Below are 57,671 nucleotides of genomic sequence, written 5' to 3'. Positions count from 1 at the left end.
CAGCCGGCCACGCCGGACGCCCCTCGCGCCGGTGGTGCCGTCGATCGTGAGGCGGTGCGGGGTGCGCTGGTCGAGGTGGTGGCGGAGAAGACCGGTTATGCCGCGGACATGATCGACACCGGGATGGATCTGGAGGCGGATCTCGGGGTTGATTCGATCAAGCGGGTGCAGGTGTTGGGGGCGTTGCGGGAGCGGTTCCCGCAGTCGCCGACGGTGGGTCCCGAGCAGCTCGCGGAGCTGCGGACCCTGGACCAGATCGCCGACTTCGTCGCCGCCGGGGCGGGCTCGCCGTCCGCGTCCGGCGCGCCGGGCGGTTCCGCGGAACCGGCCTCGATCGTCGCGGCCGGCACACCCGACGCCGGTGGTGCTGGTGGCGCCGGTGGTGCCGTCGATCGTGAGGCGGTGCGGGGTGCGCTGGTCGAGGTGGTGGCGGAGAAGACCGGTTATGCCGCGGACATGATCGACACCGGGATGGATCTGGAGGCGGATCTCGGGGTTGATTCGATCAAGCGGGTGCAGGTGTTGGGGGCGTTGCGGGAGCGGTTCCCGCAGTCGCCGACGGTGGGTCCCGAGCAGCTCGCGGAGCTGCGGACCCTGGACCAGATCGCCGACTTCGTCGCCGCCGGGGCGGGTTCGCCGGCCCCGGGTGCGGCGGCGCCGGGCGGTTCCGCGGAACCGTCGGCCGTCCTGACGGCCGGCGCATCTGGCGCGTCCGGCGCCGGTGGTGTCGGCGTCCTCGATCGTGAGGCGGTGCGGGGTGCGCTGGTCGAGGTGGTGGCGGAGAAGACCGGTTATGCCGCGGACATGATCGACACCGGGATGGATCTGGAGGCGGATCTCGGGGTTGATTCGATCAAGCGGGTGCAGGTGTTGGGGGCGTTGCGGGAGCGGTTCCCGCAGTCGCCGACGGTGGGTCCCGAGCAGCTCGCGGAGCTGCGGACCCTGGACCAGATCGCCGACTTCGTCGCCGCCGCGCCGCCCGGATCACCCGGATCACCTGCCGCGTCCGGCGGCCCGGAGGCAGGTGGTGTCGACCCAAAAGCCGGTGAGCCGGCCGGGGCGCCGCGCCGGCGCGTCCGGCTGGTGACCCTGCCCGGAGTCGACCGGCTCGACCGCCCGTACGCCGAGTCCCCGGTGGCCGTCGTCGTCCATCGCGGCGACCCGGGCGCGGGTCCGATCCTGGACGGCCTGCGGACGCGGGGGTGGACCGTGCGGGAGGCCGACCTCGACGCCGCCACGCCCGGCGGCCCGGTCGTGCCGACCTCCGACGACGTCGAACGGGCCCTGGCCGCCGCGTTCGACGGGCGGGTGGACCTCGCCCTGACGGTCCTGACCCCCAGCGCCGACCGGGACCGCGCCGACCGGGACCGCGCCGACCGGGACCGCGCCGACCGGGACCGCGCCGACTGGGACCGTTCCGTCGCGGTGCTCGCGGAGACCGTCCTGGTCGCCCGGCACGCCCATCTGTCGCTGTCGGCGACTGCCGCGGCCGGTTCCCGCGCCGCGTTCGTCACCCTCACCCGCCTTGACGGCGGGCTGGGGCACCACGGCACGGCCGGCGCGGCGGCATCCCTGCTCGGCGGGGTCGGCGGGATCGTCAAGACGCTCGTCGCCGAGACCCCGGAGCTGTTCTGCCGGGCCGTCGACGTCGCGCCGGGCCTCGCCGGCGACACCGTCGCCGCGCTGCTCGACGCCGAGCTCCACGACGCCGCCCGCGACACCGGCGAGGTCGGCATCGACGCCGCCTCAATGCGCTGGACCGTCGTCCCCGGCCTGTTCGACCCCCTCGCGGCCGCCGACCCGGCCGACCCGGCCCACGCCACCCCGGGCGACGCCGCGACCGACGGCGCGACCGACGGCGGTGCGGAGGCGGTCACCGTCGGTGCGGACGACGTCCTCGTCGTCTCCGGGGGCGCCCGCGGCGTCACGGCGCTGTGCGTGCGCGCCCTCGCCGAGCGCGCCGCCGCCCGCTTCGTGCTGCTCGGCCGGTCGGCCCTGGCCGCCGAGCCCGACTGGGCCGCCGGCGTGGCCGACGACGGTCTCAAGGCCGCCGTGATCGCCCGGCTGCGGGCCGAGGGCACCCGTCCCACTCCTCGCGAGGTGGAACGCATCTACCAGGGGCTGCTGGCCCAGCGCGAGATCCGCGCGACGGTGGCGGCGATCGCGGCCGCCGGCGGGCGCGCCGAGTACGTGGCGGTCGACGTGACCGACGCCGTCGCCCTGCGCGCCGCCCTCGGCGAGGTGCGCGGGCAGGTCACCGGGGTCGTGCACGGCGCGGGGGTGCTCGCCGACGCGCTGCTGCCCGCCAAGACCGCCGCGGACGTGGCCAGGGTGTTCGCGCCGAAGCTGACCGGGCTGCGGGCGCTGCTCGACGCCCTCGACGGCGCCCCGCTGCGTCACCTGGTGCTGTTCACCTCCGTCGCCGGGCTGTACGGCAACCCCGGCCAGGCCGACTACGCCGCCGCCAACGAGGCCCTGTGCCGGGTGGCCGCGGCGATGAGACACGACCGTCCCGACTGGCATGTCACCGCGATCGACTGGGGCGCCTGGGACGGCGGCATGGTGACCCCCGCCCTGCGGGAGCTGTTCCAGGCGCGCGGCGTCGAGCTGCTGGCCCCCGACGCGGGTGCCCGGGCCTTCGCCGACGCGTTCCGCCCCGACCGCGCCGCCGAGGTGTGCGTGCTCGTCGGGCCGGGCCGCTCCCTGGCGGAACCGACTGCGGCCGGCGGGCCGGCCGTGCGTGCCCGCCGGCCGCTCACCCCGATCGTCGACCATCCCGTCATCGCCGCCCACCGGATCGGTGCCCACCGGGTGCTCCCGGCGACGTTCGGCCTCGGCTGGATGATCAATGTCGTCGAACGGTCCCACCCGGGTCGCCGCGTCGTCGAGATCCGCGACTTCGCGGTGCACAAGGGCATCGTCTTCGACGGCGCGTCGCCCGACGGCGCGCGGGTCGAGGCGGAGCCCGCGGTCCCGGGCGAGGCGGGCCGGCTGCTGGTCCGCGTCGCGGTCCGCGCGGACGGCTCGGGCCGGTTGCCCGTGTCGCACTACGCGGCGACGTTCGTGCTCGCCGCCGCCGACCCGGGTCCGGCGCGCCCCGGCCCCGCGGTACCCGGCTGGCCCGGCTACCGGCTGGGGGAGGGGCCGCCCGACGCCCTGGCCATCTACACCGAGGGCACCCAGTTCCACGCGCCGCGCCTGCAGGGCATGCGCCGGGTGCTGGCCCGCGGCGTCGACCGGCTGGTCCTCGAATGCCAGCTCGACGACGACCCGGACCTGCGCGCCGCGTTCGGGGGCGCGCTGCACAGCCCCGTCCTCGCCGACGTGCTCCTGCAGGGGCCGCCGGTGCTCGGCAAGGCCTTGCTCGGCCACGCCTGCCTGCCGCTGGGCATCGGCCGCGCCGAGTACTTCCATCCCCTGCCCGACGCCGCGCCCTTCGTCCTCGTGCTGGACCGGGCGCGGGTGGACGCCGGCGGCGGCACGGCGACCGTGACCGCCACCGCCTGCACCCCGGACGGCGCCGTCCTGGTGCGGTTCACCGATGTCACGGTGGCCGCGACGCCAGGCATGGCCGCGAAGTTCACCGAGGCCGTCCAGGCATGGCGGCAGACCCCCACCGCGGACCCCACCCCGACCGACAACGAGGAACTCCCGTCATGACCGTGGTCGACCAGGCCGAGCGCCTCGACTTCGTCGGCGAACCGTTCGACCCGCTGGCCTTCGCACCTGCCTCGGGTCCCGCCGCGCCGCCCTCCCCGTCTCCCTCCCCGACCGCTCCGTCTCCCTCCTCGACCGCTCCGTCCTCCCACGCCGAGATCCACCCCACCGCGACCCACCCCACCGAGCTGATCCGGCAACTGCGCGCGACGACCGCCGCAGCGCACGCGAGCGCCTTGCGGGCCCAGGCCGCGCTGCAACTGCGCGTGCTGGCCGGGCTCGACGGCACGCCGGCACGTCCAGTCGGGCCGCCCGCCCTTCTGCCGGGCCCCGCCCTTCTGCCGGGCCCCGCCATCCCGCCAGGCCCCGTGGTGCCCGTCGGACTGCCCCCCGCCCCGGCGCGGCCCCGGGTGACGACCGAGGCGTCGTTCAAGCCGTTGGCCCGCAGCGCCGTGGGGGTGCTGGGCGCCGCCGACCTCGACCGGTTGGCCCGGGGCGCCATCGCCGAGGTCCTCGGCCCGGCCTACGACCAGGACGGCCACGACCGCTCGGTGCGCCTCGCCGTCGACGGCGGGCTGCTGCTCGCCGCCATCGACGCGATCGAGTTGCGCGGCGGGCGTCCCGGGCGAGGCCTGGTTCGCGCCCGGCTCGTCGGCCCCGCACGCCACGGCGAGGGCCTGGCCGAGGCCGCTGCCCAGGCCGCCCGCCTGTTCGCGGTGTACCTCGGCCTGCACCTGTGCCTGCTCGACGCCCACTTCATCGACGGCGCCGCTCCCGGCACTCAGGTCGACCCGGCCGTCACCGGCCCGGGCGAGCTCGAGCTGGTCCTCGAGGTGACCGACATCGACCTGGTGCCGCGGCCCGCGCTGCGTGCCGACGCCGAGATCCGCGCGGTCGGCAGCGACCAGGTGCTCGGGCGCGTCACCGACGTCGCCGTCGGCCTGCGCGAGGGCGCCGGCCGGCCGGTCGGACCCGGGCCCGGCGGGACGACGCCGGTCTGGCTCGGCCGCAAGAACCGCTTCGGCGACCCGGTGATGCTCAGCGAGTTCCACATGGCCCACTTCTGCCGCGGCGACCAGGAGATCGCCCTCGGCCCCGAGTTCGCCGGCTACACCGGCCGCAAGGCCACCCGGCTGCCGTCGGGTGGGCTGCTGCTCGTCGACCGGGTGCTGGAGGTCCACGGCACCCGCGGCGACCCGGCGTCGCTGGCCGGGGGTTCCTGGCACGTCACCGAGTACGACGCGCCCGCGGACTCCTGGTACTTCACCGACACGGCGAACGCCTCGATGCCGAACTGCGTCTACATGGAGACGTCGCTGCAGGCGGCGCTCATGGTCGGCTACTACCTGGGCGCGACGCTCGGTGACCCGGCGGCTTCGGTCAGCCTGCGCAACCTCGGCGGGACCGCGCGGGTGCTGCGCGAGGTGGACCTGCGCGACGCCACCATCCGCCAGCACTCGACGCTGCTGTCCACCACCGACATGCCCGGCTCGTCGCTGCAGAGCTTCGGCTACACCCTGTCCGTCGACGACGAGCCGTTCTACGAGGGCGAGACGATGTTCGGCTACTTCAGCGACGCCGCACTCGCCAACCAGACCGGCCTGGACGCCGGCCGGTCGGTGCCGACCTGGCTGGAGGCCACCTCGCCGCGGCCGGCGACCCGAACCCTCGACGTCGCGGCGCGCCGTGACGACCCGGGCGCGCCCCTGGTCGCCCGCGACCACCTCGCCCTGCTGGACACCCTCGACGTCGTCGACGGCGGCGGCCGCTACGGCCAGGGCTACCTGCACGCCGTACGCCCGATCGACCCGGACGACTGGTTCTTCGCCCGCCACTTCCACCTCGACCCGGTCATCCCCGGCTCCCTCGGGGTGGAGACGGTGATCCAGGCGATGCAGGAGTGGCTACTCGACTCACCCCACGCCGAGGGCCTCGTCGATCCGGCCTTCGTGCTGCCCGTGGACGCGCCGTTCACGTGGAAGTACCGGGGGCAGTTCCTGCCGACGGACGGGGAGACCCGCCTGGAGGTGCACCTCAAGGAGGTGCGCCGCGCCCCCGGCCGGGTCCGCGTCACCGCCGACGCGAGCGTCTGGAAGCCGGGGCTGCGCATCTACGAACTCATCGATGTCGCCGTCGAACTGCGCACGGACGGAGCCGCCCCATGGTGACGCCCACGACCACCACAGCGAGCCGGCCCGCGGCCCCGCCGGCCACACCGGCCCCGCCGGCCCAGGCGGCCCAGGCGGGTGGCGACCTGGCGCAGGTGCAGCGCGACCTGCTCGCCCTCGACCTGCCCTGCTACGTCCTGCGCGACGGTCAGCAGGTCCGCACGAGCACCGACGCGACGCAGGTGGGGCGGGTCGTGACCGGCGGCGGCCAGGTGCTCGCCGCCGCCGGGCCGCGCCCGGCCCACGCGCTCGGCGACCCGGAGTTCCGCCGCGCCCACGGCGTCCGGTACGCCTACATGGCCGGGGCGATGGCCAACGGCATCGCCTCGGCGAGCATGGTCGCCGCGCTCGCCCGCGAGGGCTACCTCGCCTCGTTCGGCGCGGCCGGGGTGCTGCCGGCCCGCGTCGACGCCGCGCTCGCCGCGATCGGCCGGGACGCGCCCGGCAGCCCCTTCGCCTGCAACCTCATCCACAGCCCGAGCGAACCGGCGCTGGAGGCGGCCACCATCGACGCCTGCCTGCGCCACGGGGTCGCGTGCGTCGAGGCGTCGGCGTTCGTCGAGCCCACCGCACAGCTCGTCCGCTACCGGCTCGCGGGCCTGCGCCGCGACCGGTCCGGACGGGTCGAGGCCGCCAACCGGGTGATCGGCAAGGTGTCGCGCGCCGAGGTCGCCGAGCGGTTCCTGCGCCCCGCGCCGCCCGAGCTGGTCCGCCGGCTCGTCGAGACCGGCGACGTCACCGCCGAGCAGGCCGAGCTCGCCCGCGCGGTGCCGCTGGCCGACGACCTCACCGCCGAGGCGGACTCCGGCGGCCACACCGACCGCCGGCCACTGCTGGTGCTGCTGCCGGAGCTGCTCGCGCTCGCCGAGCGGATCCGGCGCGAACAGGGCTACGCCGCGCCCGTGCGGGTCGGTGCGGCGGGGGGCATCGGCACGCCGGCCGCCGCGGCGGCGGCGTTCGCCCTCGGCGCCGCCTACGTCGTCACCGGCTCGATCAACCAGAGCTCGGTCGAGGCCGACCAGTCCGACACGACCAAGCGGCTGCTGGCCGCGACCGGCGTCGCGGACACGGTGATGGCGCCGTCCGCGGACATGTTCGAGCTCGGCGTGGAGGTCCAGGTGCTGCGCCGCGGCACCCTGTTCCCCGGCCGGGCGCGCCAGCTTTACGAGCTCTACCGCACCTACGACGGCGTCGACGCGCTGCCTGCCGACATCCGGGCCACCCTGGAGACCCGCGTGTTCCGCCGCTCGCTCGACGACGTCTGGCAGGACTGCGTGCGGTACTTCTCCGAGCGCGACCCGGACCAGATCACCCGCGCCGCGGACGACCCGCGCCGGCGCATGGCGCTGGTGTTCCGCTGGTACCTGGGGCGTTCCTCGGGATGGAGCATCGCCGGGGACGCCGAGCGTGCCCCCGACTACCAGGTGTGGTGCGGGCCGGCGATGGGGGCCTTCAACGGCTGGGTCGCCGGCACCTACCTGGCGCAGGTGGGCAACCGCCGGGTCGTCGACCTGGCCGCCCACCTGATGCGGGGGGCGGCGTACGCCGACCGCGTCGCGGCGCTGCGCGCGGCCGGGCTGCGCCTGCCCGCCGCCGCCGCGGCATACCTGCCCGCCCCGCCGCCGAGCGAGACAGCCGTCAGGAGAGGCAGCCAACCATGACGATCGAGGTCACCGAGGCCACCAAGCCCACCGAGGCCACCAAGCCCGCCGAGGCCACCAAGCCCGCCGAGGCCACCAAGCCCGCCGAGGCCACCAAGCCCACCGCGACCCAGGACCCGACGACCCCCAGGACGGGGCGCTCCCGACGGGGGTCGGGATCGACCTGGCTGCTCTGCGGCGGCTGCGGCACGATGCTCTACGAGCGGCGGTTCGCCCGCGACGGGCGGGTCTGCCCCGACTGCTCCTGGCACGCCCCGATGACCATCCAGCAGCGTCTCGACCTGCTCCTCGACGCCGACTCGGCGCGGCCGGTGGACGTGCCGGCGATCGACGCCGACCCGCTGGAGTTCACCGACACGCGTCCCTACCGCGACCGGCTGCGCGACGCCCGCGCGAGCACCGGTCTCGACGAGGCGGCGGCGTGCGTGCGCGGGACCATCGACGGCAACCCCGTCGTGGTCGTCGTGATGGACTTCCGCTTCCTCGGCGGCAGCCTCGGCGCGACCGTCGGCGAGGTGTTCACCCGGGCCGCCGAGCTCGCCCTGCGCGAACGCACCCCCCTGCTGACCGTGACCGCCTCCGGCGGAGCGCGGATGCAGGAGGGCGCGATCGCCCTGATGCAGATGGCCAAGACCAGCCAGGCCCTCGGCCAGCTCGACGAGGCCGGCATCCTGACCGTCTCGCTGATCACCGATCCGACCTTCGGCGGCGTGGCGGCCTCCTTCGCGACGCTGGCCGACGTGATCATTGCCGAGCCGGGCGCGCGGCTCGGGTTCGCCGGCCGCCGGGTGATCGAGCAGACCATCCGCCAGTCCCTGCCCGACGACTTCCAGACCGCCGAGTTCCTGCTGACCCACGGTGTCGTCGACTTCATCAGCCCCCGGCACGAGCTGCGGGCGAACCTGGCCCGGCTGCTGTCGGTGTCGAGCCGGCGCGCCGACGGCATTCCCCGCCAGGCGGGGCGGCCGGACCGCGCGGTCGTCACCGACCCGGAGCAGCTCGCGCGGCGAGACGCCTGGGAGAGTGTGCGCGCCGCCCGGCGGCTGGGCCGACCGACGACGCTCGACTACGCCGCCATGATCCTCGAGGACTTCACCGAGCTGCGCGGCGACCGGATGTCGGCCGACTGCCCGGCGCTGGTCGCGGGCCTGGGCCGGCTCGACGGGGTGCCCGTCGCCGTGCTCGGCACCCAGAAGGGTCACACCGCCGACGAGCTGCGCTACCGCAACTTCGGGATGCCGACTCCGGCCGGCTACCGCAAGTCCGCCCGGGTGATGCGGCTGGCCGCCAAGCTCGGGCTGCCGGTGATCACCCTCATCGACACCGCCGGCGCCTACCCCGGCATCGAGGCGGAGGAGCAGGCCCAGGCCGTCGCGATCGCCGAGAACCTGCGGCTGATGGCCGGTCTGCCCGTGCCGGTCGTCGCCGTGGTCACCGGCGAGGGCGGCAGCGGCGGCGCGCTCGCGCTGGCGTTCGCCGACCGCGTCCTGATGTGCGCGAACGCCGTCTACTCGGTGATCAGTGCGGAGGGCTGCGCGGCGATCCTGTGGAAGAACCCGGCGGCCGCGCCGACCGCCGCCGCAGCCCTGCGGGTCGACGCCCGCGAGCTGTTGCGCCTCGGCGTCGTCGACGGCGTCATCCCCGAACCCGACGGCGGCGCCGACGCCGACCCGGCGGGAACCGCCGCCCGCCTGCGTGAGGCGTTGCGGGGCGCGCTCGCCGACCTGCTGCCGCTGGACCAGATGAACCTGGTGACGCGCCGGCGAGCCAGGTTCCGCCAGTTCGGCGTCGCGGCGCCTGCGCCGGTGACGGCGCCGGCGCCGAGCGGCGACGCGCACGAGTCCCAGACCGACCGGAGCGTGGAGGCGACCAGATGACGACCGACTCGACGGCAATCGACCAGGTGACGGCGATCGACCAGGTGACGGGAACGACCGGGGACGCCGGTCCGGCCGACGGCGACGGCCGGGTGCCCGCACCCGCCGTGGACGCCGTGGTGGCGGTGCTCGGCGCCCACGTGCTGGAGCTGTCCGTACGGGCGCGGATCGCGCCGAGCCACGTGCGCGTGTCGGCGGGAGATGTCAGCGTCGAGATGGGCTGGACGAGCACCGGCGCGGGGTACGCGGATGCGCCGCCCGCGCCCGCACGCACCCGCCGGGCCGCGGCTGCCGTCGCCATCGCCCCGGGCCCCGTCTCTCCGGCCCAGGTTTCCCCGGCCCAGGTGCCCCCGGCGGTGTCCGCCGCCCCAGCCGACTCGGCGGGCTCGGCGGGCTCGGCCGCACCCGCTGGGACGGCCGACGAGGCCGGGACGTTCCCGCTCGGCTCCCCGTCGGTGGGCATGTTCTACCGCGCGCCGGAACCCGGCAAGCCCCCGTTCGTCGCCGAGGGCGACACGGTGCGGGCCGGTCAGCAGGTCGCGATCGTCGAGGCGATGAAGCTGATGATCCCGATCGAGGCGGAGCGTGCCGGGCGGGTCGTGCGGATCCTCGTCGAGGACGCCACCGCCATCGAGCACGGGCAGCCGCTGTTCCTGCTCGCGCCGCTGGACCAGGCCCCGAACGGGAGCCGTTGATGTTCACGAGCGTGCTGGTGGCCAACCGGGGCGAGATCGCGCTGCGGGTCGTGCGCACCTGCCGCGAGCTCGGCATCCGCACGATCGTCGCGCACTCGGCCGCCGACCGGGACTCCGCGGCCGTGCGGCTGGCCGACGAGTCGGTGCAGGTCGGCCCGGGTCCGGCGAAGCGCAGCTACCTGAACATCCCGGCGGTGGTGGAGGCCGCCCGGACCCGCGGCGCCGAGGCGATCCATCCGGGCTACGGCTTCCTGTCGGAGAACCCGGAGTTCGCCGAGGTCTGCGAGGACGAGGGGATCGTCTTCATCGGCCCGCCGGCCGACGTCATGGCCCGGCTGGGAGACAAGGCCGTCGCCCGCGGGATCATGCGCGACGCCGGCCTGCCCCTGCTGCCGGGCAGCCGCGACGCCCTCGACGGCCCGGACGCCGCCCTCGCGCTCGCCGGCGACATCGGCTACCCGCTGATCCTCAAGGCCGTCGCCGGCGGCGGCGGTCGCGGCATGCGCGTCGTCCACGACCGCGCGGACCTCCCCGCCGCCTACGCCGAGACCCGGGCGGCGGCCCTGGCCGTGTTCGGCGACGGCCGGCTGTACCTGGAGCGATACCTCGAATCCGCCCGCCACGTCGAGATCCAGGTGCTGTGCGACGGCCACGGCAACGGCGTCCACCTGGGCGCCCGCGACTGCTCGCTGCAGCGCCGCCACCAGAAGCTCGTCGAGGAGTCCCCCGCGCCCGGAGTGGACCCCGACGGCGTCGCCGAACTGGGGGAGTCGGCCGTGCGCGCCGTGCTCGCCGCCGGCTACGTCGGCGCCGGCACCGTGGAGTTCCTCTACGACCCGGCGCGCGGGGCCTACTACTTCATGGAAGTCAACTGCCGGCTGCAGGTCGAGCATCCGGTCACCGAGATGGTCACCGGCCTCGACCTGGTCGCCGAGCAGCTCCGGGTCGCGGCGGGTGAGGAGCTCGGCTACACGCAGTCCGACGTCACCGCCCGCGGCGTGGCCATCGAGTGCCGGGTGAACGCCGAGGACCCCGCCCGCGACTTCCGCCCCACCCCGGGTCTCGTCACCGAGCTGGACCTGCCCGGCGGCCCGTTCGTCCGCGTCGACACCCACCTGACCGCCGGCTACCGGATCCCGCCGCTGTACGACTCGCTGCTGGCCAAGGTCGTCGTCTGGGCACCGGACCGCGACGGCGCCATCGCCCGGATGCGCCGCGCGCTCGCCGAGACCCGTGTCGTGGGCGCTGGTGTGGCGACGACGGCGGGTTTCCTCGCCGACGCGCTCGACCACCCGCGCTTCCGCGCCGCCGAGCACGACACCTCGCTTACCGAGACCCTCCTGGCCCCGGCCGAGCCCCGAGTGGCCTAGCTGTGCGGTTCCGCGGAACCGGCTCCACCTCGGTCCGCCGCTCAGGGGTTGAGGAGGGCGTGGATGGAGTCGAGGAGGCTGAGTCGGCCGCCGTCCTCGGTGTGGATGGCGGTGGAGGTGACGTGGCGGGTGGCGCGGGCGAGCATGGCGGCGGGTTCGGGGCCGGGGAGGACGGGTGGGGCCTCGGCGAGAGCGCGGCCGTCGGGGATCCGGGCGGTGACGATGCCGTCCGGGGCGCGGTCGAGGTGGATGTGCTCGTCGTGGATGGCGTGGTGGTGGGCCGTGCAGAGCAGGAGTAGCCGGTTGATGTCGGTGTCGCCTCCCTCGGCCCAGCCGGTGAGGTGGTGGATCTGGAGCCAGCGGGTGTGTCCGCAGCCGGGGTACTGGCAGCGGCCGTGGTCGCGGGCGTAGACGGCGTCGCGGAGTCGCTGGCCGGGGTGGCGTTGGCGGCGGCCGAGGTGCAGGGGGTTGCCGTCGGGGTCGGTGAGCAACGCGCGGATGAGCCCGTCGCAGCCGAGCCGTTCCACGACCTGTGGGGACAGCCCGATCCCGCCGTCGACGTCGGCCCATGCCCCGATCCCGATCCGCGGTGTTGCCAGCAGCCCGGCGACGCCGCCCGCCGCCGCCTCGGCTGGCGGTTCTGTCCCGCCGGTCGCAGCGCTGTGGTTGCCGCCCGAGGTGCTGGCGTCACCGTCCGCGCCGGGCTGGGTGTCGTGGCCGGCGGGGGTGTCGGGGCGGGTGGTGAGGTGCACGGTGAGGGTGTGGCCGGGGGTCATCAGCCCAGGAGCGGGCCGGTCGAGGAAGCCCTCGGCCAGGGCGACCAGCGCGTCGGCATCCCGCCGCCGGTCCCGCGCCGTCACCACCCCTTCGCCGTCCGCGGGCAGACCCTCCGCACCGGCCCCGTCCGCCCCACCGTCGCCTGCCGCACCATCCCCGCCGGCGGCGGCGTTCGTCGTACTGCCCACGCGGGCAGGGGTGGTGTCCTCGAGGCTTGCCCGGGCCGCGTCCAACGCCGCGATCAGCCGGGCACCCTCCTCGGGAGCCAGCACCGCGTGCAGGCAGAGCATGCCCTCGTCATCGACCCGCCAGGACAACCGCCGCGCGGCGCGGCGTACCCGCTCATCCCCACGGACCTGCCGGTAGGACCGCGCCAGCCGCTCGATCTGGCCCGCACTGCAGAAACGGGCATGGGACAACCAGACCTGCTCGGTCGCCGGCTCCGCGACCCGGGTCACCGCCCGTACCTTGGAATAGGACAGGGTGCCGGCGGCGAAAGCGGCCCGGATCGCGGGAAGACGCTCCAACGCGTGCGCGGTGGCCAGATGCTCCCGCGCGGTCCGCAGACCGATACCGCACCGCCAGGCCAGCCAGTGCGCGCACGACCCCATACCGACCCCGGACCAGCCCTCCCGCCGGTCGAACGCCGCCAACGCCATCAGCCAACCGCAGGTAGCCGCCGCGATCCGACCCGCCCAGCGGCAGATCACCTCCTCCACCACCCCCAACGCGGCCGTCTCCACATCCACCTCCAGAACGGATGGGAATGTTGAGGACGTCGGAGAAGGGGCTGCCGCTGCTGCCATCATCATGATCACCGGGCCAGGGGTGTAGTCGATCACCGGACCCGAGCATCGTCCCACCCACCACCGACAAAAACCGATCAAGATCAACTAGGGCGGGTCGGCGCACCCGTAACCAGGGCCTGTCATGACCTCCCCATGGCCACGACCCGCGGCGGACCGATCTTCATGTCTGCGGATGATCGGTTGGTTGCGGGAATGCTCAGATACGGGCCTGACTTCCGGTGATCCGGGTGTTCCGCGGAACCGCGCCGGTGCTTGTGTGGCGGAGTGTGCAGCCGCGGTCAGGCGGGCTGCCACAGCTCGACCCGGTTGCCCGCAGGGTCGGTGACCCAGCCGAAGCGACCGACACCCGCCATGTCCTGTGTCTCCTCGGCCACGTCCGCTCCCTTGGCACGCAGTTGTGCGAGCATCGCATCCAGGTCGCGGACCCGGAAGTTGAGCATGGTCTGCTGGGCGCGGGACCCGAAGTAGTCGGTCTCGGACTCGAACGTCGCGAACACCGTCGGCCCGGCTCCCTGATGCCACAGGCCGTTCGCATCGACGTCCAGACCCAGGCAATCGCGATACCACGCATTCAGGGCCGCCGAGTCTGCGGCCCGCAGGAAGTATCCACCGATCCCCAGCACACGTTCCATGCCGCCATCCTGCCAGGACGGCGATCGAGCCCGAACCCTGGACGCAAGGCTCCTGGACGCAAGGCCCCTGAAACGATCGTGGTGTTCCGCGGAACCGGCCCCGGGATCGGCGGGGGCGAAGTCCGCGGTCGGCACTGCCGGTCTCGGCGGTGGTTGCGCTACTGTCCGCTTTCGAGACCCGGGCCGAGCGCGCGCCGAAGGTGGGGACCGTCGAAGCTGAGGGTGTAGATCGCGGGCATCGGCATCGACAGCCAGACCTGACTGCCACTCGCGAAGCCCGTCACAGCGGCAGATGGGCAGTCCCATGACCCGGGCGGTCGGTTCGAGGGTCTGGATCGCGCGAAGGTACGGACTCGACAGGAGGCACGATGCGCAACAGTCACCGAGGGCGGCGACAAGGGCGCCTGCCTGCTCGCGACCTTTGTCGGTGAGCGGCCGCTGATACTCGTCCGGACCGTCAGGCGTCGGGGCGACCGAGTCGGCATGGCGGACCAGGAGCAGATCGACCATAAGAGCGATCATGCCTCGCCGCGTATTCGCGGGGGACGTGCCGCGCGGGGGTGGGAGTCGGGTTCCCGCCCCCGCGCGGCACGGGTCGTCAGCGCAGGCCGGAGCGGACGAAGCCGCTCACGACGTGGCGCTGCAGCAGCAGGTAGATGATGAAGATCGGCAGGCAGGCCAGGCCGGCGGTCGCGGTCAGCGGGCCCCAGTCGTCGCCCTCGGTGGCGCTCATGAAGCTGCGGATGCCGAGCTGCAGCACATCGTTGTGCCGCTGCAGGACCAGCGCCGGCCAGAAGTACTCGTTCCAGGAGTTGACGAGCAGCAGGATGCCCAGCGCCGCCAGGGCCGCGCGCAGGTTCGGCACGACCACCATCCACAGCGTCGACCAGGACGACCGACCGTCCATCCGCGCCGCCTCCAGCAGCTCCTTGGGGAAGCTGTCGAGGTGCTGGCGCAGCAGCAGCACGCCGAGCCCGGAGACGATGTTCGGGACGATCACCCCGGACAGCGTGTTCAGCAGCCCGAGCTGGTGCAGCAGCACGTAGTTCGGCAGCATGGCGACCTGGAACGGCACCAGCCAGCTACCGACGAAGGCCAGGTAGAGCACCCGCTTGAGCGGGAAGTTCCAGGCGGCGAAGGCGTACGCGGCGAGCAGGCTGGTGAGAAGCTGGCCGAGCGCCGTGAGCACCGCGACGACGGTGGTGTTGAGCAGCAGCCGCAGGACGTCGACCTCGTCGATCGCCGTGCGGTAGCTGTCGACGGACAGCGGCCACGGCAGCGGGGTGACCTCGTAGACGTCGTTCGGTCGCCGCAGCGACGTCGCGTAGAGCCAGTAGATCGGGAACACGCAGGCCAGGCCCAGCAGGGCCAGCGTGAGGTGGCCGACGACGACGCGTGTCCTCGACTGACTCCCCGGCATCACCGGGGCGTCGAAGTTGGTCATCGGCGCGCCGCCGGCCGAGGGAGCGCCGGCGTCCGCGCCGTCGGCGCCCGCGGGCGGCGCCGGTTCGGTCACCGATGGTTCGGTGGCGAGTGTCACGGGGCGCCCTCTCAGTCGTCGTGGATGGTGACGCGCTCGGAGATCCACAGCAGCACCGCCGCCACCAGCCCGAACCCGATGAAGAACACCACTCCGGCCGCCGAGGCGAGGCCGGCGTCGAAGCTCTGGATGCCGTACTCCCAGAGCAGGTAGTAGACGTTGGTGGTGGCGTCGACCGGACCGCCCTGGGTGAGCGTGTCGATCAGCGGGAACGTCCACTGCGGCGCGAACAGCAGCACCGTGGACAACAGCAGGAACACCAGCGTCGGTGACAGCAGCGGCAGCGTCAGCCAGCGGGTGATCTGCCAGCGCGACGCCCCGTCGACGGAGGCGGCCTCCGCGTAGTCGCCGTTGATCGAGGCCAGGCCGGCGGCGACCACGACCACGGCGAACCCGAGGACGTGCCAGCCGGTGATGCCGGTGATGGCGATCAGGGCGGGCCACCGCTCGTGGAACCAGTTCACCGACGAGCCCGTCGCCCGGTTCACCGCCCCGGTGCGGGGGCTGAGCAGCCACTGCCAGACCGCGGCGCTCGCCACCGGCGCGACCAGGAAGGGCAGGAAGATCAGCGCCTGGTAGACGCTGCGCGCCCGGCCACGCACCTCGCGGGACAGCAGTCCCACCAGGACCGGGATGACGATCGTGAACGGCAGCAGGCCGATGATCATCAGGAGGGTCCGCCAGACCGACCCGCCCAGCTCGGGCAGGGTGAACAGCCGGTGGTAGTTGTGCCATCCGACCGGGGTCGCGGGCTGCGTCGGCGACAGGTTCCACGAGTAGAACGAGTAGTTCGCCGTCTCCACCAGCGGGCGGTACGTCCAGACGATGAGCATGCCCAACGCCGGGATGAGGTACAGGTAGGGGACGACGCCGCGGCCGAGGCGGCGGGTCAGGCGCCGGGCCGATCGGCGCCGGCCCCCGGCCGCTGCCGGCGCCACGATCGGCGCCGGCAGCGTGGGGGGAGCGACTTCGACGAACATCCCGGTCATCCCGGGGTGGTCTGCGGCGTGACGCTGCGGATGAACTCCACCATCTCGGCCCTGTCGTTGTTGTAGACGTGGCCGGCCGGCGTCAGCGGGATCGCGGTGGCGACGAACTGGCCGTCGATCAGGTCGATCCGGCTGAAGCCGCCGCCGAGCAGTCCCCGCAGCCGGCCGTCGGGCGGCAGCGGGTCGGCGTCGTAGGCGAGCGCGGGGCTGATCCACACGGGGATGCCGGCGAGCGCGCCGGCGCCGGCGTGATGGGCGTGCCCGCTGAGGATCATCCGCACGTCGGTGCCGGCGACGACGTCGGCGAGCCGCTCGGCGGCGGCGAGCCGCAGCAGGTGCACGGTCGGCACCGGCGACGGCAGCGGCGGGTGGTGCACGATCAGCAGGGTGCCGCGGGGCGCCGGGGTGGCCAGCTCGTCGGCCAGCCAGGCGAGCTGGGCGTCGGTGAGCCAGCCGTCGTGGCGGCCCGGCGTGGTGGAGTCGAGGGCGACCAGGCGCAGGCCGTCGACCAGATGGATGCTGTCGCAGGGATGGTCCGCCGACCACCGGCCTGCGGATCCGTCGAGGCCGATGGGCACGCCCGCGCCGTTCAGGAGTTCGGCGCGGAACGCCAGGCGCTCGTCGTGGTTGCCCATCGCGTAGACGACGGGTGCGTCGAACGTCGCCGCCAGCGGGTCGATGATCTGGCGCAGCCGTCGGTAGGAGGCGGGGGAGCCGTCGTCGGCGAGGTCGCCGGTAAGCAGGATCCCAGCGACCGGACCGGTCGAGGACGCCACCGTCGCGGCGACCGTCTCCAGCAGGGCGAAGGTGTCCACGCGGTCGTGCATCAGCTCGCCGGCTGGCAGCAGGTGCGTGTCGCTCACCTGGATCAGGGTCAGCTCGGCCGGTCCGGTCGTGGTCATCGGATTACGCCTTCGGGAGCAGTGCCGTGCCCTGCTTCTGGGCGGCGGTCAGGGTCGACTGCGCGTCCGCGCCCTGGTAGACGATCTTTTCGACCGCCTCCATCATCCCGTCACGGACCTGGATGTAGTTGACGCCGGGAATCGAGATCCACGGCTCCATCCGGTCGAGCTGAGCGATGTTCGGCACGACCAGCGGGTTGGCCTTGGCCCAGTCGGCGAGTCCGTTCGGGTCGTCGACGAGGCCGGTCCGCAGCGGCAGGTAGCCGATCTTGGTGGAGATCGTCTTGTAGGCGTCCTCGCTGGTCAGGAACTTGATCAGCTCCCAGCCGGCGCGCTGCTTGGCCGGGTCGTTCGAGAGCACGAACAGCGACGCGCCGGAGTTCGTCGGGATGGTCGGCTTCGAGCCGAAGCTCGGCATCTCCGCGGCGCGCAGGTCCCACTTGTCCTTCGAGCCCTTCACGAACGTGCCCTGGATGGCGCTGGTCTCCAGGAACATGCCGATGTTGCCGGCGGCGAAGCTCGTGTAGGCCTCCTTCTGGCCGAGCACGGGGGTCAGGCCGTCCTTGACCAGGCCCTGGGCCATCTGGACCGCCTGAACGGCGGGGGGCTGCGAGTAGGTCAGGGTGGTGCGGTTTTCGGAGATCACCCGTCCGCCGTTGGAGCGCACCAGGCTCTGGAAGCACCAGTCCTTGGCGATCTTCGTGAGGCAGTCGAGGTACACGCCGTCGTGGTTGGTCTTGTCGACGATCGTCTTGGCGTCCTGGCGAGCCTCGTCCCACGTCGTCGGCGGCTTCGCCGGGTCGAGACCGGCCTCCTTGAAGATGGAGGCGTTGTAGTACAGCACCGGAGTGGAGAAGACGAACGGCACGCCGTAGGTCTTGCCGTCCCAGTCACCGAGGGTCCGCGCGGTCTTGGCGTACGGGTACTTGGCGCCGTCGAAGTTCGCCTGGACGGCGTCCTTGCCGAGAAGGTCGTCCAGCGACTTCACCTTCAGGGAGTGGATGGCGAAGTCGAGGTCGCTGAAGCCGAGCTGGACGACGTCCGGCGGCGAGCCGGCGGCGATCTGGCTCTGCAGGCTCGACACCGTGTCGGTGGCCGGGTTCGGGCTGGAACCCTGCGGCTTCTGCGCCGTGACGTGGATGTTCGGGTGGGCCTTCTCGAACTTGCCGATCAGCTCGTTGAAGGTGTCGGTCCAGGCACCGGCCTGACCGAAGTTGTAGCTCTCGAAGACGATGGAGACCTTCTGGTCCTTGCCGAGCTCGGGGATCTTGCTGGTGGCCTTCGGTGTCGCGTCGTCGCCACCGCCCCCGGGCGAGCCGCAGGCGGCCAGGACGGACAGTGCGGTGGCGGCCGACAGGGCCACCAGGGAGAACGATCTCCGGGCGAACGGTCTTTTCACGTGCTGCTCCTCGGCGAGGTGACGGTGCGAGCGGGTGAGCTGTGATGGGTGCCCGGCGCGACGGTGTCCAGGCGTCGTGGGTCGGGCGGCCGGTGGCACGCGGTGCCGGTGGCGAACTGGTGGCGCCAGGCGGCGCCGGATGGGGCGCCAGACGGCGTCAGGTGGAGACGGGGACGCGGGCCGCCGGGACCGGGGCGTTCCGGTCCGGCCGCCAGACGAGTCGGCGTCCCGACTCCCGGTCGAACAGGTGGGTGTGCTCGGGGCGGACGGTGAGCACGACGGCCTCGCCGACGGTGAAGCCGGCCGGCCGGCGGGCACGCACGGCCACCTCGGCCGGGCCGACGCGGCAGTGGGCGATCTCCTCGCTGCCGAGGTTCTCGATGGTGCGCACGGTGCCGCGCAGCGTCGCCGCGGGGGCGTCGCCGTTCGGGATGCCGGCCTCGGGCGCCGGGCCCTCGCTCGACGCCGGCTGGAGGCTCAGGTGCTCGGGGCGGACGCCGAGGATGGCGGGTCGCTGCACCTGCTCGCCCTCGCGAGAGGGATCGCCGAGGCCCAGGGGGACGTCCACACCCTCGGCGACCGCGTGCAGCCGGCCGTCGCGGCTGACGATCTCGGCGTCGAGCAGGTTCATCGGCGGTGAGCCCAGGAATCCCGCGACGAACGCCGACGCCGGCGCGTCGTACACCTCGGTCGGCGTCCCGAGCTGCTCCAGGCGGCCGCGGTTGAGCACGGCGACCGACGTCGCCATCGTCATCGCCTCGACCTGGTCGTGGGTGACGTAGACGAACGTCCGCCCGAGCCGGCGGTGCAGCTCGGTGATCTCCGTGCGGGTCGCGGTGCGCAACTGGGCGTCCAGGTTCGACAGCGGCTCGTCCATCAGGAAGGCGCCGGGGTCGCGGACCAGGGCGCGGCCGAGCGCCACCCGCTGGCGCTGGCCGCCGGAGAGTTCCCGCGGCCGGCGGTCGAGCAGCGCGCCGAGGTCGAGGATGTCGGCGACCTCGGCGACCCGCCGGCGGATGTCGGCCTTGCGCTGCTTACGGGCGCGCAGCGGGAATCCGATGTTGCGTTCCACGGTCAGGTGCGGGTAGAGCGCGTAGCTCTGGAACACCATCGCGAGGTCGCGGTCGCGGGCCGGGGTCTCGGTGACGTCGCGCTCGTCCACGAGCACCCGGCCGTCGCTGGGGGGAACCAGACCTGCGATCATGCGCAGCAGCGTCGACTTCCCGCAGCCGCTGGGGCCGAGCAGGACCAGGAAGTCGCCGTGGGCGACGTCGAGGCTCACCCCGTCGACCGCCCGCACGTCCCCATAGCGGCGCGTGACGTTTTCGACGGTAATACGGCTCACTGGTTCCCCCCTCCGATCCGGCGGCATCTGGCAAACAAGCTGTGTGGTGTCCTGCGCGCGCCGGGGCCGGACCAGTGCCGAACCGGTTTGTCCCCTGGCCGATGAATTCCCGGCACCCGGTCCGTGTACGTGTCGATTAATTCCGTGTCGACGGGCAGATGCAGTTCAGCAGGTCTCGGTGAATCGTTGGTGAACGGATCGCGACGAATATGTCGGTGACCGCCCCCGATTGGAGGTTCCAATCGCCCGAGAGGAATCCGGCTACTCGGGCCTGCGGCGCTCGCGGATCCAGGCCGCGACCGCGGGGCCGATGACGGCGGCGTCCTTCGTCCAGGCGAAGTGGTCGCGGTGGGCGACGCCGGCGGCGGCGGTGATGTGCCACCGGTCGAGGCGGGCCCGGGGCATGCGGCGGCAGAGGAAGTCGACGTTCGACTTCGGTCCCAGCCGGTCGTCGTCGAGGGAGATGGCCAGCACCGGCAGGTCGAGCTCGGCGAGCAGGCGGTCGTAGTCGCGGGTCGTCCCATGTGGCCGGTAGCGGCTGGTGCGGGAGTGGCGGGCCCAGTCCGTCATCACCCGGCCGGGCATGGCGCCGCCGATGAGCATGCCGCCAGGCCAGTAGCCGCGCACCCGCGCGACCAGGCCGATCGTCTGGATCGAGTACAGCGCCTCCGCCCAGCGTCGGAAGCCGAACGCCTTCCAGTACACGGTCCCCGTGCCGATGACGCAGACGCCGGCGATCCCGCCCCCCGCGGGTTGCTCGGCGGCGGCGTGCAGCAGGGCGATCTGGCCGCCGAGGCTGTGCCCGAACAGGTACGGCCGCGCCCCGGGGAACCGGGTCCGCACGGCGGCCAGCACCCGCGGCAGGTCGACCTCGATCAGCTCGCGGTAGCCGAAGGTCGGCTGGTCGTGCAGGCCGGGCGTGGACTCGCCCTGGGCGCGCAGGTCCGTCGTCACCACCGAAACCCCCGCCGCGTGCAGCGCCCGCGCGATCGGCAGGTAGAACTTCGCCTTGAGCGCCATCGCGGGCAGGATCAGCACGACCGGCGCGTCCGGGTCGGCGTGGGGGAGCACCCGCAGCACGAACGACACGCCCCCGACGCTGTCGACCCGCAGGGCCTCCAGCGACGAGAACTCCGAGCGGCGCGGCGGCGCGGAGCCGGTCGTCGTCCCGGTTGTCGGGCCGGTTGTCGGGCCGGGCGCCGTCCCGGGCGTCGGGCCGGTCACGGGGCGGCCGGGGCGCCGGCCGGGGCGGCGAGTTCGGCGACGTAGGCGAAGCGGAAGGTGGCGACCAGCGCGCCGGCGGCGTCGTGCAGCACCGCCTTGCCGTCGAGGTCGACGCGCTCGCCGGGGCCGGCGGCGAGCAGCTGGCGCACCGCGCGCTCGTCGACGGTTCCCACCGCGCGCACCAGGCCCCGGGCGGGCCGGCGGAACGACGACCAGCTGTCGCGCACGACGAGCCATTCCACGTCGGCGATCCGGCCGGCCGTCGCCCCGACGAACGCGCACGCGCCGGCGATGTCCGCCGCGAGGAACTGCGCGCCGGCGTGCACGGTGCCGAACTGGTTGGTCAGCTCGGGGCGGTCGGGGATCTCCACGACCGCGTGGTCGGCGTCGACCTCCGTCACCTCGACGCCGACGAACGCGCCGAACGGCACCACCGTGTTCGCCATCCGCCGGATGTGCTCGAAGTCCACGCCCGCGCCCGGCTGGGCGAAGACCGCGAAACCGGGTGCTGCCGGGCTCAGAACTGACGGGTTGCTCACCTGGGTCTCCTACCGCTGATGGACATGGATCGCCTGACGCGGTTCCGCGGAACACCATGATCACGAGAGTCGGGTCGCAGCCAGGACCGTCGTTGCCAGGACAGTCGTAGCCAGGACAGTCGTAGCCAGGACCGAGACGCGACGCGCGGTTCCGCGGAACACCAAGATCGGTGGGGCTAGCCGAGGCGGCGGAACACCCGCCGTGCCACCGAGGCCCGCAGCACCTCGGAGGGGCCCTCGTAGATGCGGAAGGCGCGCGCCTCGACGAGGAAGCGGGCGACGAGGTGGTCCTCGCAGACGCCGAGGCCGCCGAAGAGCTGCACCGCCCGGTCCAGCACCCGCCACACCGCCTCGGACACGAAGGTCTTCGCGATGGCGGCGTCGTGGCGGGCCGCCGAGCTGGTCGCACCCTGGGTGTCCAGGGTCGCGGCGGTCGCGTGGACGAGCGCGCGGGCCGCGGCGAGGTCGATCTCGTTGTCGGCGACGAGGGCCTGTGCCATGCCGTGCTCCGCGATCGGGGCGCCGAAGGAGTGGCGTCCCAGCACGTGCTCGGCGGCCAGGACGTGCGCGCGGACCGCCAGGCCCAGCCAGTTCATGCAGAACGTCAGCCGGGACGGGGCCAGCCGGGCCTGGGCGTACTCCAGGCCCAGCCCCACCTCGCCGAGCACGGCGTCGTCGTCGACGCGGCAGTCGTCGAAGGCGACCTCGCAGTGGCCGCCCGGGGCGCTGGTGAAGTCCAGCGTCGGCATCCGGCGCACCACCCGCATCCCCGGGTTGTCCGCGTCGACGAGGAACATCGTCGGGCCGGCGTCGGTGCGCGCGACGCAGATCGTGAACGCGGCGCCGTCCGCGCCGGTGATGAGGTGTTTGGCGCCCGTGATCGACCAGCCGCCGGGCACCCGGGTGGCGACGGTGCGCAGCATGCTCGGGTCGGATCCGGTGCCGGGGGCGGGTTCGGTCATCGCGATCGACGAACGCACCTCGCCGGCGGCGAGCGGGGCCAGGTAGCGCTCGCGCTGGTCCGGCGTGGTGGCGTCGGCGAGCAGGTGGATGTTGCCGTCGTCCGGCGCCCAGCAGTGCAGGGCCAGCGGCCCGACGAGGCTCGCGCCCGCCGCGATGAGCACGTGCGCCTGCCCGCGGAAGTCCAGGCCGAAGCCGCCGTACTCGACGGGCGACAGCGGGCCGAACACCCCGGCGTCCTTGGCGGCCGCCACCAGCTCCAGGCGCAGCGCGTCGTCCATCCGGCGGCCGTCGACGACGATCTCGCGCTCGACGGGGACGACGACGTCGCGGATGAACCGCGCGGTGCGTTCCGCCAGCAGCACGGGATCCGGCGGACTCGATGCTTCGGAGGGCCTGACCGCTGTTTCGCTCACGACTGTTTCGCTCACGACTGTCTCGCTCACGGTTGCTCCCACCGGTATAAAAGTGCTGCGTGCGGGGTCATTGTTGCCGCGCCCCGCGCGCTCGGTCGTCGGCCATCGACGATTTCGATGGGGTGATTGCCGTTGTATTGATCGCTGTTCGCGTGATGCCTGGCATGAGACGGTTTGCCGGTGAGTTCGGTATCTCGCTGGACGGTCCTGCGGGTGGACGAGGCGACTCTGGCAGCGGAGAACGTGCTGGTCGTCGTGCTGGTGGACCCGCAAGGAGAGGCTCTCGACACCTGGGCTCCGGGCGCCCACGTGGATATTCGGGTACCGGGTGGGGAGATCCGCCAGTACTCGTTGTGCGGTGATCCGTCCGATACCCGGTCATGGCGAATCGCGGTGCTCCTGGAGGAAAAAAGCCGGGGCGGATCGCGCTACTTCCATGAACAGGTCGTGAAGGGTACGGAAATCGAGGTAGGCGCCCCGCGAAACAATTTCCCGCTGGTGGCCGGCGGCTCCTATCGGCTGGTCGCCGGCGGCATCGGAATCACGCCCCTGCTGCCGATGCTGCACGAGCTGGAGCGCCGCGACGCCGACTGGCGGCTGTACTACGGCGGTCGGGCGCGGCGGCGGATGGCGTTCCTGCCCGAGCTCGCCCGCCACGGCGACCGGGTGCGCGTGCTGCCCGAGGACGCCGAGGGCCTGCTGCCCGTCGACGACATCGTCGCCGAGCTCGCCGCCGACGCGCGGCTGTACTGCTGCGGGCCGGAGCCGCTGCTGGCGGCCACCGAGCGGGCGTTCGCCGCCCGTGGCGTCGGCAGCCTGCACGTCGAGCGGTTCAGCCCCCGTCCGACGGACGGCGCGGACGCCGAGCAGCGGGCCTTCGACGTGCTGCTGGCCGGCTCCGGGCGGCTGGTGCGGGTGCGCGCCGACCAGTCGGTGCTCGACGCGCTCGACCGCGCCGGGCTCGACGTCCCCTCCTCGTGCCGCGAGGGCACCTGCGCGAGCTGCGAGACGACCGTGCTCGACGGCGAGGTCGACCACAGGGACTCCGTGCTGTCGGCGGAGGAGCAGGCCACCGGCACCACGATGATGATCTGCGTCTCGCGGGCGCGTTCGGAGCGGCTGACCCTTGACCTCTGACCGATCGACCTCGACACCCCGCCGCGGGCATGCCGTCGTCCTCGGGGCGGGGGTCGGCGGCCTGCTCGCCGCCCGGGTCCTGAGCGAGTCCTTCGACCGGGTCAGCGTCCTCGACCGCGACGACCTGCCCGGCTCCGTCGACGCGGGCGATCTCGGCGACGCGGGCCTTCCCGCCGCCGGGTTCGGCGCCCGCCGTGGGGTGCCACAGGCCGGGCACCTGCACGCGCTCATGGACCGTGGGCGGGAGATTCTCGAGGAGCTGCATCCCGGCCTGGTCGCGCAGCTCGTCGCCGCCGGGGCGCCGACGAGCGAGGCGCTGGTCGGCGGGCGCTGGTACCTGCAGGGACGCCGCGTCGGTCCGGTCTCCACCGGGCTGACGTCGGTGCTCGCGAGCCGGCCGCTGCTCGAACGCGAGCTGCGCCGGCGCACGGCGGCCCTGCCCGGCGTCCGCCTGCTACCGAGGACCGCGGTGATCGGCCTGGTTGACGTCGGCGGGGTGGGCGAGGGCGGCGTCGGCGGCGTGCGGATCCGGGCCGGCGGCGGCGACGGCGCGTCGACGGTGCTCGCCGCGGATCTGGTGGTCGACGCCAGTGGGCGCAACTCCCGCTCCCTGGACTGGCTCGCCGCCGCCGGGCACCCGGCACCGCCGACGTCGCGCGTCACCGTGGACCTCGGCTACGCCTCGCGGGTCTACGAGCGCCGCCCCGAGCACCTCGGCGGCGACCTCAGCGTCATCGTCTCCACCACCCCGGGCCTGCGCGGCGGGGGCGCGGTGGCCGTCGAGGGCGACCGCTGGATCGTCACCCTCGCCGGCCTGCTCGGCGAGCATCCCCCGACCGACGACGAGGGGTTCCGCGCGTTCGCCCGGCGGCTGCCGAGCCCCGACATCGCCGACCTCATCCATGCGGCGACCCCCCTGACCGACGCCGTGCCGTACCGGTTCCGGGAATCGGTGCGCCGGCACTTCGAGGCCGTGCGCCGCCCACCCGAGGGGATCGTGGTCGTCGGCGACGCGCTGTGCAGCTTCAACCCGCTCTACGCGCAGGGCATGACGGTCGCCGCCCAGCAGGCGCTGGTCCTGCGCGACTGCCTGCGCGCGGGCCCGCGCGGACTGCCGGGCCGCTTCTACCGCGCGGTCGGACCCGTCCTCGACGTCGCCTGGGACATGGCGACCTCCTCGGACCTGCGCTACCCCGCGGTGGTGGGCCGGCGCACCCTGCGGGGCCGGATCACCGGGAGCTACGCGGCCCGGGCCCAGCGCCGCGCGCACCGCGACCCCGCCGTCGCCCGGACCCTCATGCGCGTGGTCCACCTCGCCGAGCCGCCGACCGCGCTGCTGCGCCCGGCGCTGGCCGTCCGGGTCCTCGCCCCCGGCGCCCCGCGGGCGATCGCGCCGTCATCCCCGCCCACCATCCGTGACCGCCTGGCCGTCCCCCACCACGAGCAGTCGTAGAAGGAGCACAGCATGGTCACCGTCCAACCCGCGTCGTCCGAGACCCTCGACCGACCGGACGAGTCGTCCCCCGAGCAGACGGGGGCCCGGCTGCTCGCGAAGCTGTTCGACCCCGCGAACCGGCACGACCCCTACTCCATCTACACCGAACTGCGCGCCGCCGGGCCCCTGCACACCGGCCCGTTCAACCTCAAGCTCGCCAACCGCTACGCCGACTGCGCGGCGGTGCTGGGCAGCCAGGAGTGGGGCCACGACCGCGAGCCCCACCAGCTCCACCCGACCATCCCCGCCGAGGCGTTCCCCGCGTCCTTCCTGTGGATGGAGCCCCCGGACCACACCCGGCTGCGCGGCCTGGTCACGAAGGCGTTCACCGCGCGGACCGTGGCGGCGCTGCGGCCGCGCATCACCGCCCTCGTCGACGAGCTGCTCGACAACGCGCTGCGGCAGGGCGAGTTCGACCTCATCGCCACTATCGCCTACCCGCTGCCACTGACGGTGGTCTGCGAGATCCTCGGCGTGCCGGCCGAGGACCACCCGCTGGTGCAGGTCTGGTCGCAGGCGCTGGCCCGGGCCTTCGACCCCGACGTGCTGATGACGCCGGAGGCGCTCGCCGAGCGCAACCGCGCCATCCCCGAGTTCCTGTCGTACTTCCGCGCCCTGGTCTCCCGCCGGCGCCGGGAGGCGACGGGCGACGACCTGATCACCCAGCTCGCCGCCGTCGAGGAGGCGGGCGACCGGCTCACCGAGGAGGAGCTGCTCGGCACCTGCGTGACGCTGCTCATCGCGGGTCACGAGACGACGGTCAACCTCGTCGGCAACGGGATGATGGCCCTGATCCGCCACCCCGACCAGGTCGCGCTGCTGCGCGAGCGTCCCGAGCTGATCGGGCCGGCCGTCGAGGAGCTGCTGCGCTACGACTCACCCATCCACATGAACACCCGCGCCGCCAAGCGCGAGCTGGAGGTGGGGGGCGAGGTGTTCGCCCCCGGCGAGGGGATCGTCGCGCTCATCGCCTGCGCGAACCGTGACCCGCTGGTCTACGACGACCCCGACCGGCTCGACGTCACCCGTTTCCACACCTCCAAGCCGATCGCCCGGCACCTGTCGTTCAGCCTCGGCCACCACTACTGCCTCGGCGCGCCGCTGGCGCTGCTCGAGATGGAGCTGCTGCTCGCCGGCGTGCTGGACCGGGTCGCCGACATGGAGCTGCTCACCGACACGCCGCCGTACAAGCCGAACATGCTCATCCGCGGCCTGGCCGAACTCCCCACGCGCTTCCACGCCGCCTGAGGAATCCCGCGAAGGGCCGGCGTCATTCCCCCGGAACATTCCACCAGGGGGCGGCGCCGGCCCTTCGCCGGTTCAGGCCGCGGCGGCGGGGGAGAGGTCGACGGGCAGCGAGCTCAGCCCACGGTGGATGAGGCTCGGCTGGTAGGACAGCTCGTCGGTGGCCAGCGACAGCGCCGGCGCCCGCTCGACCAGCGTGCGGATCGCGGTGGTCGCTTCCAGCCGGGCCAGCGGCGCGCCCAGGCAGTAGTGCAGGCCGAGGCTGAAGCCGAGGTGGCGCGGCGAGCGGCCGGGTTCGGCGTAGCGGGTGACGTCGAGGCGCTCGCCGCCGTCGAACACGTCGGTGTCCCGGCCCGCCGAGCCCATCAGCACGATCGCTCCGTCCCCGCGGCGGAACCGGCGCTCGCCGACGGTGGTGTCGGTGAGCGCGACCCGCATCGTGAACTGCGTCGGCGTGTCGTAGCGCAGGATCTCCTCCACCGCCGACGGGGCCAGCTCGGGCCGGGCGCGCAGCAGCGCGAGCTGGTCGGGGTGGGCGAGCAGGGCGAGGATGCCGTTGCCGACCAGGTTGATCGACGTCTCCATCCCGGCGACGAGCAGCAGCACGCAGATGCCGAGGACCTCGGCCGCGGTGAGGACCTCGCCGGACTCCTCCACCGCGACGAGCCGGCTGAGCAGGTCGTCCTGCGGGTCGGCCTTGCGCCGGGCGACGAGGTCCTGCAGGTAGGCGACGACGTTCGCCCCGGCGTCGTTGCGCCGGGCGATGTCCTCGGCGGACAGCAGGCCGTCGGGGTCGGTGCCGCGGGCGATGGCCAGTTCCCAGGAGCGCAGCATCTCGGCGTCGTCCGCGGGCACCCCGAGCAGCCGCTGGCCCACCATCGCCTGGGCGAGCGGCGCGGACAGGTCCCGGATCACGTCGAGCCCGCCGGCGGCGAGCGCACGGTCCACCAGCGTGTCGACCAGGCTGGTGATCATGGGTGCGAGGTCGGCGACCATCCGGGCGCTGAACGCCTTGTTGACCAGCGTGCGCAGCCGTCGGTGGTCCGGCGGGTCCATCCGGATGAACGACCCGGGCAGGCTCGCCTGCTGGTCCCAGAAGGGGCTGAGCCGGTCGACGTTGCCGTGCCCCCATGCCTGGCTCTGCAGCACCGCGGCGCAGTCGGAGAACCGGGACATCAGCGTCACCTCGGCGTCGCCGAGACGGACGGGGGTCGGGCCGACAGCCTCGCGCAGCCGGCGGTACCGAGGGTAGGGATCGATCCGATGGGCGGTGTCGAAAACGTCGTGGGCGTCGGCCCGAATGCCGTCGATCCCCGCTGTGGTCATGGGTCCCGCTCCTTCGTATGCGCCACCCGGCCGAGGTACACGGGTATGCGCGCGGAGAAATGCAGGTGGCGGGCGTCATCCTGGGTCGGGCGCGAGCGGGGGTCAAGGGCCCGCCAGGCCCGGACGGGAATTCCGCATCGGTCGATTCGAAGCAGATATCGACTGCTGTACCGGCTTACCCCGCGGCCTAGCGTCGGACTCGGCGGGGGCGGCATCGTGGAGCGGGGTGGCATGACGACGGAACACGCCGATCTGGCGGAAGTCGGCGGCGCGCGCGAGATCTTCGATCCGCGGTGGCGCAGCGATCCCTATCCGCTCTACCAGGCGCTGCGGGAGTCGGCCCGCTGTCACTGGCTGTCCCCGGCCCGGCTCGGCGTGCTCACCCGGCACGCCGACTGCGTCGGCGTCCTGCAGGATCCCGCCTGGGGCCACGTCCCGATGGAGGCCAGCGCGTTTCGTCCGGTGACGGATCAGGACGAGGGCCTGCGGTCGATGCTGCGGGCGAACCCACCGACGCACACGCGGCTGCGCCGCCTGGTCAGCAGGGCGTTCACCCCGGCGAGGATCGCCCGGTTCCGCCCGATGGCCGAGGCGCTGTCGGATGAGCTGCTCGACGCGGCCGTCGACCGCGGCGAGGTCGACCTCGTCGAGGCGTTCACCCGGCCGCTGCCGCTGCGGGTCATCTGCTCGCTGCTCGGCGTCCCGGCGCGCGACGAGAAGGTCTTCAGCGGCTGGGCGTCGGCGTTGACCCGGGGCCTCGACCCCGACCAGGTCCTCGACCCGGTGGAGCGGGCCCAGCGCACCGAGGCCACCCGGGCGTTCGCCGACTACTTCGCCGAACTCATCGCCCGCCGCCGCGACGAACCCGCGGGCGACCTGCTCAGCGACCTGATCGCCGTGCAGGAACAGGGCGACCGGCTCAGCGCGGACGAGCTGCTCGAGATCTGCGTCCTGCTGCTCGTCGCCGGTTACGACACGACCGTGAACCTGGTCGCCAACGCCGCTCTGGCGCTCGCCCGGGACCCGGGCCAGTACGCGGCGCTGCGGGCGGACCGGGCGCTCGTGCCGGCGGCGATCGAGGAGACGCTGCGCTACGACCCGCCCGTCCAGTGGACGGGACGCACGGCGCTCGCCGACACGGAGCTCGCCGGGGAGTCGTTCCGCGCCGGTGACGGCATCATCCTCGTCGCCGGCGCCGCCCACCGCGACCCCGCGGCCTTCCCGCACCCCGACCGGTTCGACCTGACCCGCTACGCCTCGGCGTCCGCCCCCGCGGCCCGCCACCTCGGCTTCGGCCACGGCCTGCACTACTGCCTCGGCGCCCCGCTGGCCCGCCTGGAGGCCGAGACCATGCTGACCGCCCTGCTCGACCGCGTCGCCCGGCTGGAGATCACCGCCGAGCCGACCTACCGCCCCCACCTCGCCGTCCGCGGCGTCGACGCCCTGCAGGTCCGCCTCCACCCCGCCGGTTGAGCCTGCTGCGCAGATCGGTCGGCGGCCACGCCGCGAGCCCGCTGGCGAGGTGCTGTGGCGCGGTTCCGCGGAACCGCGACCGCTCGTGGCTCAGGGGCAGCCCGCTGCCAGCCATGCTGCGTACCGGGCAGGAGACATCGACTCCCACACCCGGGAACTGGTGCACTTCGCCAGACACACCTCGGCCGCGGGCGACGGTCCGGCGCGCCCGCGGGCTGGCCGCGCTGAAGAGCCTCTTCCTGATGCTGATGGGCCAGAACGGGGACCGCGGCCTGCCCGGCGGCAAGCCGGCGTGGGGTCCGGCGGGACGGGCGGCGCTCGACCGGGTCCTGCAGGACGTAGCAGTCCGCACCAGCGCGGTTTCCGTCGGCGCCGGACATGATCCGCGCCGGCGGCGACCAGCGCGGTGCCGACTGGCGCGTCCGCCACGGCCTGCGGTCGCGACGATGAGCCGGGCCTGTGGGCCCAGCCCGCCCTGGACCGCCTGTCGTAGAGGTGCCGCGGGATGCCTCGACGGCAGTGACGCGCCGCCGTCCAGGGATGGCGGCATCCGGGCTTGATTCTGGCGTCTATATGACGTCATAATGGCGTCATGGACCTTGGGTCATATGTGGAGGACTTGCGCCGGGAGCTTGCGGTCGCTGCGCAGGCGGGTGGCCCGGACGCGCTTGCGCTGGCCGAGCGGCTCGTCGGGCCGTTGGAGTCGGCCACCAGGCTCGCCCTGCTGGAGGCGTTGTCGGCGGCCGCGGATGAGATCAGCCGTGAGTTGGCGCCGGGATCGGTCGAGGTCCGGCTGCGTGGCCGAGATGCCGACTTCGTGGTGACGCCACCGCCGATGGTCCAGGGCGCCGGGGATGACGTCACGGATGGCGTCACACCGTCCGCCGGGATGGTGGCCGCTGGGACTGGGCTGGTGGGGGCTGGGCCGGGCGGGACTGAGCCGGGTGCGGGGGAGGGTGACGAGGGGCGGACGTCGCGGATCACGTTGCGCGTCCCGGAGCATCTCAAGCCGCGCATCGACGAGGCGGCCGAGCGCGAGGGGTTGTCCGTCAACGCCTGGCTCGTGCGCGCCGTCGGCGCCGCGCTCGACCCCGGTGGCGCACCCAGACGCCCGGGCACGGGGGGAGCCGATCAGCACGGGCGCCGGTACCGCGGCTGGGTTCGGTAGCCGGCCGCGGGGCCACATCGATCACTCAAGGCCGATCACTGAAAGCCGATCACTGAAAGCCGATCACAGAAGAAGGAGATGCACCATGCCGAGTTTTGCTACCCCTGAACCGATCCTCGCCGTCGTCGAGCTGGGCGTCGGCAGCCTGCGGATCCGGGCGAGCGATCGCGCCGACACCGTCGTGGAGGTGCGCCCGGCCGAGCCGGCCAGCGACGCCGACGTGCAGGCCGCCCGGGAGACCGCCGTCGAGTACTCCGCCGGCCGGCTGACGATCCGCGCACCCAGGAGGCGTCTGCGTTCGCTGTTCGGGACCGGCGAAGCGGTCGAGGTGACGGTCGACCTGCCCACCGGCTCGCGTCTCGACGCGAGCGCGGGGACGGGTGTCCAGGCCACGGGCCGGCTGGGTGACTGCACGGTCCAGGTCGCCCGCGGCGGTGTCGACCTGGACGAGGTCGCCGACCTGCGGCTGCGCACCGCCAACGGAGATGTCGTCGTGGGGCGCTGCCGGGGGCGCGCCGATGTCGGGACCGCCAACGGCGCGGTCCGGATCCAGCAGCTCGACGGCCCGGTGCTGGTCCAGACGGCGAGCGGCGCGATCACCCTCGGCGAGGCGGCGGACGACGTGCGGCTCGCCACCGCCGCCGGGGTCATCAGCGTCGACCGGGCGCTGGCGGGCGTCGACGCCCGGACCGGCTCGGCCGATGTCCGCCTCGGCGAGGTGGTGCGGGGCACCGTCGCCCTCGTGACCGGATCCGGCCGGCTCGACATCGGCGTGCGGGCGGGCACGGCGGCCCTGCTCGACCTCCGCTCGGGTGACGGCACCGTGCGCAGCGAGATCGCCGCCGTCGACCGCCCGGCCCCGACCGACGAGACCGTCGAGATCCGCGCCCTCTCCGGCCGCGGCAACATCCTGGTCCACCGCTCCCGGGCCGCCCTCCCGCCGGCGCTGGCCGGGTAGGCGCGACGGCCGGGCGGTCAGCCGCGCACGTGCAGCCCGAAACCCGTGCGGCCTGCGGGCTCCAGTCCCTCCCTCAGGTGCAGCGAGCCGAGGTCGTAGTCACCGAAGTTCTGCCGCCGGAACGCGATCGGCTCGGTCGACTCCAGGGTGAGCAGGCGCTGCTCCCAGGCCTTGGCGACGTCCGGGTAGTCCTCGCCGGTCATCCGGTCGGTGCCGTACAGCACGAACGGCGGCAGCACCTCGATGCCCGGGTAGTACAGGATGCCGTGGTGGATCGGGAACAGCAGATCGTCGATGGGGCCGTTGATCCCGCGGGCGGCGTAATGCGACTGCGGGCCGCCGGCGGTCACCGACAGCAGAGCCTTCCTGCCCGCGAGGGTGCCTTCGCCGAAGCGTTCGCCGTACCTGGTGTCGCTGTGCTCGCCGACGCCGTAGGCGAAGTGGTAGGTGAACACCCGGTCCACCCAGCCTTTGAGGATGGCGGGCATCGTGTACCACCACAGCGGGAACTGAAAGATGATCCTGTCGGCCCACCGCAGCTTCTCCTGCTCGGCGAGGACGTCCGGGGTGAGCGTCCCGGCGTCGAAGGCCCGGCCCGAGCCCAGGGCGACCTTCAGCGGGCGGGAGGCGTCGGGGCCGTAGTCCGCGGCGTCCACGGCCGCCTTCCAGTTCATCGCGTACAGATCGCTCACCCGCACCTCGTGCCCGGCGGTCTCCAGGGTGGACACCGCGAGGTCCTTCAGCGCGCCGTTGAGCGACGTCGGCTCCGGGTGGGCGTAGACGATCAGCGTATTCACGGGAACTCCTTCGGATCGGGTGCCTTCGATCCTGGGCGCCGCGGCGCCCGGCGTTCAGGGGCGCCACTTCCGTCGGACGGGACTTCCTGGTAGCGACAGGACCACCTGCACGGACGCCACCGAGGCCATACTCGGAGGCATGGACGATCTTGCGGGCTTCCTGCGGACCCGGCGTTCCCGGGTCGACCCGGCGGTCGTCGGCATCCCCACCGACAGACGCCGCCGGGTCGAAGGGCTGCGCCGCGAGGAGATCGCGCACCTGTCCGGAGTCAGCGTCGACTACTACGTACGCCTGGAGCAGGGCCGCGCGACCCAGCCCTCCGAGCAGGTCCTCGACGCGCTCGCCCGCGTCCTCGGCCTCGACGAGACCGAACGCGGCCTTTACGCGGACTGGGAGAACTGCACCCCCGACGTCGTCGGGCACCTGCGCCTGGCCGCCGGCAAATACCCCGAGGACCCCCGCCTGGCCTCGCTCATCGGCGAGCTGGCGATGGGCAGCGAGCGCTTCCGCCGCCTCTGGGCCCGCGCGGACGTGCGCGCCCGCACACATGGACGCAAGGCGTACCGGCACCCGCTGGTCGGACTGCTGGAACTACACCAGGAGAACTTCGCCCTACCCGACGCCTCAGGCATGGAGCTGCTGGTGCTGTCCGCGGCCCCCGACAGCCCCGCCGAGGACGGGCTGCGCCTGCTCGCGGGCCTGGACGCGGACGGCGGTGACGCGCATCCCGCAGTGAACGCCCAGGCCCTCGCGAACCGCCCCAAGCGGGCACGAATCGGGTGACGATCGCTTCGACCGTGGTCGGAGAACCCCGTGTCGATTGATTCTCCGTTGTGATTGTAGATCGATCGTGGATGTTTTCTCGAAGCGATCGGTCTACCTCGGCCTACCCGACTCCGGGTCAGGTTATGAGCGGGTGACGGGAAGGCGCCGCAACGCACTCGTCTGTTTATCTCGTCTTCCTCTGCCTAGTACTGACCATGGTCGGTCGACCCCCTAACCTGACGTGGATCTTCAGCGAGGGCCCGCGCTGATTCCTTCGTAACTGCCGGAGGTCTCACCTTGTCCGTTCTCACCCGTGTCCGGCGTGCGCGTCTGGCGCTGGGCTCCCTCGGCGCGGCCAGTCTGGCGGCCGCCCTGTTCGGCCTGTGGGCCGCCGCCCCCGCCCAGGCCGCAGGCCTGCCGGCGCCCGACCACGTCGTCGTGGTGGTGTTCGAGAACCACGCCTACTCGCAGGTCATCGGTTCCTCGAGCGCGCCGTACATCAACTCGTTGAAGAGCGGCGGCGCGAACCTCACCCAGTCCTACGGCCTGACCCACCCCAGCCAGCCCAACTACCTGGCGCTGTTCTCCGGTGGTACGCAGGGCGTGACCGACGACAGTTGCTACACCCCCGGATTCAGCAGCGCCGCCAACCTCGGCTCCGAGCTGATCGCCGCCGGCAAGACCTTCGGCAGCTACAACGAGGGCCTGCCGTCGCAGGGGTCCACGGTCTGCACGAACAGCTCCACGAAGTACGCGCGTAAGCACAACCCGTGGTTTGCCTTCAGCAATGTGCCGACGAGCACCGCGAAAACCTTCACACAGTTCCCGACCGACTACTCGACGCTGCCGAAGGTCTCGTTCGTCGTTCCGAACCTGTGCAACGACATGCACGACTGCTCGGTCGCCACGGGCGACACCTGGCTGCAGAACAAACTCAGTGCGTACGCGACGTGGGCCAGCACCCACAACAGCCTGCTCGTGGTCACCTTCGACGAGGACAACAGCAGCAGCGGCAACCGGATCCCGACGGTGTTCTACGGGCAGCACGTCACCGCGGGCAGCAGCACGTCGACGACCTACAACCACTACAACCTGCTGCGCACCCTGGAGGACCTCAGCGGGTTGACGACGCACGCGGGGAACGCGTCGAGCGCATCGGACATCACCGGCATCTGGAGCTAGCGACCCGTGTACGTCGCGGACACCCGCACCATCACCACACCGGCAGGCTCGGGGACCACCCCGGGCCTGCCGGCCCCGACGAGCGCCCGCACGCCGTCCGGGATCGTGCGCGGGGCCGTGCCCGCCACCGTGCTGGTCCTCGGTGCGGTCAGCCTCATCACCGACGTCTCCGCCGAGATGGTCACCGCCGTGCTGCCGCTGTACCTGGTGACCGAGCTGGGGCTGTCCCCGCTCGGCTTCGGGCTGCTCGACGGCATCTACAACGGCGCCAGCGCCCTGGTCCGCCTGGTCGGCGGCCACCTCGCCGACCGCGGCCGGCGTTACAAGGCGACCGCCGCCGTCGGGTACGGCCTGTCGGCGCTCTGCAAGCCGGCGCTGCTGCTCGCGCACACTCTGCCGACGATCAGCGCGGTCCTCGCCGTCGACCGGACCGGCAAGGGGCTGCGCACCGCCCCGCGGGACGCGATGATCTCGCTGGCCGCCCCGCCGGACGCCCAGGGCCGCTCCTTCGGCGTACACCGGGCGATGGACACCGCGGGCGCCCTGCTCGGGCCGGTCGTCGCGTTCGTTGTCATGCGCGCGGCCGCCGACGGGTTCGACGCGGTGTTCACGGTCAGCTTCTGCAACGCGACCTGGATCTGTCCGTCGAGTGGTTCCCGTTACTGCCACTGGGAACGTCGGCGTCGTTCCTGCTGCTGGCCATCCCGCTGGGTCGCGCCGCCGACCGGTTCGGCCGCTGGGCCGTGTTCCTCGCCGGGCACGGCGGCCTGCTGATCGCGTACGGGCTGGTGCTCGCCCCGGTGCGGGGCGCGGTGCTGCCCATCGGCGTGCTCGTCCTGCACGGCGCCTTCTATGCGGCGACCGACGGGGTGCTCATGGCCGCCGCGGCCGGGGCGGTCCCGGCGCGGCTGCGTTCCAGCGGGCTGGCCCTGGTCCAGACGGGGCAGGCCGGCGCCCGCTTCGCCTGCTCGCTGATGTTCGGTGCCGCGTGGACGGCCTGGGGCGACCACACCGCCCTGGCGGTCGCCGCGGCGGCGTTGGCGGTCTGCACTGTGGCCGCCGCCGCGCTGCGCCCCGCCCGATCCGCGCCCGACCAGGGGAGGCAGCCGTGCCCGTGAGTGTCCGCGTCCGCCTCGGCGTACTGCTCGCGGTCGTGGTGGTGCTGGCCGGCGTCGCCACCGCGGCGGTGGTGCACGCGTCCGGTCGGGCGGCGAGCCGGGCCGACGACCAGGCCGGCGGGCCCGCGGTCCGGGCCGGCCAGGTGTCGCTCACCGCCATGGCGGACGGCGGCGCGGTCTCCGGCGAGCGGCTGGTGTTCCGCACGATGGGCTGGGGACCACACCGCGACGAGCTGGTGTCGGTGCCGGCCGCGGACCCGGCGGGCACCCGCACCGCCTCCGGCGTGCGCTGCCTGCGCTTCCACGCCGCCGGCGGCACCGGCATCTGCCTGCGCCGGGTGCCGGGCGTGGTGGGGGAGAGCTACCGGGCGGTGGTCCTCGACGCCGCCCTGCACGAGCGGCGCGACTTCCCGCTGGGCGGCATCCCCACCCGGTCCCGGGTCTCCCCGAGCGGGCGCATGGTGGCCTGGACCGTGTTCGTCGGCGGCGACTCCTACGCGGACAGCTCGTCGTTCTCCACCCGGACCTCCATCCTCGACACCCGCACCTGGCGGCTGGACGGCAGCCTGGAGGACTACCGGATCGTCCGGGACGGCCGGACCTACCGCAGCCCGGACGTGAACTTCTGGGGGGTGACGTTCGCCGACGACACCCACTTCTACGCCACGCTCGCCACCGGCGGGCAGACCTACCTGGTGCGCGGCGACGTCACCGCGCGCACGGTCACCACCCTGCGGGCGAACGTCGAATGCCCGTCGCTGTCCCCGGACGGCACCCGGCTGGCGTTCAAGAAGCGGGTGGCGGGCCTGCCCGCGGACGCGCCGTGGCGGCTGACCGTCCTCGACCTGCGAACGATGCGCGAGACCGCCCCGGCCGAGCGGCGCAACGTCGACGACCAGGCGCTCTGGCTCGACGGCCGCACCCTCGCCTACGCCCTGCCCGGCGACTACGGCAGCGACCTGTGGACGGTGCCCGCCGACGGCGGCGGCAGCCCGCGGCGGCTGACCACGGCGGCGCTGGCTCCCGCCGTGGTCGGCTGACATGGCCCGGCTGACATGGCCCGGCTGACCGGGCTCGGCTGACCGGGCCCCTCAGGCGGACTTGCGGGGCAGGCTCCAGTAGTCGCGGTTGACGGCGATCCGGCCCTCGCGCAGCGAGCCGAAGGAGGACCCGCGGATGCCCGCCGGCTGCATGACCCACTCGATGGCGTAGGTGGCCCCGTCGGACAGGGTGGTCACGACGTCGTAGGTGGTGCCCGCCGTCTGGCTCAGCGCGCCGTCGATGAACGCGCGGGCCTCGTCGGTCCCCGTGGCGCCGTGGCCGGTCGGAACGTCCTCCAGCACGACGTCCGGGGTCAGGGTGGCCAGGATCGCGTCGGTGTCCTGCTTGTTCCAGCCGGCGAAGTAGTCGTCGATGACGGTGGTGTCGCTCATGTGCGTGACTCCTCTGTGAGGGCGGGCCGCGCCGGGCCCGCCGGGTCGATCCGGTCGGCGACGGGCGGCGCGGCCGCCGGCACCGTCGCCAGCACGCGGCGCAGGGCGCGTTCGAGCGTCGAAAGGTCGTCCAGGCCGGGCCCGCTGACGCCGGCGGCGGCCAGGCTCGGATGCGTGCCGCCCGCCGCCATCAGACCCCGGGCCGCGAGCCAGCCGGTGAACAGCAGGTAGGTGGCGGTGAACAGCTCGACCGCCGCGGGCTCCGGCAGGCCCGCGGTGCGCAGGATCGACAGCGCCGTGCCGGTGAGCCGGCCGGCCGCGGCGGAGGGCCGCGACGCCGTCAGCGCCCGCATCCCCGTGCCGGGGTAGCGCCGGAACGCCTCGTCCATCGCGGTGACGAGCCCGACGTACTGGTCGACCCAGGGCGCGGCCGGATCGAGCTCGATGCGGATGTCGGCGGCGACCGCCTCGACGACCCGGTCGGCCAGGTCCTCGCCGCCGCGCAGGTGGTAGTGCACCGCGGGCGGGGTGACGCCGAGCTCGTCGGCGACGGCGCGCACGGTCAGCCCGCCGAGCCCGCCGCGCTCCACCACGCGCAGCGCGGCGTCGAGCACGTCGCGCTGGGTCAGCGGCGCCGGCTGCGTCCCGCCGCGCCTGCGTGCCACCGGCCGCCTCCCCTCCTCGGACCCGAGTCGTGGACCGTCTCCGGCTTCATTATGCCATAGTAAATCACCGCGGTCATGACCTGAGGGAGGCCGGAATGGGCAGCGACATCGACGACGACCTGGACAACGACGTCGTCGTCATCGGGGGCGGGGTGGGCGGCTGCGCGCTCGCCGCCCGCCTCGCCACGGCGGGTCTGGGCGTCACGGTGCTGGAACGCGAGCGCGTCTACCGCGACCAGATCCGCGGCGAGGCGATCGCGCCGTGGGGCTTTCGCGAGGCCGTCGAGCTGGGCCTCGGCGACACGGTGCTCGGCACAGAGGGCGCGTCGGTGATCAGCCGGATGGTGCCCTACGACGAGATGCTGACCGTCGAACGCGCCCGCTCCGCCGCGATGGACCTGTCCACGGCCGTTCCCGGCGCCCCGGGGATCATCGGGGTGGGCCATCCGGAGCTGCGCGAGGCGCTGGCCACCGCGGCGGCCAAGGCCGGCGCGACGGTCGTGCGGGGGGTCGGGCGTTCCACGGTGGAACCGGGCCCGGCGCCGTCGGTCACCTACGAGCTGGATGGGGCGCACCACACCCTGCGCACCCGGCTCGTCGTCGTCGCCGACGGCAAGAACTCCGCGACCCGCACGGCACTCGGCATCCCGATCACGGTGACCACCCCGCGGGTGATGCTCACCGGGCTACTCGTCGACGACGGCGGCGCGTGGGACCGCGCTGAGACGACCCTCGGCGTCGACGGGCGCAACCAGTACGTCGTCGTGCCCCGCGGGGCCGACCTGATCCGGCTCTACATCGCCCGGCACGCGACCGACCCCGAGCGGTTCAACGGGCCCGAGCGGGTGGCGCGTTTCCTGGCGGCGTACCGCTCGCCGGCGCTGCCGTGCCCCGACGCGCTCGCCGAGGCCACCCCGGCCGGGCCGTGCGCGACCTTCCCCATGACCGACGCCTGGACCGACAATCCGCTGCGACCCGGGATCGCGCTGCTCGGCGACGCCGCCGGCTGGAGCAACCCGGTCACCGCCCAGGGGCTGAGCATCACCCTGCGCGACACCCGGGTGCTCGCCGAGGCCCTGCTCGACACCCCCACCTGGACCCCGCAGACGCTGCGCGGCTACGCCGAGGAACGCGGCGAGCGGATGGCGCGGCTGCGTTTCGCCACCGCGCTGACCGATCTGCTGTCCGCGTTCGGCATGCCCGAGCGGGCGGCGAAGCGCCGGCGGATGACGAGGCTGCTGCGCGAGCGCCCGGACCTCGGCGCCGCGCTCGGCGCGGTCCACGCCGGCCCCTGGACGCTGCCCGCCGCAGCGTTCTCCCCCGACATCCTCACCACCGTCGCCCTCGCCTGACTCGAACGGCTTTCGGTCAGATCCTCCTTCATCGGCGGCAACGAGATCGCCGCCGCCGGCGGCCAGCATTGACGCGGCCTCGCGCGGCGCAGGACTCTCAGCGATTCCCCTGCCTGGTCAGCACCTACGATCAGCCCAGTTTCACGGACTTCCAGGCCACCTACGAAATCTAGGTGATGATCGGATCGAGGAGGCTTGTGAGCTCGTCGGCCTCGAAGTGATGGCGGAAGCGGTGGCAGGCTCCGTCGTTCTCTTCCTTGCCGAGGTCCGTCCACCGCACCGTCCAACCGGCTGCGGCCGCGAGTTGGCGCAAGAAGGCTCTCTGCGTCCGACCGTTACCCTCGCGAAAAGGGTGGATGGCGTTGATCTCACCGTAGAGTTCGGCGAACCGAGGGACGAAGGCTGTCCGGCGGAGGCCCAGCAGGTACCGGTCTTCCGCGAGAGCCGCGAACTGCGTGTCCAGTTGATCGCAGATGAACGGCGGGAGACAGAAGGGGTGCCCCAGCTTCGAGAGCCCCACGGTGCGCACCTCGCCGGCCCAGGGGTACACCTCCCCGAACAGTGCACGGTGGAACCGCTGCAGGTGGTCGCGGTCGTAGGCGCCGGGCAGAACACCCAGGGCCAGCGCAGTGTCCCGGGCCCGGGAGACCTCTGCCTCGATCGTGGCGAGCTCGTCGGGATCCCTGATCCCGAGATGGTTCTTCGGGCAGTTGGTACCAGGCCAGCAGTATGAGTCGGCGTCGGTCACGGTCGGCGATCAGGCCTCCGAGGTTGGGTGACCTACCGACGATACTTGGCCAAAATCTCCGACACGACGTCGTCTGCCGTGCGTTCCCCGCTTGCGATCTGATGCAGACGCTCTACCTCGCTTGCCGACGGTTCCGAGCCCTCAAGCCGCGAGTTGCCCACTGCCGCAGCCACGGCGTCGTCAGGAGACATGCGGAGACGGCAGTAGTAGTCCCGCATGATCGTCTGGTCAATCCGCTCCTCCGAACGATCACCGTCTTGGATGCCCGCCCGCGCGAGACGCCAGGGAGCCTCCGCATGGGTCATCCGTGAGAGTTCGTCGCCACTGAAGTGACCGTAGGTCTTCATGACCCACGTGATCACTTCGCGGCCCTGGCTGCTGAGCCGCCGATGGTCGCCCGCCGGCCATGAGATCACGCCGAAGGCCCGGCGCCGGTACAGGCGTCGTACGACGGGCCCCTTGGCCCATGCCTCAACCTCGTCGGTGAACAGAGGCTCCCCATGGAAGGCCAGGTGCCACGCCTGAGAGTAATAGACCAACTTGTGGAGGCGGTAGGTGTCCATCGGGCCGAGGCTCGTAATGATCAGTGAGGCGACATCGTTCACGTCCTCTGCCATCCCCGATGCCACCTCCCAGCCCCCCGTCACGTAGGTCTGCAGAGCGGATTTCGTCGACCTACCAGATCTCTGGTATCTGCAATTCTACCCCCGGGGGTAGAACTCCTACCCCTGAGGGGCGTGTCGGCGTGGTCACGTCCGGTGGCGTGGTGTACGGAGGGTGACTCCGCGTGATCCTTGGTTTAGTTTATGCGGTGAGTGTTTCTGGTGTCACGCTGATCTCGGGTGTGTCGGCCGGCGTGTTCCCCGCGTCGGCTTTCCCGAGGATTTCCAGGCCGAAATAGCGGTGGGTTTCGATCCACTCGTCGTGTTGCTCGGCCAGGACCGCGCCGACGAGACGTATGATCGCACCACGGTCCGGGAAGATACCCACGACGTCGGTCCGCCGGCGGATCTCCTTGTTCAGCCGTTCCTGCGGATTCGACGACCAGATCTGCCGCCAGATCTCCCGCGGGTAGCCGGTGAACGCGAGCAGATCCGCTTTCGCCTCTTCCAGATGTGCGGCGGCGCGCGGTAGTTTCTCGGTGAGAGCGTCGACGACCCGGTCGAACTGCACGGCCACCTCGTTCGCGTCCGCCTGATCAAAGATTGTCCGGACCAATGTTGCGACCCACGGCTGCGACGACTTCGGTGTGAACGTCAACAAGTCGCGCAGGTAATGCGTCCGGCATCTTTGCCACGACGCGCCCGGCAGCGTCGCCCCGATCGCCGCGACCAGGCCCCGGTGGGCGTCCGAGGTCACCAGGCGGACCCCGGACAGGCCGCGGGCGACCAGCCCGCGGAAGAACGCCAGCCAGCCGGCCCCGTCCTCGCTGGACACGACGTCGAGGCCGAGGATCTCCCGGTGCCCATCGCCGTTGACCCCGACCGCGAGCAGGCAGTGGACGTTCACGACCCGGCCGTCCTCGCGGACCTTCATCGTCAACGCATCCGCCTGCACGAACCGGTACGGCCCGGCGTCCAGCGGCCTCGAGCGGAACGCCTCGACCTGGCCGTCGAGATGCTTCGCCAACTCCGACACCTGCGACTTCGAGATATGCGCGACCCCGAGCTGTTCCACGAGCTTGTCCACTCTTCTCGTGGAAACACCGAGCAGATAGGACGTCGCGACCACCGAGATCAACGCCTGTTCCGCCCGCCGCCGGCGTGTCAGCAGCCATTCCGGGAAGTACGAACCGGACCGCAGCTTCGGAATTGCTAGATCAATCGTCCCGGCGCGCGTGTCCCACTCCCGCATCCGGTACCCATTCCGACGATTCGTCCGATCCGGTGATATCTCCCCGTACTCCGCACCACAGATCCCATCTGCCTCAGCGCCCATCAACGCCTCCGCAAACGCCTTCACCATCGAACCCAACAGATCCGGACTCGCCGCCACCAGTTCCTTGCCCAGCCCGTCGGCGTCGGTCACAGTCGGACGCACGGCCATCGCGTTTCCTCCTCATCGAGTTGCCTTCGCATGTTTCTCGAGAGGATCACGCGGTGGCCGTCCCACGTCACGGACCGCCACTCCGGCGAGTCGTCAGACGATCACAACCCGTACACCACGTCTGTGGACTCAACTGTCGGCGTCGCGCCATATCGCCTGGTCACCGACCTATGGCTCTGGTTCAGATCGGATGTCGCAACTACCCCTCTGCTGTCTGGGGTAGGCGCGACCCACCCGCAAGGCTCGGGTGACGTCCACGGATGGCGGACCGGCCGACGGTGGGACAGCCGGGGCTCAGGCGGTCGAGCGGGCGTCTGCGGCCAGGCGGCGCAGGAACTCCTCGACCACGTCGACGAGCTCCCCGACCACCTCGCCCGGCACGTCCGGACCGAGCACGGCCGGCAGCTCGGTCTCGGCCGAGCCGGCGAAGCTGCGGGTGCTCAACCGGACCATCGACTCGAACACCGGGACCCCGAGGCTGGCGGCCTGGTGGATGTGGGGCCGCAGGAAGCTGGTCGGCTGCCCGCGGTAGTACTGGACCATCATGAGCACGACGCCGAGCACGCGCGGCTCGAGGCGCTTCGCCGCGGGATGCACGCCGGACTGCAGGTCCGCGACCCGGTTGTACTCCCAGACGTAGCGGCGCAGCTTGCCCAGCAGGTGCTCGATGCCGAGCGCGGAGAAGTTGTCCGGGCGGGCCGGGATGAGCACGTGGTCGCAGGCGGCGATCGCGGCGCGGGTCATCACCCCGAAGTGCGGCGGGCAGTCGATGAGGACCAGGTCGTAGTCGCCCATCCCGGGGGAGGCGAGCCCGGTGGCGAGGCGCTGGTAGACGTCGAAGTAGTGGCGGGTGGACCGGTGCGCCTGGGCCCCGCCCAGGTGGGCGGCGAGGTTCATCTCGATGTCGCCGAGGGACAGGTGCGAGGCGAGCAGGTCCAGCGTGCCGCCGCGCTCGGCGACGGCGGCGGCGGCGATCTGCGGGGTCGTCACGTAGCCGGCCAGCGGGGGCGGGATGGTCTCCGGCCGCCACGACTCGAACCAGGCCTTCATGGTCCTGCGGTGGTCGGCGAGCTCGGATCGCCAGGCCTCCGGCTGGTAGAAGGAGAACGTGAGGTTCGCCTGCGGATCCAGGTCGATCAGCAGGACCCGCCGGCCCAGCCGGGCGATGGCGGCGCCGATGTTCGCGGTGAGCGTCGTCTTGCCCACCCCGCCCTTGTAGCTGGCGATCGCCACGACCTTCACCGCATCCTCGCTCCCGGTCGTGCGCCCCGCCCGACCGCGCGGTGACGTCTCCTCGTGCCTGGCCGGACCGGCAACTGCTCCGTGTCCGGCTCACAAGCAGACTACGGCCGCCGCGGATGTGGTCCCGTGGCCTGGGAGGTACACCGCCGCGCCGGCCCGCCGCGCCGGTCCGCCCGGCCGGCGGGGTGGCCAAATCGGGCGATGGGCCCACCGCCCGGTGCGGCGGTGCCGAGCCGCCCGGGAGTCCTGCGCGACGGCGCCGGGCATCCTCCGCGCCGGCCCGTCCCGGCGGTGTGCGGCCGGTGCGGACAGGCTCCTTCCGGCTGGTGCTGTGGCCGCATCGGGCGCCCCTGCGCGGCCGGTCACGGCTCCCGTTCGTCGCCGCGGCCGTCCAGGCAGCGGGAGAGCCAGTCGGTCGCCGCGGCGAACTCGCGGTCCGACACCTGCGCGCGCACGGACGCGGCCACCCCGTCGGCCCGCGGATACGATCCGAGGAAGCGCACTTTCGGGCAGATCCGGTACAGCCCCATCAGGGCCTCACCGACCCGGCGGTCGCTGGCATGCCCCTCGGCGTCGAGGGAGAAGCAGTACTGGCCGAGGCCCTCGCCGGTGGGCCGGGACTCGATCCGCATCAGGTTGACCCCGCGCACGGCCCACTCCTGGAGCAGCTCCAGCAGCGCGCCGGGGTGGTTCTCGGTCAGCCACGCCACCGCGGACGTCTTGTCCGCCCTGGTCGGTGCGGCGATGCGGCCGGGGCGGCCGAGCAGGACGAAGCGGGTCGTGGCGTCGGCGGCGTCGTTGATGTCCGTCACCAGCGCCTCCAGACCGTAGAGGCGGCCGGCGAACTCCCCGGCAAACGCGCAGTCGAAGCGCCCGTCGCGGACCAGGCGCGCCCCCTCGGCGTTGGACGCGGCCGACTCCCACTCGGCGTGCGGCAGGTTCGCGGCGAGCCAGCGGCGCACCTGGGCCTGGGCCACCGGATGGCCGGTGACCGTCTTGACGTCCTCGAGGGTGGTGCCGGGCCGCACGAGCAGGGCGAAGCTGATCGGCAGCAGCACCTCCCGGTAGATCATCAGGGGACTGCCGGTGGCGAGCTCGTCGAGCGTGGTGGTCACGGCGCCCTCGACGGAGTTCTCGATCGGCACGAGCGCGCCGGCCGCGTCGCCGCTGCGTACCGCGTCCAGTGCCGCCGTCACGGAGGCGGAGGGAACCAGCTCGCCGGTCGCCGCCTCCGGCAGCGTCTGGAGCGCGGCCTCGCTGAAGGTCCCCTCGGGGCCGAGGTAGGTGTAGCGGGCCTGGGCAGGCAAGTCAGACCTCCTGGGACCGGATCGGGCAGCGCTCGTCGTCGGGCGCTGCGTGGAAGGTCGAATGCTGCGTGGCGAGTCGTGTGCTGATCGGGTTGCGCGGGCGGGCTTCAGCGGCGGACGGGCTTCAGAGGTGGCGCAGCAGCGTGGTGGGGTCCTCGACGGCGTCGGCGACGAAGCGCAGGAACGCCCCGGCGGTGGCGCCGTCGCACACCCGGTGGTCGAAGGTGAACGACAGCTGCACGACGCTGCGCACGGCCAGCGCGCCGTCCACCGCCCACGGCCGGGGAACGATCCGACCGACCCCGAGCATCGCCACCTGCGGGTGGGCGATGATCGGCGTGGACCCGTCGACGCCGAAGACGCCGTAGTTGTTCAGCGTGAACGTGCCGCCCGTCAGCTCGGCGGGGGTGAGCCGGCCCCCGCGGGCGGCCGCGGTCAGCCGGGTGAGCTCGGCGGACAGCCGGGCCGTGGACATGTCCTCGGCGTGATGTACCACCGGCACGGCCAGCCCGCGCGGGGTCTGCGCGGCGAACCCCAGGTGGACGCCGCCGTGGCGGCGCACGCCGGTGGCGCGGCCGCCGGTGTCGGTGACGACGGAGGAGTTCAGCTCCGGCGCGCGCAGCAGCGCGGCGACGCAGACGCGGGCGAGGATCGCCAGCAGCCCGATCCTCGGTTCGGCGCCGCCGGTGTTGAGGGCGTCGCGGGCGGCGAGCAGGCCGGTGGCGTCGGCGTCGACCCAGCAGGTGGCGTCGGGCACCTCACGCCGGCTGCGGGTGAACGTCTCCGCGGCCCGCCGCCCGATCGCGTCGAGGGGGACGACGGTGGCATCGGACTCGGCGGGGCGCGGCGCGGGGGCCTGCGGGTCCCCGACGGCGGCCTCGACGTCGCGGCGCATGATCAACCCGCCCGGGCCGGTGCCGGTCAGCACCTGCAGGTCGACGCCGTGGTCGCGGGCGAGGCGGCGCACGAGCGGCGACACGACCGCGACCGCGGTCCGCACGGCCGACCCCGACGGCTCGGACGAGCCGGCCAGCATCGCCGACCCTGCCGATCCCGCCGACCCTGCCGATCCCGCCAACCCTGCCGATCCCGCCAACCCTGCCGATCCCGCCAACCCGGACCGCCCGGACGATCGCGGCGGCCCGGAGGGCATGGCCGGCCGTGGGGTCGGGATGGTGCCGACCCGCCGGCGGCGAGGCCGGGACGGCTCGGTGCTGACGCCGTAGCCGACGAGGATGTTCCCCGAACCCGACCTCGACCCTGAACCGGACCCGGTCCCCGCTCCGGAGCCCGATCCGGAGCTGGCGGCGGAACCCGGGGCCGCGGTGGCCGTCGCCGGCTCGTCGACGGCCACGGTGATCAGCGCGGCGCCGACGGGGACGCCGGTGCCGGCGGGGCCGGCGAGGGAGGTGACGACGCCGGCGTAGGGGCAGGGCACCTCGACGACGGCCTTGGCGGTCTCCACCTCGGCGACGGGCTGGTCGACGGTGATGACGTCCCCGACGTCGACGAACCAGCGGACCACCTCGGCGGAGGTCAACCCCTCACCGAGGTCGGGAAGGGCGAAGGCGCGTACCGCGGCCACGGGCTCACTGCTCCCACTGGAGTCGGGCGACGGCGTCGAGGATGCGGTCGACGCTGGGCAGGTGGTGCTTTTCGAGCATGGGCGGGGGATAGGGGATGTCGTAACCGGTCACCCGCAGCACGGGGGCGGCGAGGTGGTGGAAACACCGCTCGGTGACCCGGGCGGCGATCTCCGCGCCGACGCCGGCGAAGCCTGCCGCCTCGTGGACGACGACGGCGCGGCCGGTCGCGCGCACCGCCGCGCAGACCGTCTCGTCGTCGAACGGCACCAGCGAGCGCAGGTCGACGACCGCGAGGTCCCAGCCCTCCGACCGGGCGGCCTGCGCCGCCTCCAGGCAGACGGGCACCGACGGGCCGTAGGTCAGCAGGGTCGCCGAGGTGCCCGGCCGGCGCATCATCGCCCGGCCGATCGGCGGCACCTGGGCCGTCGAGACCTCGGCCGGCGAGAAGTCCGCCGCCGACCAGTAGAGCCGCTTCGGTTCCAGGAAGACCACGGGGTCGTCCGAGGCGATCGCCGAACGCAGCAGCCCGTAGCTGTCGGCGACGGTGGCGGGGGTGACGACGTGCAGGCCGGGGGTGTGCGCGTAGTACGCCTCGCTGGAGTCGCTGTGGTGCTCCACGCCGCCGACGCCCCCGCCGTACGGCACCCGGATCGTGATCGGCAGGCCCATCCGCCCGCCCGTGCGGTTGCGCATCTTCGCCACGTGCGAGACGACCTGCTCGAACGCCGGGTAGGCGAAGGCGTCGAACTGCATCTCCACGACCGGCCGCAGTCCGTACATCGCCATGCCGACGGCGGTGCCGAGGATGCCCGCCTCGGCCAGCGGGGTGTCCAGGCAGCGCTGCGCCCCGAACTCGGCGGCCAGCCCGTCGGTGACCCGGAACACGCCGCCGAGCGTGCCGACGTCCTCGCCGAGGACGTGGACGCTGGCGTCCTCGCGCAGCGAGTCGCGCAGCGCCGCGTTGAGGGCGGCCACCATCGTCGTGCTCATCGGGTCTCGTCCTCGGCGGCGTCCGTGGCGGCGGCGGCCGTGGCGGCGTCGGCGTCCGCGTCGAGGCGTGCCGCGAGCTCGGCGGCCTGCTCGCGCAACTGGCTCGTCGGCCGCGCGTAGACGTGGGTGAACAGGGAGTCCGGGTCGGGGTCCGGCGGGTTGTCGAACTGGGCGCGGATCTCGTCGGCGAGGGCCTCGGCGGCTTTCGCGGCGGCGGCCACGCCCGCGTCGTCGAGCAGCCCCGCGGCGCGCAGATGTGCCTCCAGCAGCGTCAACGGGTCACGGGCCCGCCAGGCGTCGACCTCGGCGGCGCTGCGGTAGCGGGTCGCGTCGTCGGCGTTGGTGTGCGCGTCCAGCCGGTAGGTGACCGCCTCGACGAGCACGGGCCCGCGGCCCGACCGGGCATGCTCGACGGCCGCGGACAGCACGCTGTGCATCGCCAGCGCGTCGTTGCCGTCGACCAGGCGGCCGGCGATGCCATAGCCCACCGCCTTGTGGGCGAGCGACGGCGCCGCGGACTGGCTGGCCAGCGGCACGGAGATCGCGTAGCCGTTGTTCTGGACCAGGAACACCACGGGCGCGCCCAGCACCCCGGCGAAGTTCAGCGCCTCGTGGAAGTCGCCCTCGCTGGTGCCGCCGTCGCCGACGAGGGCGAGCGCGACCAGGTTCTCGGCCGCGACGGGATCCGTCGCCGCGCGCAGGCGGGCGGCATGGGCCAGGCCCACCGCGTGGGGCGCCTGGGTGGCCAGCGGCGTCGACAGCGGCGCGATCCGGTGCTCGTACGGGTCGTAGCCGCTGTGGGCGTGCCCGCGCATCAGCGTCAGCGCGTCCAGCGGCCGCACGCCCCGGGCCACCACCGCGAGGGTGTCGCGGTAGCTCGGGAACAGCCAGTCCACCCCCCGCAGCACCATCGCCGCGGTGATCTGGCAGGCCTCCTGGCCGGTGGACGCGGGGTACACGGCGAGCCGACCCTGCCGGGTCAGCGTCGTGGCCTGCTGGTTGAAGCGGCGCCCGAGGACCAGCCGGCGGTACAGCTCGCGCTGCAGCTCGGCGTCGAACGTCTTCGCCGCCGGGGTGCCGAGGATGCGCACCGGCTCGGGATCGGGCAGTAACGGCGCGGGGTCACGGCGCGGGCCGTGGGAGTGCGGGGGCCCGACGAGGCCGGGTGCGGTGCTGTCGTCGAGGACGGTCATGGGCCACCTTCGGGACTGGGTGGTGGAATGGGGGTGGCTGCCTGCCCCAAGCCGGCGCTGCCCCGAGCCGCCCTGCCCCGGCGGGGCCCGTCGAGGGCTCCCGCGTCGCGGTGGCGGGCCTTGCGCTGCCGGGCTCGCGTCGGCCTCGTTGCAGTGCGCGGGCTGGCGAAGTGCCAGCGCGTCCTGCTCCTGTGCCGCGTCCTGTCCCGGGGCTGCGACACGGCTTGGGGTGGCGCCACGGCTCGGGGGCGTGCCATGGCTCGGGAGTCGTCACGGCCTGCGCCGTGGTTGCTGCCATGCGGCGTCCGGGGGACACCGGGCAGGGTCAGACGGAGGACGCCGTGGCAGCGTGCGGTCCGGCCCGAGGTGGTCCGGCCCGAGGTGGTCCGGCTCGCCGGCAGGCCCGGTTCGGGCGCCGTCGGTGGTCACGATCCGTCTCCGCTCACCTACTTCGCTCAGGGTGGACTCCGGTGCATTCCTGGAGTCCGCATCCGCGCTGTGGCCGGCCTCTGCGATCGATTTTCCACCGCCTGTCGACACTTGGCTTGTGGCGATAATCACCTTGGGTTGACTGTGCGGCGCGAATTGTTGCGCGGCCCACCTTCTACGTCGTGTAGAAAGGAGGTCGCGGGCGCGGCAGGGGTCGGTGGGATGGTGGCGGAACGGCCATTACGGCGCCCCGCGGCCGAGCCCCCCGAAGTTGTGGCATGCCCAGCTGTCAACGGCGGTGAGGTTTCGATCCGCCTGCTCCCGCCGCGGTCGGGAGGGGGCGCGGATATGGCGGAGAAGGCGACGACGGCAGATGCCGGCGAGGGGAGGTGGCTAGCCGAGAGCCCCGGTCTGTTGCAGCAGCGTCAGCGCGTCGGCGACGGCCCAGTGCTCGAACATGAGCCCGTCCCGATAACGGGTGAGGTCCATGACGGCGAACTCGACCGGCCGGCCGGAGGCGGGAACGCCGAACCATTCCCCGGTGTGCCGACCACGGAACACCTTGTGGGTGGAGACGACATCACCCTGGCCGATGCAGTGCAGGAGCTCGACCCGGAAGTCCGAGAATGCCGCGTGCAGGGCCTCGGTGGCCACGCGCACACCGTCCCGGTCGGGACTCTGCCCCGGGCTCGCCGTGTGATTACGGAAGTCGGCGTGCACGAACTCCTCGACGAGGTCAGCCCTGCCCTGACCCTGCACCCGCTCGACGAAGGAACGCATGCGCTCGATGTTGGAGCCCGATTCGGCCACGTCGCCTCACCCGTCTCGGCAGCAGGGACAAGGTGTGCACCATGGGAAGACAAGGTGTGCACCGCGGGAATACGTGCCCGATCGTACCCGCGGTCACACCTCGGCGGCCCGGCCGGAAGCCGTGACAGCAGAAAGCCGTGACAGCAGAAAGCCGTGACGGCAGGCCGGTCAGGCGTTGATCGCGCCCCCGGCGAGCAGGCCGGCGAGCAGGACGGCGACGGCGATGCGGTAGACGATGAAGGCGTTGAAATTGTGCCGGGCGACGAACTTGAGCAGCCACGCGATGGAGGCGTACGCGACGACGAAGGAGACCAGCGTGCCCACCGCGAGCGGCGCGGCCGAGACGCCGCCGCCGACGGCGTCCTTCAGTTCGTACAGACCGGCGCCGGTCAGCGCCGGAATGGACAGGAAGAACGACAGCCGGGTGGCGGCGACCCGGTCGAGGTCGCGGATGAGACCGGTGGAGATCGTCGCACCGGATCGGGAGAAGCCCGGGAAGAGCAGGGCGAGGATCTGCGAGGTTCCGACGATCATGGCGTCGGGCAGGGAGATGTCGTCCTCGCCGCGCTTGTGCCGGCCGTACTGGTCGGCGAACCACATCAGCGCGCTGCCGGCGAGCAGCGAGGCTGCGACGACCCACAGTGAGGCGAGCGGTCCGTCGATGAGGGGCTTGGCGGCCAGCCCGACGAGCACGACGGGGATCGTCGCGTAGATGACCCACCAGGTGAACGTGTAGTCGTGGTTCGTCCGCGCCGCCGGGTTGGCCAGGCCGCGGCCCCAGGCGGTGACGAAGCGGCGGATGTCGGCGAAGAAGTAGACGAGGACGGCCGCGATCGCGCCGACCTGGATGACGGCGGTGAAGCCGACGACTGCCTTGTCGTCCACCTGGATGTCCATCAGCCCCTCGGCGATCTTCAGGTGGCCGGTGGAGGAGATCGGGAGGAACTCGGTCAGTCCCTCGACGATGCCGAGGATGGTGGCCTGTCCGACGCTGATCGCGCTCACGTGATGGCTGTCCTAGCTGGTCTCGATGCGGTGGCGGCCCGCGACGCGGTGCCCGCCCGGGACGCGGCGCGGGTCCGGGTGGCGGCGCCGGGCTGAGCGGCGACACAGGTCTGGGATGCGGCACTGGCCCGGGCTCGCTGCCGCGGGTGGGCGGAGCCTGACCGGCAGCATGCTAGATCACTGGTCGTGTGAGGACGATGTGACCCCCCCGGATGCCTGCCCGGGGCGCGCCCGGCGGTGGGCGCGGTACTCGCGCAGCACCGGTATGGCCGACAGCACCACGATCACCAGGGATACGGGAATCATGTAGCGTTCGATCGGGATGGTCCGGCCCAGCGCGTAGCCGAGCAGCGTCACCCCGGCGGCCCACAGCACCCCGCCGATCAGGTTGAACGTCGTGAACACCCGCACCGGCATCCGCACGACGCCGGCCAGCGGATTGAGGAACGTCCGGACGACCGGCACGAACCGGGCGAGCACGACGGCCTTGCCGAACCCGTACTTGTCGAGCACCCCGCGGGCCTGCTCGACGTATTCCTGCCGGAAGAACCGGGAGTTCGGCCGGTCGAACAGCCGCGGCCCGGCCCGCCGGCCGACGAGATATCCGGTCTGCGCTCCCGCGACCGCCGCGACACAGGTGCCGAGCAGCACCGTGGTCAGGTGCAGGTGAGGCCCGGACGCGGCGGCGTCGCCGGCGCAGAAGGCCCCGGCGAGAAACAGCAGCGAATCACCCGGCAGGAAGAAACCCACGAAAAGACCGGTCTCCGCGAAGATGACGACCATCAGGCCGAACAGTCCGACGGAGGACACTATCGACGACGGATCGAGAATATTCAGCGCGATATCGCTGGACACGACAGGTCCCTCTCACCCGGGCGGCGACACGACGGCGGCGGGAGAACGGCATCGGTGATCACCGACCCGCCGCCAACCACCCTGCCGGGACGACGATGTGAAAGCCGTGTGAGCGTCGAATCCCGGCCGGGCGGGCAGGCGGCGGGGCAGGCGGGCGGCCCGTTTCACCGCGGCGCGGCGGTGCGGGTCTGCCGGCGGTATCCGTAGGCGACGAGCAGGACGAGGGCGCCGAGCAGGATCGCCGAGGCACCGGCGGTGCCGTAGGCGAGTCCGCCCTTGGCTGTCGGCTTGGTGAGCAGGTCGCCCAGGGTCGCGCCCATCGGGCGGGTAAGCACGAAGGCCGACCAGAACAACAGCGTGGTCGGGAGGCACCGGCTGTACCAGGCGACCGCGATGACCGCGAGCAGGGACCAGATCAGTGCCGCTGCGCCGGCATAGCCGAGGCCCGAACTGTCGGACAGGAAGTCGCCCAGCGAGGTTCCCAGCGTGTTCGACAGCAGAATGGCGGTCCAGTACAGCAGTTCGCCTCGGAAGGTGACGGGCCGGGTGATGTCGAAGGTGTGTCCGGAGCGCCACCAGACCGCGAACAGCAGCAGGAGCAGGGCGAGCAGAATCGCCGCGCCGCGGGGATAGCCCAGGCCGAGGGTGCGGTTGGCGAAGTCCGACATGGTGGTGCCGGCCATGCTGGTCGCCAGGATGACCGTCCAGTAGAGCCCGGGATGCAGGCGGTCGGCGCGGACCTGGGCCGTCAGACTGGCGAGGAACAACGCGATGAAGAGGATCGAACTGACGGCGTAGCCGACCTTCAGGGTCTGGGCCAGCAGATCGCCGCCGGTCTCGCCCAGGGTCGTCGCGATGATCTTCGTGATCCAGAACAGGAGCGTGACCTGGGGAATCTTGCTGACCGCGGGCAGGGCCCGGGCGGCGGCGCCCGGCCGGCGCCGCTGCCCCGGGACCCCGGTGGGCAGGGCGCCGTCCACCTCGGCGGGTGGCGCCGGTGCCGGATCTTCAGGGCCCATCGAGGCACACTCCACCGCACGGGGGCCCAAGATGTTGCTTCAAGTGAGGTGACATGCGCCCAGAGTAGGGATCGCGGATGTGGAGAGCATGAAGCCGGACCACCACACCACCGCAAGGTGCCAGCATTCCGCCGAACCTCGTCAGGAGGCCGCACCGGGCCGGCCGGTCGCCGGCGCGACTGTCCGGGCCGCGCTGCTACCGCAGCGCGCGATCCTGCGGGGCGTCGTCCGGGCGGGCGGGCTGCGGGATGACCGCGGGTGGGACCTCGTGGCGCTGGATGTCGCGGCGGGTGACGGCGACGTAGGCGACGAGAGCGACGATCAGGACGGTGGCGATCGCGCTGACCACTCCGTCGCCGAGGCCGACCCCGGTGCGGTCGTGCGGCTTGCCGAGCCAGTCGGCGAACGAGGCGCCGAGCGGGCGGGTGACGACGTAGGCCAGCCAGAACGCGGCGACCTCGGACAGCCCGAACCGCCACCAGGCGATCGCCGGCAGGGTGATGATCACCGCGAACATGATGCCGGAGGGCAGGAAGCCGAGGTGCAGCGTGCTCGCCGTCAGGTCCCCGAGGGCGGTGCCGAGCGCGAAGGTCGCGAGCACGGTGCACCAGTAGTAGGTCTCCCGGCGGCGGGTGACGATGCTGTGGATGGACAGCGTCCCCTCGCTGCGGTGCCACCGGCGGAACACCACGGCCAGCACGACGGCGTAGAAGATCGTCGTGCCGATGTGGCCGAACGGCGGCCCGTCGGCGGCCATGGTGCCGAAGACGGCCAGCATCACCACGGCGAACCAGTAGACCGGCGCCTGGTAGCGCCGCGACCGGAACTGCAGCCAGAGCGCGGCGACGAAACCGAGCAGGCCGATCGCCGCCGCCAGCACCAGGTTCACCCCGGCGAGGAAGTCCGCGGTGGCCTCACCCATCCCGGTGGTGAGGATCTTGATGACCCAGAACAGGGCCGTGATCTCGGGGACCTTGGGCGCGAGGGGCTCACGGCCGCGGATCCGGCGGTGGGACTTCGACCGCATCGAGTGCTCTTTCCAGGCGGGGGACATCGGCCGCCTGCAGAACATCACGCAGCGCGTGTGAGGAGCGTGTGAGAGCGACACCCCGGCCGCCGACCAGCCGACCGACCCACCAGCGCTGCGCCCGTCGCGACGTCGGTACGGCGCGGTCGAAACGGTGCGCCCCGGTCGTTCCGGCCTTTTAGTATTAGGAGCCGTCCGGCCGTTCTCGGGGATTGGCGGGGACAGTCTCGCGCAAGGTCATGTTCGGCGCCGGCTGCTTGCCGTGCTCTGCGTTCTGGGCGGTGTCCTGGTCCTCGCCTGCTGGCTGGTGACGGCCCTTTCGCCGGTGCCCTTCGGCTGGGCGGTGGCGGGCGGGGTGAGCGTCGTCGCCGTCCAGTATCTGGTCGCGCCGTGGGTCATCGCCTGGCTCGTTCCGGCGACGGAGCTCGCCCGCACGGCCGGCGGCTACCGCAGCGACGAGCCGGTGGCCGCGATCGTCGCGCGGCAGTGCCAGGCGGCGGGCCTGCCCCTGGTCCGGCTCGGCATCGTCGACGACGGCGATCCGAACGCGTTCACCTTCGGCCGCACCCGCCGCGACAGCCGGGTGTGGATCTCCCGCGGGCTGCTGGACCGGCTCGACGACCGCGAGGTCGAGGCGGTCGTGGCGCACGAGCTCGGTCATGTCGCGCACCGGGACGTGGCCGTGATGACCGTGGCCAGTCTCATCCCGATGGTCCTTTACGATGGTCCTTTACTTCGCGACGGCCGGCGGGCGCGCCGCGAACGGATCGGGCGGCAACGACGTCAACCGGCTGCTCGCCTTCGTCGCCTACCTCGCCGCGCAGCTCGCGCTGCTCGGTTTCGCCCGGGCGCGCGAGCTCGGCGCCGACCACGCCTCCTGCCGCGCCACCGGCGACGGCGACGCGCTGTGCTCCGCGCTGGTGCGCATCGCCTACGGCATCGACGAGGTGGGCCGCGAGCGGGCCGCGCGGATCGCCGCGCTGCGCGACGACGACGAGAAGCGCCCGGCCCGCCGCCTCGCCCGCCGGGGGCCCGGCTCCGGTCGACCGGTGCGCTGGGGGGCGGTGCGCGAGGCCGCGGCGGCGCGGCCGGGAGAGCGGGCGGCGGCCCGCGGCCGGTTCCTGGTGGAACTCCCCCTTCACCTGGGTGGCTGGGCGTGCGTGCTCGCCGCCTTCACCCTCTCCCAGCACAACCCGGATGTCGGCGGCCCGCGGACGGTCGCGGCGCTGGTCGCCGCCGCCGGGCTGCTGCTCGTCGTCCGCGCGGCGCTACGCAGCCCCCTGGGCGCGCCCGAGCCGGTGGACGAGGCCGCGAGCCTGCTCGAACGCCTCGACGCCGGACCGGTCGCCGCCGTGCCCGTCAGCCTGCGGGGTCGGATCGTCGGTCGGGGCGGCTACCTCGCCTCCCCGGACTTCGTCCTCGCCGACGACAGCGGCCTCGTGCCGATCGTCTACCTCCAGCCGTTTCCCGGCGCGCGGACATTCTTCGGGCTGACCGGAGCCGACGCCTTCGTGGACGAGGAGGTGCTGGTCACCGGCTGGTTCCTGCGCGCGCCCGGACCGTACGTCGAACTGCGCTCGATCACCGCCGCGTCAGGGCACACCGTCCGAAGCTGGCAGTTCATGGCCCGCTACGCCCTGTCGCTGGCCGTGCTCCTGCTCGGAGCCGTCCTGCTCGCCATGAGCCTCTAGGCGCGGCCGGGGGAATGCCCCCGGCGCGCGGGTCGGGAACGTGACGGGATGATCAGGAGCCGGTGGGCAGGAGCTCGACGACGGGGATGAGGCGGGTCACGGCCGCCTGCAGCTCGGTGAACTGCGGGTAGCGGGCGGCCTGGCGGGCGTACATCTCGTCGCGCTTCTCGCCGTGCACCTCGGTGGCCGTGACCTGCAGCCGCCGGCCCTCGACCTCGATGGTGGCCTGCGGGTCCGCGCGCAGGTCGTGCAGCCAGCGCGGGTCCTCGTCGACGCCCGGGTTCACGGCGTAGACGAAGTACCGGTCGGCGTCGGCGTAGAAGTTCAGCGGGCTCACATGCGGCGTCCCGTCGGCCTCCGCGCCACTGGTCAGCAGCAGCAGCGTGGCTCCCGCGTACTTTCCGGCGGGACGGCCGCCGTTGGCCCGGAACTCGTCGACGAAGTCGCTGATCTCCTGCGTGGTGAACATCTTCTGGCTCATCGGTTCGCCTTTTCTCCTGGTGCCGCGAACCGCGCGGGAGGGATCGGCCGCCGGGTCGGCAGCGCGCGTTCACCGGGCGCGGCGCGCGCGTTGCCGTCGCCGACGGGCGGAGTCGCAAGCCGATGGCGCTCGCCGCGCGGACAGACATCCGGGATACGTCCGGCCCTCGGCCCGCCGCGGTGGGACGTCCTTCACGCCGCCGACGGCAGGGCCGCGCACCAGGGCCTTTGCGTGGGACCGGCAAGGCGAACCGGCTGGCTGTGGCCGGTCCCACGCCTCGGAGTGGTATGCGCGAACCGTCAGAAGGTGCGGGGTGATTTCAGGAGGTGCGAGGGAAGTTGTAGAGCGTCCGCGCGTTGGTCTCGACCATCCGCAGGGCCTCGTCGTCGGGGACGTTGATCAGTGCCTCGGCGAGCAGCTTGCGGGTGTTCGGCCAGTTGCTGTCGGAGTGCGGGTAGTCGCTCTCGAACATGATGTTGTCGACGCCGATGCGGTGGCGCGCCTCCACGCCGGCCTCGTCGACGATGAAGCAGCCGTAGATGTGGTCGCGGAACAGCTCGCTGGGCCGCACCTCGGTGTTGACGTCGTTGTACCAGCGGTGGCGCTCCCACACGTAGTCGATGCGCTCCAGCATGTACGGCATCCAGCCGATGCCGCCCTCGGACAGCGCGATCTTGATCTGCGGGAACCGGTGGAAGACGGGGGAGAGCAGCAGCTCGGACGTCGCCGACATGGAGTTCAGGCCGAACAGCGAGATCGCGACGGTGAAGTTGGTCGTGGCCGCCTCGGGCGAGCACTGCGGCGATCCGCCGGAGCCGAAGTGCAGGCAGATCGGCATGCCGGTCTCGCTGGCGGCGGCGAGCACCGGGTCCCAGTGGGTGGTGTGCCAGGACGGCAGGCCGAGGCGGTCGGGCAGTTCGGGGAAGGTGATGCTGCGCGCGCCCTTGGCGGCGGTCCGCCGGATTTCGGCGGCGGCGGCCTCGACGTCCCAGTAGGGCACCATCATCAGCGGGATCTGCCGGTCGGGCGCGGCGGCGCACCACTCGTCGAGGATGAAGTCGTTGTAGGCCCGCACGGTCTCGGTGGCGAGCGCCAGGTCCTGCGAGGCGGCGAGGACGCTGCCGGCGAAACCGGCGAAGTTCGGGAAGCAGAGCTGGGCGTGGATGCCCTCCTCGTCCATGTCCCGGATCCGGTCGGCGATGCGGTAGCAGCCCGGTAACATGTCGTCATAGCTGCGGGGGTCGAGTCCGAAGTCCTTCGGGCTCTTGCCGGCCACCGCGTTGAGGGCGAAGTTGCCGGCCCGGCGGCCCTCGTAGATCCACCAGTCGTTGCCGTCCTCGGCGCGTTCGATGCGCGGGCAGACGTCCTGGTACTTCGCGGGCATGCGATCGAGCCAGACGCGCGGGTGCTCGATCACGTGATCGTCTACCGAGACGATCTGGGCGTTGGCGGGCAGCATGTGATCCTCCTAGGGGACGACGGCCGATCCGCTCCGTGGAGAAGTGCCGATCTTCTGACAAGTACGTCACATTTCCAGGAGCAGCGCAAGGGGCGGTCGAAAACGCCAGAGCGAGCGAATCTGACGACCGCGTCGCAACGCGATCGAGGCGTGAGGCCGGCGAGGACCGGTGAGGACCGGCGACGGCGGCGCACGCTGCCCAGGCGCTGGTCGGCGCAGGCGTGTTGTGGTCGCGGGATCGGGTAGCGCACACCCGTCGGCCCTGGCCGGGCCGGCCGCGGTGGTCGCCGGCCGGCGACCACCCGGATGTCCCTGGTTCATCCCGGTCGGTGTTCAACCCGGACGGTGTCCATCCCGGACGGCGACGGTCGGCTCATCCCGGAGCGAGACGGAGACCTGGCATGGCGAGCAAGCTGGCGGAGCGGGAGCGCGTGGATGCGGCGACGCTGCCCGAGGACGACATCGTGGGAGTTCTGCTCGCGCAGCACGCGCGGATCCGCGAACTGTTCGCGGAGGTCGGTGTGCGGCGCGGCAAGCACCGCGGGAGGGCGTTCGACGAGCTGCGGGCGCTGCTCGCCGCGCACGAGACGGGCGAGGAGATGGTGCTGCGGCCGGTGTCGCGCCGGTCGGCCGGCCCCGACGTCGTGCGGGCCCGCAACCACGAGGAGAAGCAGGCGGCGAAGGTGTTGGCCGCACTCGAGAAGCTGG

Annotated in this window: 49 protein-coding genes and 2 pseudogenes (2 of these 51 running past the window's edge); 21 read left to right on the top strand and 30 right to left on the bottom strand. The window is 72.9% G+C overall.

Features of this window, described 5'->3' with window-relative positions; translation table 11 throughout:
* The 6 genes in view from AC5R91_RS05140 to AC5R91_RS05115 are tightly spaced (each overlapping or abutting the next) and all read left to right on the top strand, a layout consistent with a single transcriptional unit that may run on beyond the window.
* Nucleotides 1–3,660, top strand: partial view of an SDR family NAD(P)-dependent oxidoreductase gene (locus AC5R91_RS05140; protein WP_495395960.1) — the end only. It extends 3,735 nt beyond the left edge of the window; the window shows 3,660 of its 7,395 coding nt (coding positions 3,736–7,395); its start codon lies beyond the left edge, outside the window; its stop codon occupies nt 3,658–3,660.
* Nucleotides 3,657–5,825 (top strand): hotdog family protein, encoded by a 2,169-nt coding sequence (locus tag AC5R91_RS05135; protein ID WP_495395959.1) that lies wholly within the window; start codon nt 3,657–3,659, stop codon nt 5,823–5,825. The genes AC5R91_RS05140 and AC5R91_RS05135 overlap by 4 nt, the downstream gene beginning before the upstream one ends.
* Complete coding sequence (locus AC5R91_RS05130) at nt 5,819–7,486, top strand: PfaD family polyunsaturated fatty acid/polyketide biosynthesis protein (RefSeq protein ID WP_495395958.1); 1,668 nt, start codon at nt 5,819–5,821, stop codon at nt 7,484–7,486. Before AC5R91_RS05135 ends, AC5R91_RS05130 begins: the two co-directional genes overlap by 7 nt.
* Entirely contained in the window at nt 7,483–9,363 is a 1,881-nt protein-coding gene (accD, locus tag AC5R91_RS05125) for an acetyl-CoA carboxylase, carboxyltransferase subunit beta (protein WP_495395957.1), read from the top strand. Before AC5R91_RS05130 ends, accD begins: the two co-directional genes overlap by 4 nt.
* Nucleotides 9,360–10,058, top strand: a complete 699-nt coding sequence (locus AC5R91_RS05120; protein WP_495395956.1) for an acetyl-CoA carboxylase biotin carboxyl carrier protein — start codon at nt 9,360–9,362, stop codon at nt 10,056–10,058. Before accD ends, AC5R91_RS05120 begins: the two co-directional genes overlap by 4 nt.
* Nucleotides 10,058–11,428 carry an acetyl-CoA carboxylase biotin carboxylase subunit gene (locus AC5R91_RS05115; RefSeq protein WP_495395955.1) on the top strand — a complete coding sequence of 457 codons (1,371 nt, stop codon included), beginning with the start codon at nt 10,058–10,060 and terminating at the stop codon, nt 11,426–11,428. Before AC5R91_RS05120 ends, AC5R91_RS05115 begins: the two co-directional genes overlap by 1 nt.
* Nucleotides 11,429–11,469: 41 nt before the next feature.
* Here AC5R91_RS05115 and AC5R91_RS05110 read toward each other — a convergent pair whose 3' ends face one another.
* The 11 genes and pseudogenes from AC5R91_RS05110 to AC5R91_RS05060 all read right to left on the bottom strand — a co-directional run bounded on the left by AC5R91_RS05110 (nt 11,470) and on the right by AC5R91_RS05060 (nt 22,960).
* Entirely contained in the window at nt 11,470–12,948 is a 1,479-nt protein-coding gene (locus AC5R91_RS05110) for an HNH endonuclease (protein WP_495397897.1), read from the bottom strand.
* Between the two features lie 344 nt (nt 12,949–13,292).
* Complete coding sequence (locus tag AC5R91_RS05105; protein WP_495397896.1) at nt 13,293–13,646, bottom strand: VOC family protein; 354 nt, start codon at nt 13,644–13,646, stop codon at nt 13,293–13,295.
* A 240-nt stretch (nt 13,647–13,886) separates the two neighbouring features.
* Nucleotides 13,887–14,156 (bottom strand): annotated as a pseudogene (locus tag AC5R91_RS05100) (SixA phosphatase family protein); the annotation flags it as partial.
* Between the two features lie 88 nt (nt 14,157–14,244).
* Complete coding sequence (locus tag AC5R91_RS05095; RefSeq protein ID WP_495395954.1) at nt 14,245–15,162, bottom strand: carbohydrate ABC transporter permease; 918 nt, start codon at nt 15,160–15,162, stop codon at nt 14,245–14,247.
* Between the two features lie 35 nt (nt 15,163–15,197).
* On the bottom strand, nt 15,198–16,175 hold the full coding sequence (locus AC5R91_RS05090) for a carbohydrate ABC transporter permease (RefSeq protein WP_495395953.1): 978 nt from the start codon (nt 16,173–16,175) through the stop codon (nt 15,198–15,200).
* Entirely contained in the window at nt 16,172–17,077 is a 906-nt protein-coding gene (locus AC5R91_RS05085) for a metallophosphoesterase (RefSeq protein ID WP_495395952.1), read from the bottom strand. Before AC5R91_RS05085 ends, AC5R91_RS05090 begins: the two co-directional genes overlap by 4 nt.
* 4 nt (nt 17,078–17,081) lie before the next feature.
* Nucleotides 17,082–18,476, bottom strand: a complete 1,395-nt coding sequence (locus AC5R91_RS05080; RefSeq protein ID WP_495395951.1) for an ABC transporter substrate-binding protein — start codon at nt 18,474–18,476, stop codon at nt 17,082–17,084.
* A 157-nt stretch (nt 18,477–18,633) separates the two neighbouring features.
* Nucleotides 18,634–19,821 carry an ABC transporter ATP-binding protein gene (locus tag AC5R91_RS05075; RefSeq protein WP_495395950.1) on the bottom strand — a complete coding sequence of 396 codons (1,188 nt, stop codon included), beginning with the start codon at nt 19,819–19,821 and terminating at the stop codon, nt 18,634–18,636.
* Between the two features lie 261 nt (nt 19,822–20,082).
* Nucleotides 20,083–21,045: an alpha/beta hydrolase family protein gene (locus AC5R91_RS05070; RefSeq protein WP_495395949.1), complete on the bottom strand. Its 963-nt coding sequence runs from the start codon at nt 21,043–21,045 to the stop codon at nt 20,083–20,085.
* On the bottom strand, nt 21,042–21,584 hold the full coding sequence (locus tag AC5R91_RS05065) for a PaaI family thioesterase (RefSeq protein WP_495395948.1): 543 nt from the start codon (nt 21,582–21,584) through the stop codon (nt 21,042–21,044). The genes AC5R91_RS05070 and AC5R91_RS05065 overlap by 4 nt, the downstream gene beginning before the upstream one ends.
* Nucleotides 21,585–21,760: 176 nt before the next feature.
* Complete coding sequence (locus AC5R91_RS05060) at nt 21,761–22,960, bottom strand: acyl-CoA dehydrogenase family protein (RefSeq protein ID WP_495397895.1); 1,200 nt, start codon at nt 22,958–22,960, stop codon at nt 21,761–21,763.
* A 180-nt stretch (nt 22,961–23,140) separates the two neighbouring features.
* Here AC5R91_RS05060 and AC5R91_RS05055 point away from each other — a divergent pair, with 180 nt between their 5' ends.
* From AC5R91_RS05055 to AC5R91_RS05045, 3 genes are read left to right on the top strand one after another with little or no spacing between them, the layout of a single operon-like run.
* The gene (locus AC5R91_RS05055) at nt 23,141–24,097 is read left to right on the top strand and encodes a PDR/VanB family oxidoreductase (RefSeq protein WP_495395947.1); all 957 of its coding nucleotides are present in this window, start codon (nt 23,141–23,143) and stop codon (nt 24,095–24,097) included.
* Entirely contained in the window at nt 24,087–25,550 is a 1,464-nt protein-coding gene (locus AC5R91_RS05050; protein ID WP_495395946.1) for an FAD-dependent oxidoreductase, read from the top strand. The genes AC5R91_RS05055 and AC5R91_RS05050 overlap by 11 nt, the downstream gene beginning before the upstream one ends.
* Nucleotides 25,551–25,562: 12 nt before the next feature.
* Nucleotides 25,563–26,840, top strand: a complete 1,278-nt coding sequence (locus AC5R91_RS05045) for a cytochrome P450 (RefSeq protein ID WP_495395945.1) — start codon at nt 25,563–25,565, stop codon at nt 26,838–26,840.
* Nucleotides 26,841–26,912: 72 nt separating this feature from the next.
* Here the strand turns inward: AC5R91_RS05045 and AC5R91_RS05040 are convergent, their stop codons facing one another.
* A complete protein-coding gene (locus AC5R91_RS05040; RefSeq protein WP_495395944.1) occupies nt 26,913–28,163 on the bottom strand; it encodes a cytochrome P450 in 1,251 nt (416 codons plus the stop codon).
* A 231-nt stretch (nt 28,164–28,394) separates the two neighbouring features.
* Here AC5R91_RS05040 and AC5R91_RS05035 point away from each other — a divergent pair, with 231 nt between their 5' ends.
* From AC5R91_RS05035 to AC5R91_RS05025, 3 genes are all read left to right on the top strand, one after another.
* Nucleotides 28,395–29,636 (top strand): cytochrome P450, encoded by a 1,242-nt coding sequence (locus AC5R91_RS05035; RefSeq protein WP_495395943.1) that lies wholly within the window; start codon nt 28,395–28,397, stop codon nt 29,634–29,636.
* Nucleotides 29,637–30,228: 592 nt separating this feature from the next.
* Entirely contained in the window at nt 30,229–30,804 is a 576-nt protein-coding gene (locus AC5R91_RS05030) for a toxin-antitoxin system HicB family antitoxin (protein ID WP_495395942.1), read from the top strand.
* An 85-nt stretch (nt 30,805–30,889) separates the two neighbouring features.
* The gene (locus tag AC5R91_RS05025; RefSeq protein ID WP_495395941.1) at nt 30,890–31,762 is read left to right on the top strand and encodes a DUF4097 family beta strand repeat-containing protein; all 873 of its coding nucleotides are present in this window, start codon (nt 30,890–30,892) and stop codon (nt 31,760–31,762) included.
* A 17-nt stretch (nt 31,763–31,779) separates the two neighbouring features.
* Here the strand turns inward: AC5R91_RS05025 and AC5R91_RS05020 are convergent, their stop codons facing one another.
* On the bottom strand, nt 31,780–32,559 hold the full coding sequence (locus tag AC5R91_RS05020; RefSeq protein WP_495395940.1) for an NAD(P)H-dependent oxidoreductase: 780 nt from the start codon (nt 32,557–32,559) through the stop codon (nt 31,780–31,782).
* 139 nt (nt 32,560–32,698) lie between these two features.
* Between AC5R91_RS05020 and AC5R91_RS05015 the strand changes: the two genes are divergently transcribed.
* From AC5R91_RS05015 to AC5R91_RS04995, 5 genes are all read left to right on the top strand, one after another.
* Complete coding sequence (locus AC5R91_RS05015; protein ID WP_495395939.1) at nt 32,699–33,343, top strand: helix-turn-helix transcriptional regulator; 645 nt, start codon at nt 32,699–32,701, stop codon at nt 33,341–33,343.
* Nucleotides 33,344–33,622: 279 nt separating this feature from the next.
* Complete coding sequence (locus AC5R91_RS05010; RefSeq protein ID WP_495395938.1) at nt 33,623–34,507, top strand: alkaline phosphatase family protein; 885 nt, start codon at nt 33,623–33,625, stop codon at nt 34,505–34,507.
* 6 nt (nt 34,508–34,513) lie between these two features.
* The gene (locus tag AC5R91_RS05005; protein WP_495395937.1) at nt 34,514–35,281 is read left to right on the top strand and encodes an MFS transporter; all 768 of its coding nucleotides are present in this window, start codon (nt 34,514–34,516) and stop codon (nt 35,279–35,281) included.
* Nucleotides 35,170–35,625 (top strand): MFS transporter, encoded by a 456-nt coding sequence (locus tag AC5R91_RS05000; protein ID WP_495397894.1) that lies wholly within the window; start codon nt 35,170–35,172, stop codon nt 35,623–35,625. The genes AC5R91_RS05005 and AC5R91_RS05000 overlap by 112 nt, the downstream gene beginning before the upstream one ends.
* On the top strand, nt 35,616–36,665 hold the full coding sequence (locus AC5R91_RS04995; protein ID WP_495395936.1) for a TolB family protein: 1,050 nt from the start codon (nt 35,616–35,618) through the stop codon (nt 36,663–36,665). Before AC5R91_RS05000 ends, AC5R91_RS04995 begins: the two co-directional genes overlap by 10 nt.
* Before the next feature lie 51 nt (nt 36,666–36,716).
* On the opposite strand, the gene AC5R91_RS04990 is transcribed toward AC5R91_RS04995, so the two are convergent.
* Together AC5R91_RS04990 and AC5R91_RS04985 are read right to left on the bottom strand one after the other, a co-directional pair.
* Complete coding sequence (locus tag AC5R91_RS04990; protein WP_495395935.1) at nt 36,717–37,058, bottom strand: nuclear transport factor 2 family protein; 342 nt, start codon at nt 37,056–37,058, stop codon at nt 36,717–36,719.
* On the bottom strand, nt 37,055–37,723 hold the full coding sequence (locus tag AC5R91_RS04985; protein ID WP_495395934.1) for a TetR/AcrR family transcriptional regulator: 669 nt from the start codon (nt 37,721–37,723) through the stop codon (nt 37,055–37,057). Before AC5R91_RS04985 ends, AC5R91_RS04990 begins: the two co-directional genes overlap by 4 nt.
* 95 nt (nt 37,724–37,818) lie before the next feature.
* Between AC5R91_RS04985 and AC5R91_RS04980 the strand changes: the two genes are divergently transcribed.
* Nucleotides 37,819–39,075: an FAD-dependent oxidoreductase gene (locus tag AC5R91_RS04980; protein ID WP_495395933.1), complete on the top strand. Its 1,257-nt coding sequence runs from the start codon at nt 37,819–37,821 to the stop codon at nt 39,073–39,075.
* A 169-nt stretch (nt 39,076–39,244) separates the two neighbouring features.
* On the opposite strand, the gene AC5R91_RS04975 is transcribed toward AC5R91_RS04980, so the two are convergent.
* From AC5R91_RS04975 to AC5R91_RS04915, 13 genes are all read right to left on the bottom strand, one after another.
* Entirely contained in the window at nt 39,245–39,823 is a 579-nt protein-coding gene (locus AC5R91_RS04975) for a Fic/DOC family protein (protein ID WP_495395932.1), read from the bottom strand.
* Nucleotides 39,824–39,855: 32 nt separating this feature from the next.
* Entirely contained in the window at nt 39,856–40,440 is a 585-nt protein-coding gene (locus tag AC5R91_RS04970) for a type II toxin-antitoxin system antitoxin SocA domain-containing protein (RefSeq protein WP_495395931.1), read from the bottom strand.
* A 187-nt stretch (nt 40,441–40,627) separates the two neighbouring features.
* Nucleotides 40,628–41,869: an IS256 family transposase gene (locus AC5R91_RS04965; protein ID WP_495392706.1), complete on the bottom strand. Its 1,242-nt coding sequence runs from the start codon at nt 41,867–41,869 to the stop codon at nt 40,628–40,630.
* Nucleotides 41,870–42,163: 294 nt separating this feature from the next.
* Nucleotides 42,164–43,111 (bottom strand): ParA family protein, encoded by a 948-nt coding sequence (locus AC5R91_RS04960; RefSeq protein ID WP_495395930.1) that lies wholly within the window; start codon nt 43,109–43,111, stop codon nt 42,164–42,166.
* Between the two features lie 362 nt (nt 43,112–43,473).
* Complete coding sequence (pheA, locus tag AC5R91_RS04955) at nt 43,474–44,418, bottom strand: prephenate dehydratase (RefSeq protein WP_495395929.1); 945 nt, start codon at nt 44,416–44,418, stop codon at nt 43,474–43,476.
* A 124-nt stretch (nt 44,419–44,542) separates the two neighbouring features.
* Nucleotides 44,543–46,003, bottom strand: coding sequence for a dihydrolipoamide acetyltransferase family protein (locus AC5R91_RS04950; protein WP_495395928.1), 1,461 nt, complete (start codon nt 46,001–46,003; stop codon nt 44,543–44,545).
* A 4-nt stretch (nt 46,004–46,007) separates the two neighbouring features.
* A complete protein-coding gene (locus AC5R91_RS04945) occupies nt 46,008–46,994 on the bottom strand; it encodes an alpha-ketoacid dehydrogenase subunit beta (protein WP_495395927.1) in 987 nt (328 codons plus the stop codon).
* Nucleotides 46,991–48,187 (bottom strand): thiamine pyrophosphate-dependent enzyme, encoded by a 1,197-nt coding sequence (locus AC5R91_RS04940; protein WP_495395926.1) that lies wholly within the window; start codon nt 48,185–48,187, stop codon nt 46,991–46,993. The genes AC5R91_RS04945 and AC5R91_RS04940 overlap by 4 nt, the downstream gene beginning before the upstream one ends.
* Before the next feature lie 822 nt (nt 48,188–49,009).
* Nucleotides 49,010–49,426 carry an ester cyclase gene (locus AC5R91_RS04935; protein ID WP_495395925.1) on the bottom strand — a complete coding sequence of 139 codons (417 nt, stop codon included), beginning with the start codon at nt 49,424–49,426 and terminating at the stop codon, nt 49,010–49,012.
* A gap of 168 nt (nt 49,427–49,594) precedes the next feature.
* Complete coding sequence (locus AC5R91_RS04930; protein ID WP_495395924.1) at nt 49,595–50,431, bottom strand: undecaprenyl-diphosphate phosphatase; 837 nt, start codon at nt 50,429–50,431, stop codon at nt 49,595–49,597.
* 177 nt (nt 50,432–50,608) lie between these two features.
* Nucleotides 50,609–51,286, bottom strand: a complete 678-nt coding sequence (locus tag AC5R91_RS04925) for a DedA family protein (RefSeq protein ID WP_495395923.1) — start codon at nt 51,284–51,286, stop codon at nt 50,609–50,611.
* Nucleotides 51,287–51,450: 164 nt separating this feature from the next.
* On the bottom strand, nt 51,451–52,305 hold the full coding sequence (locus AC5R91_RS04920) for a COG4705 family protein (protein WP_495395922.1): 855 nt from the start codon (nt 52,303–52,305) through the stop codon (nt 51,451–51,453).
* Between the two features lie 196 nt (nt 52,306–52,501).
* Complete coding sequence (locus AC5R91_RS04915; protein WP_495395921.1) at nt 52,502–53,332, bottom strand: COG4705 family protein; 831 nt, start codon at nt 53,330–53,332, stop codon at nt 52,502–52,504.
* A gap of 154 nt (nt 53,333–53,486) precedes the next feature.
* Here AC5R91_RS04915 and AC5R91_RS04910 point away from each other — a divergent pair.
* Both AC5R91_RS04910 and AC5R91_RS04905 read left to right on the top strand, forming a co-directional pair.
* Nucleotides 53,487–53,981 (top strand): annotated as a pseudogene (locus AC5R91_RS04910) (M48 family metalloprotease); the annotation flags it as partial.
* Nucleotides 53,982–54,054: 73 nt separating this feature from the next.
* Entirely contained in the window at nt 54,055–55,023 is a 969-nt protein-coding gene (locus tag AC5R91_RS04905) for a hypothetical protein (protein ID WP_495395920.1), read from the top strand.
* 52 nt (nt 55,024–55,075) lie between these two features.
* Here AC5R91_RS04905 and AC5R91_RS04900 read toward each other — a convergent pair whose 3' ends face one another.
* The gene (locus tag AC5R91_RS04900; protein WP_495395919.1) at nt 55,076–55,504 is read right to left on the bottom strand and encodes a nitroreductase/quinone reductase family protein; all 429 of its coding nucleotides are present in this window, start codon (nt 55,502–55,504) and stop codon (nt 55,076–55,078) included.
* Nucleotides 55,505–55,823: 319 nt separating this feature from the next.
* The gene (locus AC5R91_RS04895) at nt 55,824–56,963 is read right to left on the bottom strand and encodes an amidohydrolase family protein (RefSeq protein ID WP_495395918.1); all 1,140 of its coding nucleotides are present in this window, start codon (nt 56,961–56,963) and stop codon (nt 55,824–55,826) included.
* A gap of 401 nt (nt 56,964–57,364) precedes the next feature.
* On the opposite strand from AC5R91_RS04895, the gene AC5R91_RS04890 reads away from it, so the two are divergent.
* Nucleotides 57,365–57,671 carry the 5' portion of a hemerythrin domain-containing protein gene (locus AC5R91_RS04890; RefSeq protein ID WP_495395917.1) on the top strand. It continues 275 nt past the right edge of the window, so the window shows 307 of its 582 coding nt (coding positions 1–307); it begins with the start codon at nt 57,365–57,367; its stop codon lies beyond the right edge, outside the window.

The organism is Frankia sp. BMG5.60, from assembly GCF_059428125.1.
Note: the sequence above shows the minus strand (reverse complement) of the source record. Positions and strands in the feature narration are given on the sequence as shown.

Coding starts and splice junctions, on each gene's coding strand:
- AC5R91_RS05045 (WP_495395945.1), top strand. CDS start 25,563: ATGGTCACCGTCCAACCCGCGTCGTCCGAGACCCTCGACCGACCGGAC.
- AC5R91_RS05030 (WP_495395942.1), top strand. CDS start 30,229: ATGGACCTTGGGTCATATGTGGAGGACTTGCGCCGGGAGCTTGCGGTC.
- AC5R91_RS04965 (WP_495392706.1), bottom strand. CDS start 41,869: ATGGCCGTGCGTCCGACTGTGACCGACGCCGACGGGCTGGGCAAGGAA.
- AC5R91_RS05040 (WP_495395944.1), bottom strand. CDS start 28,163: ATGACCACAGCGGGGATCGACGGCATTCGGGCCGACGCCCACGACGTT.
- AC5R91_RS04990 (WP_495395935.1), bottom strand. CDS start 37,058: ATGAGCGACACCACCGTCATCGACGACTACTTCGCCGGCTGGAACAAG.
- AC5R91_RS04980 (WP_495395933.1), top strand. CDS start 37,819: ATGGGCAGCGACATCGACGACGACCTGGACAACGACGTCGTCGTCATC.
- AC5R91_RS05130 (WP_495395958.1), top strand. CDS start 5,819: ATGGTGACGCCCACGACCACCACAGCGAGCCGGCCCGCGGCCCCGCCG.
- accD (WP_495395957.1), top strand. CDS start 7,483: ATGACGATCGAGGTCACCGAGGCCACCAAGCCCACCGAGGCCACCAAG.
- AC5R91_RS05105 (WP_495397896.1), bottom strand. CDS start 13,646: ATGGAACGTGTGCTGGGGATCGGTGGATACTTCCTGCGGGCCGCAGAC.
- AC5R91_RS05090 (WP_495395953.1), bottom strand. CDS start 16,175: ATGACCGGGATGTTCGTCGAAGTCGCTCCCCCCACGCTGCCGGCGCCG.
- AC5R91_RS05120 (WP_495395956.1), top strand. CDS start 9,360: ATGACGACCGACTCGACGGCAATCGACCAGGTGACGGCGATCGACCAG.
- AC5R91_RS04905 (WP_495395920.1), top strand. CDS start 54,055: ATGGTCCTTTACTTCGCGACGGCCGGCGGGCGCGCCGCGAACGGATCG.
- AC5R91_RS05015 (WP_495395939.1), top strand. CDS start 32,699: ATGGACGATCTTGCGGGCTTCCTGCGGACCCGGCGTTCCCGGGTCGAC.
- AC5R91_RS04970 (WP_495395931.1), bottom strand. CDS start 40,440: ATGGCAGAGGACGTGAACGATGTCGCCTCACTGATCATTACGAGCCTC.
- AC5R91_RS05035 (WP_495395943.1), top strand. CDS start 28,395: ATGACGACGGAACACGCCGATCTGGCGGAAGTCGGCGGCGCGCGCGAG.
- AC5R91_RS05085 (WP_495395952.1), bottom strand. CDS start 17,077: ATGACCACGACCGGACCGGCCGAGCTGACCCTGATCCAGGTGAGCGAC.
- AC5R91_RS04920 (WP_495395922.1), bottom strand. CDS start 52,305: ATGGGCCCTGAAGATCCGGCACCGGCGCCACCCGCCGAGGTGGACGGC.
- AC5R91_RS05135 (WP_495395959.1), top strand. CDS start 3,657: ATGACCGTGGTCGACCAGGCCGAGCGCCTCGACTTCGTCGGCGAACCG.
- AC5R91_RS05025 (WP_495395941.1), top strand. CDS start 30,890: ATGCCGAGTTTTGCTACCCCTGAACCGATCCTCGCCGTCGTCGAGCTG.
- AC5R91_RS04915 (WP_495395921.1), bottom strand. CDS start 53,332: ATGCGGTCGAAGTCCCACCGCCGGATCCGCGGCCGTGAGCCCCTCGCG.
- AC5R91_RS04895 (WP_495395918.1), bottom strand. CDS start 56,963: ATGCTGCCCGCCAACGCCCAGATCGTCTCGGTAGACGATCACGTGATC.
- AC5R91_RS04945 (WP_495395927.1), bottom strand. CDS start 46,994: ATGAGCACGACGATGGTGGCCGCCCTCAACGCGGCGCTGCGCGACTCG.
- AC5R91_RS04900 (WP_495395919.1), bottom strand. CDS start 55,504: ATGAGCCAGAAGATGTTCACCACGCAGGAGATCAGCGACTTCGTCGAC.
- AC5R91_RS05115 (WP_495395955.1), top strand. CDS start 10,058: ATGTTCACGAGCGTGCTGGTGGCCAACCGGGGCGAGATCGCGCTGCGG.
- AC5R91_RS04940 (WP_495395926.1), bottom strand. CDS start 48,187: ATGACCGTCCTCGACGACAGCACCGCACCCGGCCTCGTCGGGCCCCCG.